Source organism: Bacteroides sp. 51, assembly GCF_010500965.1.
Taxonomy (GTDB): domain Bacteria; phylum Bacteroidota; class Bacteroidia; order Bacteroidales; family Bacteroidaceae; genus Bacteroides.
Map to the genome: position 1 here is coordinate 57,672 of NZ_QVMI01000008.1, position 57,671 is coordinate 115,342.

40 protein-coding genes and 2 riboswitches (2 of these 42 cut by a window edge) are annotated in these 57,671 nt (G+C 42.8%); of the genes, 17 read left to right on the top strand and 23 right to left on the bottom strand.

The window, feature by feature from the left end; all coding sequences use genetic code 11:
- The 4 genes from nrdD to D0T87_RS08245 form a co-directional block, all read right to left on the bottom strand.
- Window positions 1–717, bottom strand: partial view of an anaerobic ribonucleoside-triphosphate reductase gene (gene nrdD / locus D0T87_RS08230; RefSeq protein WP_163174650.1) — the 5' end (the start) only. The gene continues 1,374 nt to the left of window position 1, outside the view; only the first 717 of its 2,091 coding nucleotides appear in the window; its start codon is at window positions 715–717; its stop codon lies beyond the left edge, outside the window.
- 387 nt (window positions 718–1,104) lie between these two features.
- Entirely contained in the window at window positions 1,105–2,418 is a 1,314-nt protein-coding gene (locus D0T87_RS08235; RefSeq protein ID WP_163174692.1) for a glycoside hydrolase family 28 protein, read from the bottom strand.
- Between the two features lie 22 nt (window positions 2,419–2,440).
- Complete coding sequence (locus tag D0T87_RS08240; RefSeq protein WP_239063559.1) at window positions 2,441–3,412, bottom strand: polysaccharide deacetylase family protein; 972 nt, start codon at window positions 3,410–3,412, stop codon at window positions 2,441–2,443.
- 1 nt (window position 3,413) lies between these two features.
- The gene (locus D0T87_RS08245) at window positions 3,414–4,796 is read right to left on the bottom strand and encodes a glycoside hydrolase family 28 protein (protein ID WP_370526827.1); all 1,383 of its coding nucleotides are present in this window, start codon (window positions 4,794–4,796) and stop codon (window positions 3,414–3,416) included.
- Window positions 4,797–4,963: 167 nt separating this feature from the next.
- Window positions 4,964–5,163: riboswitch (cobalamin riboswitch) on the top strand.
- A 38-nt stretch (window positions 5,164–5,201) separates the two neighbouring features.
- On the opposite strand from D0T87_RS08245, the gene D0T87_RS08250 reads away from it, so the two are divergent.
- The 16 genes from D0T87_RS08250 to cbiB all read left to right on the top strand — a co-directional run bounded on the left by D0T87_RS08250 (window position 5,202) and on the right by cbiB (window position 30,333).
- The gene (locus D0T87_RS08250) at window positions 5,202–6,386 is read left to right on the top strand and encodes an ABC transporter substrate-binding protein (protein ID WP_163174652.1); all 1,185 of its coding nucleotides are present in this window, start codon (window positions 5,202–5,204) and stop codon (window positions 6,384–6,386) included.
- Window positions 6,387–6,393: 7 nt separating this feature from the next.
- Window positions 6,394–7,437 (top strand): iron ABC transporter permease, encoded by a 1,044-nt coding sequence (locus D0T87_RS08255; RefSeq protein WP_163174653.1) that lies wholly within the window; start codon window positions 6,394–6,396, stop codon window positions 7,435–7,437.
- Window positions 7,438–7,456: 19 nt separating this feature from the next.
- A complete protein-coding gene (locus D0T87_RS08260; RefSeq protein WP_163174654.1) occupies window positions 7,457–8,494 on the top strand; it encodes an ABC transporter ATP-binding protein in 1,038 nt (345 codons plus the stop codon).
- A gap of 623 nt (window positions 8,495–9,117) precedes the next feature.
- A riboswitch (cobalamin riboswitch) is annotated at window positions 9,118–9,321 on the top strand.
- A 146-nt stretch (window positions 9,322–9,467) separates the two neighbouring features.
- Entirely contained in the window at window positions 9,468–11,825 is a 2,358-nt protein-coding gene (locus tag D0T87_RS08265) for a TonB-dependent receptor (protein WP_163174655.1), read from the top strand.
- Window positions 11,826–11,850: 25 nt separating this feature from the next.
- Entirely contained in the window at window positions 11,851–13,125 is a 1,275-nt protein-coding gene (locus tag D0T87_RS08270; RefSeq protein WP_163174656.1) for a hypothetical protein, read from the top strand.
- A gap of 14 nt (window positions 13,126–13,139) precedes the next feature.
- A complete protein-coding gene (locus D0T87_RS08275) occupies window positions 13,140–14,066 on the top strand; it encodes a sirohydrochlorin cobaltochelatase (protein ID WP_163174657.1) in 927 nt (308 codons plus the stop codon).
- Between the two features lie 17 nt (window positions 14,067–14,083).
- On the top strand, window positions 14,084–18,034 hold the full coding sequence (locus D0T87_RS08280) for a cobaltochelatase subunit CobN (protein ID WP_163174658.1): 3,951 nt from the start codon (window positions 14,084–14,086) through the stop codon (window positions 18,032–18,034).
- A gap of 72 nt (window positions 18,035–18,106) precedes the next feature.
- Window positions 18,107–19,516, top strand: a complete 1,410-nt coding sequence (gene cobJ, locus D0T87_RS08285; protein ID WP_163174659.1) for a precorrin-3B C(17)-methyltransferase — start codon at window positions 18,107–18,109, stop codon at window positions 19,514–19,516.
- Window positions 19,513–20,703, top strand: coding sequence for a precorrin-6y C5,15-methyltransferase (decarboxylating) subunit CbiE (gene cbiE / locus D0T87_RS08290; RefSeq protein ID WP_163174660.1), 1,191 nt, complete (start codon window positions 19,513–19,515; stop codon window positions 20,701–20,703). Before cobJ ends, cbiE begins: the two co-directional genes overlap by 4 nt.
- The gene (gene cobM / locus D0T87_RS08295) at window positions 20,703–22,565 is read left to right on the top strand and encodes a precorrin-4 C(11)-methyltransferase (protein WP_163174694.1); all 1,863 of its coding nucleotides are present in this window, start codon (window positions 20,703–20,705) and stop codon (window positions 22,563–22,565) included. The genes cbiE and cobM overlap by 1 nt, the downstream gene beginning before the upstream one ends.
- A 13-nt stretch (window positions 22,566–22,578) precedes the next feature.
- A complete protein-coding gene (gene cbiD, locus D0T87_RS08300; protein ID WP_163174661.1) occupies window positions 22,579–24,534 on the top strand; it encodes a cobalt-precorrin-5B (C(1))-methyltransferase CbiD in 1,956 nt (651 codons plus the stop codon).
- A 373-nt stretch (window positions 24,535–24,907) separates the two neighbouring features.
- Window positions 24,908–26,275, top strand: a complete 1,368-nt coding sequence (locus D0T87_RS08305; RefSeq protein ID WP_163174662.1) for a cobyrinate a,c-diamide synthase — start codon at window positions 24,908–24,910, stop codon at window positions 26,273–26,275.
- 6 nt (window positions 26,276–26,281) lie between these two features.
- Window positions 26,282–26,854 carry a cob(I)yrinic acid a,c-diamide adenosyltransferase gene (locus tag D0T87_RS08310; protein WP_163174663.1) on the top strand — a complete coding sequence of 191 codons (573 nt, stop codon included), beginning with the start codon at window positions 26,282–26,284 and terminating at the stop codon, window positions 26,852–26,854.
- On the top strand, window positions 26,851–28,347 hold the full coding sequence (locus tag D0T87_RS08315; protein ID WP_163174664.1) for a cobyric acid synthase: 1,497 nt from the start codon (window positions 26,851–26,853) through the stop codon (window positions 28,345–28,347). Before D0T87_RS08310 ends, D0T87_RS08315 begins: the two co-directional genes overlap by 4 nt.
- Window positions 28,340–29,353: a threonine-phosphate decarboxylase gene (locus tag D0T87_RS08320; protein WP_163174665.1), complete on the top strand. Its 1,014-nt coding sequence runs from the start codon at window positions 28,340–28,342 to the stop codon at window positions 29,351–29,353. Before D0T87_RS08315 ends, D0T87_RS08320 begins: the two co-directional genes overlap by 8 nt.
- Window positions 29,338–30,333 carry an adenosylcobinamide-phosphate synthase CbiB gene (cbiB, locus tag D0T87_RS08325; protein ID WP_163174666.1) on the top strand — a complete coding sequence of 332 codons (996 nt, stop codon included), beginning with the start codon at window positions 29,338–29,340 and terminating at the stop codon, window positions 30,331–30,333. The genes D0T87_RS08320 and cbiB overlap by 16 nt, the downstream gene beginning before the upstream one ends.
- On the opposite strand, the gene cobC is transcribed toward cbiB, so the two are convergent.
- The 12 genes from cobC to D0T87_RS08385 all read right to left on the bottom strand — a co-directional run bounded on the left by cobC (window position 30,287) and on the right by D0T87_RS08385 (window position 52,068).
- Window positions 30,287–30,814 (bottom strand): alpha-ribazole phosphatase, encoded by a 528-nt coding sequence (gene cobC, locus D0T87_RS08330; RefSeq protein ID WP_163174667.1) that lies wholly within the window; start codon window positions 30,812–30,814, stop codon window positions 30,287–30,289. The genes cbiB and cobC overlap by 47 nt on opposite strands.
- The gene (locus D0T87_RS08335) at window positions 30,811–31,575 is read right to left on the bottom strand and encodes an adenosylcobinamide-GDP ribazoletransferase (RefSeq protein WP_163174668.1); all 765 of its coding nucleotides are present in this window, start codon (window positions 31,573–31,575) and stop codon (window positions 30,811–30,813) included. The genes cobC and D0T87_RS08335 overlap by 4 nt, the downstream gene beginning before the upstream one ends.
- Before the next feature lie 2 nt (window positions 31,576–31,577).
- Entirely contained in the window at window positions 31,578–32,615 is a 1,038-nt protein-coding gene (gene cobT / locus D0T87_RS08340; protein WP_163174669.1) for a nicotinate-nucleotide--dimethylbenzimidazole phosphoribosyltransferase, read from the bottom strand.
- 12 nt (window positions 32,616–32,627) lie between these two features.
- Window positions 32,628–33,137 (bottom strand): bifunctional adenosylcobinamide kinase/adenosylcobinamide-phosphate guanylyltransferase, encoded by a 510-nt coding sequence (cobU, locus tag D0T87_RS08345; protein WP_163174670.1) that lies wholly within the window; start codon window positions 33,135–33,137, stop codon window positions 32,628–32,630.
- 302 nt (window positions 33,138–33,439) lie between these two features.
- On the bottom strand, window positions 33,440–33,682 hold the full coding sequence (locus tag D0T87_RS08350; RefSeq protein ID WP_163174671.1) for a hypothetical protein: 243 nt from the start codon (window positions 33,680–33,682) through the stop codon (window positions 33,440–33,442).
- Between the two features lie 85 nt (window positions 33,683–33,767).
- On the bottom strand, window positions 33,768–34,346 hold the full coding sequence (locus D0T87_RS08355) for an RNA polymerase sigma factor (RefSeq protein ID WP_163174695.1): 579 nt from the start codon (window positions 34,344–34,346) through the stop codon (window positions 33,768–33,770).
- 177 nt (window positions 34,347–34,523) lie between these two features.
- Window positions 34,524–37,616 (bottom strand): DUF6298 domain-containing protein, encoded by a 3,093-nt coding sequence (locus tag D0T87_RS08360; RefSeq protein ID WP_163174672.1) that lies wholly within the window; start codon window positions 37,614–37,616, stop codon window positions 34,524–34,526.
- A gap of 128 nt (window positions 37,617–37,744) precedes the next feature.
- Window positions 37,745–42,151 (bottom strand): two-component regulator propeller domain-containing protein, encoded by a 4,407-nt coding sequence (locus tag D0T87_RS08365; RefSeq protein WP_163174673.1) that lies wholly within the window; start codon window positions 42,149–42,151, stop codon window positions 37,745–37,747.
- Between the two features lie 196 nt (window positions 42,152–42,347).
- Window positions 42,348–45,032, bottom strand: coding sequence for a glycoside hydrolase family 2 protein (locus D0T87_RS08370; protein WP_163174674.1), 2,685 nt, complete (start codon window positions 45,030–45,032; stop codon window positions 42,348–42,350).
- Between the two features lie 3 nt (window positions 45,033–45,035).
- Window positions 45,036–47,267, bottom strand: a complete 2,232-nt coding sequence (locus D0T87_RS08375; RefSeq protein WP_163174675.1) for a DUF5703 domain-containing protein — start codon at window positions 47,265–47,267, stop codon at window positions 45,036–45,038.
- Between the two features lie 96 nt (window positions 47,268–47,363).
- Window positions 47,364–48,785 carry a sialate O-acetylesterase gene (locus D0T87_RS08380; RefSeq protein WP_163174696.1) on the bottom strand — a complete coding sequence of 474 codons (1,422 nt, stop codon included), beginning with the start codon at window positions 48,783–48,785 and terminating at the stop codon, window positions 47,364–47,366.
- Window positions 48,786–48,801: 16 nt separating this feature from the next.
- Window positions 48,802–52,068: a glycosyl hydrolase gene (locus D0T87_RS08385; protein WP_163174676.1), complete on the bottom strand. Its 3,267-nt coding sequence runs from the start codon at window positions 52,066–52,068 to the stop codon at window positions 48,802–48,804.
- A 329-nt stretch (window positions 52,069–52,397) separates the two neighbouring features.
- Between D0T87_RS08385 and D0T87_RS08390 the strand changes: the two genes are divergently transcribed.
- Window positions 52,398–53,204, top strand: coding sequence for a hypothetical protein (locus tag D0T87_RS08390; protein ID WP_163174677.1), 807 nt, complete (start codon window positions 52,398–52,400; stop codon window positions 53,202–53,204).
- A gap of 44 nt (window positions 53,205–53,248) precedes the next feature.
- Here D0T87_RS08390 and D0T87_RS08395 read toward each other — a convergent pair whose 3' ends face one another.
- The 7 genes from D0T87_RS08395 to D0T87_RS08425 all read right to left on the bottom strand — a co-directional run.
- A complete protein-coding gene (locus D0T87_RS08395) occupies window positions 53,249–53,470 on the bottom strand; it encodes a hypothetical protein (RefSeq protein WP_163174678.1) in 222 nt (73 codons plus the stop codon).
- A complete protein-coding gene (locus D0T87_RS08400) occupies window positions 53,467–53,922 on the bottom strand; it encodes a DUF3990 domain-containing protein (RefSeq protein ID WP_239063561.1) in 456 nt (151 codons plus the stop codon). The genes D0T87_RS08395 and D0T87_RS08400 overlap by 4 nt, the downstream gene beginning before the upstream one ends.
- A gap of 20 nt (window positions 53,923–53,942) precedes the next feature.
- A complete protein-coding gene (locus D0T87_RS08405; protein WP_163174680.1) occupies window positions 53,943–54,167 on the bottom strand; it encodes a DUF3791 domain-containing protein in 225 nt (74 codons plus the stop codon).
- Between the two features lie 187 nt (window positions 54,168–54,354).
- Entirely contained in the window at window positions 54,355–55,482 is a 1,128-nt protein-coding gene (locus D0T87_RS08410) for a DegT/DnrJ/EryC1/StrS aminotransferase family protein (protein ID WP_163174681.1), read from the bottom strand.
- Window positions 55,483–55,670: 188 nt separating this feature from the next.
- Window positions 55,671–56,261 (bottom strand): sugar transferase, encoded by a 591-nt coding sequence (locus D0T87_RS08415; RefSeq protein ID WP_163174682.1) that lies wholly within the window; start codon window positions 56,259–56,261, stop codon window positions 55,671–55,673.
- A 3-nt stretch (window positions 56,262–56,264) separates the two neighbouring features.
- Window positions 56,265–57,146 carry a phosphorylcholine transferase LicD gene (locus D0T87_RS08420; protein WP_163174683.1) on the bottom strand — a complete coding sequence of 294 codons (882 nt, stop codon included), beginning with the start codon at window positions 57,144–57,146 and terminating at the stop codon, window positions 56,265–56,267.
- On the bottom strand, window positions 57,139–57,671 hold the 3' end of the coding sequence (locus D0T87_RS08425; protein ID WP_163174684.1) for a Coenzyme F420 hydrogenase/dehydrogenase, beta subunit C-terminal domain. Its footprint extends 673 nt past the window's final position; 533 of the gene's 1,206 nt are visible here — the last part of the coding sequence; the start codon falls outside the window, past its right edge; the stop codon is at window positions 57,139–57,141. The genes D0T87_RS08420 and D0T87_RS08425 overlap by 8 nt, the downstream gene beginning before the upstream one ends.

Consider the following 57,671-nt stretch of genomic DNA (forward strand, 5'->3'; position numbering starts at 1 on the left):
GTTCATGTACATCAGGAATTCCGGTGTGGCACATGCACCGCTAAGCATACTGGATACCATGAAAACCATATTGATAAATCCACCGCAGAATGATTTCAGGTTGGTTGGAGCTTTGGAGTTACCACCTATAGACATTGTACCACCAATCAACCAGGGATACATGGTAATACTGGCACAATAGTTGGCCAGACTTGTCTCATCATTCTTATATATATAATGGTTGTTCAATAAATCAATATACTTGTCTGCCAGTTCTTTACCGTACATTTCCTTCAAGCGGTCGGTCAGCATGCGACGATTCAAACGAATGAAGTTCGATTTAGGCAATTCTCCGATCAACGTAGCCATATTTTTGTTCTCTACATTGGCATTCGAATCATATTTACTACCCGAAGCTGCATTTTGCGCATCACAATAATCAATCAGGAACTTCAATTTATCGCGCACCTCACGGTCTTCCAGGTGCTTTTGCCTGTAAAGCATATAAGATTTGGCAACCATATAATACCTTTCTGCCATAAGCGCTAACTCCACCTGGTTCTGAATTTCTTCAACCGTGGTTTGGTTCGTTATACTCACCCGACTTAAGATATTGGTGATCACATCCTGAGTAGCAAAGCTGCCTACCGATAAAAATGCTTTAGCAATAGCACTCCTGATTTTCTCCATAGAAAAAGGTTCTCTTTTTCCATCTCTTTTAATTATGAATAGCTCCATGATATATTATAATATGGGTTTAACATTTGCCTTGTTTATTAAAGTATCTAGCCGATAAAGTGAAAAAAGTCCTGTTGTCTTGTTATAAAATACATACTCCACACTACGTGAACCGCATGCGATGCAAATATATATAAAAAACAATTCAAATCAATACACAGTTTTCATATTAGAAAACATATTTATTAAATAAAACAAGATACCACCTGATAATCAATTAATTAAAAATAGAAATGGAAAACTTTATTTTATGAGTACGCAAAAATAAACCCAAAATAGAAAAGCAAAGCAAGATTTAAAAATAACAAAAGCCGAAATCCCATTAAAGAATTTCGGCTTTTATATAGTACTTTAATAAATTATATTTCCCAGGAAAGAGGAGTCAAATCAATGCACTTTCTTACCATTGATCTTTATGTTCTTGAATGTAGAGCTTTTCATAAATTGAGGAATCTCCGCATCTTTAGATGCTTCAAATTCTAAATTCTCAAATACAAAATCCGTTAACTCATATTGATCCTCAGAAGATACAACATCAAAAACAGTATTACACTCCATATTCAGATTTCGTATCGTAATATTATTCGCATAAGACTTCCTGATGTCTTTTTCTCCTTTTAAATCAAAGAACTGAGTCCAGGGTTTAATATAAACAATGCTATTGGCGCTACCTTTAATATCTTCCACCAGCATATATTCATAACGTTGAGGAGTATCGGGACGCATTTTTAACCAGAACAAGCGTTGCGCTTTATCAACCGTACAACGTCTGATAATTACATTGTGGTTATGTATAGACTCGCTTCCGCAGGTAAATGCGCTATGACAGAAACCAAAGGTACAGTCTTCCGCAATGATATTCCGGTTGGCTCCGTTGTTTTCGTCTTTATCTGCAAACGGGCCTTTACCTCCTTTTAATACAACAGCATCGTCGTTTACAGACATATAACAGTCTTTGATCAGGAAGTTGGTGCAAACGTCGATATCCACAGCATCACTACTCGGAGCTTTCACCGGAGCCTTAGGTGCAAAAATATGCAGATTCAGCAGTTTGACATTCTCGCATTTATAAAAGTGAGTCGTCCAGAACGGAGAGTTCATTAAACGAACACCAGAAATCTGAACGTCCTTACAGTTAGATACATATAACAAGCGCGGACGCATTTCGTCCATGTTTGTACATTTAGGATTAAACTGACGACGGAGCCAGAATGATTTCCAATAACGTAAGCCGTTTCCATTAATCGTACCTTTTCCTGATATGGTAAATCCATCAACTTTATCTGCATTCACAAGTGCTGCAAAATACTTTAATGTTTGCCCTTCCATACGGGTCATTAAGATAGCAAAGTCGCTGATATCATCACTTCCCTTCAAGACTCCACCCTCTTCCAGATGCAGATGTGTATTGGGTTTAAAAAAGAGTGAGCCACTCAGGTAAGTGCCTTGAGGAATGATAACCACTCCGCCACCTGCCTGATGGGCCTGATCAATCACGGCTTGTATCTTCCCGGTCTGAACAACCGTACTATCGTTCACAACGCCATAATCGGTGATGCGATAAGACGTACCCAACTTACTTATATCCGTCGGGGTATGGTTTCTAAACCATTCAGGAATTGGCGTTCCATCCGGCCAAACCTCTTTAGCTGTTACGCTTGTACTTACTAATGCTATAAGTAGCATCAGGATATACCTCATTTTCTTCATAACTAAAAACAATCTATTTTACTTTAACTTCAATAATTCCTCCATAAGGGTCAAATTCAAACATCGCTTTGCCGGGAAGCGAACGAACAGTCAGTTCTTTCTCTCCTTGAATGGCACTAACTTTCTTAAGCCCTTCTTCTTCAACAACCATCGTCAGGGGTTCATTAAACAATTCTTTGTCCAATGCCAGATGAGGGGTGATTGTTATTTTACTTCCTTTCCGGGTAATTTCGCACTCTAACTCTTCGAATTCTTTGAGATAAGCACCTACATCATGGAATGTGCCTACCCAGATAGAATCTTCCAATGCTTTTACCTGATCGAAATGATTCCAAAGAATATCCGGCGAAGTAAACGCATCATATCCATAGGTTATGCCATGTATCATGGCCACGCCCCAGTCTTTTGTTTCTAAAAGCGTATTTACCCATCGGTCGAAATCTTCCGGTGATAGTTTATAGCTCATTGCAAATTGCCGGGTACGGGTACCAACTCTGCCTTCGGAGGCCAATGCAGTAACTTCTTCGTTTCTTGCATTATAAGGATAGCAGAACGTACGTGATGGGATTCCGGTATTTGCCAGAATGATACTGTCATTTTTGCCAATCTCGACCTTTACCTCATCCGGGCTGATTTTGGTTAAGTTGGCATGCGACCAGCCATGATTAGAGATTTCGTGTCCTTTTATCGCCATCTCTTTCAGCTCCGGCCAGGAAGCCCGTCCGGTATCTCTTACAGCTTCATTATCTATATTGATGGATATTCCGTTAACCCAGAACGTACCTTTCATCTTTCTTTTTTCCATTTCGGGAAACACCAGGGTATAATGTTCTTTCATCCCATCGTCATAAGTATAGCTTATGGCGCATAATTTATCTTCTTTGTACTTGGCAACATAAACATTCACATTGTCTGTATTAGACGAACAGTTGCTAAAGAGGATAGAACAACAAAATAATACAGCGATAGATTTCAAGGTGTTCATATTATAATTCGTTTTTTTGGGTGTAAGTAACATTCTCTTCTACTACGTTTTCTACATTGCTGACGCTTTCGATAAACTCGGCAACTTCATCAACATGTACATTCTTTATTTCTACGTTTTTCACCGGAAGCTTAGCGTCGCCCTTCAACTCGTAAATCGCTTTGGCTGTCTTACAAGTTACGTTATTCATATAGATACCCTCAATACGGGTGATACGTTCTTCGTAAGTAGGAACCAGGTCTTTCCATTGGTAGAGCACATCGGTATCAATTTCAAGCACTCTGCGGGTACTGCCACACTCTACGTTTTCCATATGGATGTTTTCAATAAATCCACCGCGGCGGTGATTGGTCTTCACAAAGAACAGGCGGTGTACGGAATTGGGTGCGTAACAATTGGTCATATAAATATTGCGGATACCTCCTGAGATTTCACTACCGATGCCCAATAGTGTATGCCCTTCAAGGATGGTACAATTACGGATAACGATGTTTTCGCAAGGTGTATCCAATCTCCAGGCATCGCGGTTGCGTCCGGCTTTGATTACAACAGCATCATCGCCCTGGTCGAACGTGCAATCTTCGATGAGGAAGTTGCGACTCATTTCGAGGTCTACTCCATCGTTGTTGTGACCATGAGCTTTAACGTCCAGGTTGCGAACCACGCCACCATCGCACATATACAGATGAATGGTCCAGAAAGGGCTTTCCCTGATTTTAAACTCATCCAGGTATACGTTTTTGCATCGGTTGAAATGAATCAGGTGCGGACGCATATTGTTTTCTCCGACAGCCATCTGTCGTTCTTCTACGGGTACGTCTGTAGAGGCCATCGTATAAAGTTGCTTCAATGCTTCCATGTGAGGGGCAGGACGTTTGAACCAGATTTTCCAAAGATCCATCTTCGGGTTGAGCATGCCTTTACCTGTAATGGCAACATTCTCGCACTCAAAGGCGTAGAGCAACGGTGAATAGTTGTAGCATTCCATTCCTTCCCATGACGTCATTACGGCAGGTAGATAGTCATTGGGGTTATCGGTAAAACGCAGTACTGCATTTTCTTCCAGATGAAGGTTTATATTGCTCTTAAAATGGATGGGCCCAGTAAGCCATGTCCCGGCGGGAACCACCACTCTACCGCCACCGGCCTTATTGCACGCTTCAATGGCATCGGCTATGGCTTTGGTATTGTTTCGCTCTCCGCCTTCAATAGCGCCATATGCTGTGATGGGAAAGTCTTTTGGGGGATAAACAAAGACTTTGATCGGGTCCATAGGGAAAGGCGCTTCTACTTTTACGGTTTCATACGTAGGAGCGGAAGCACAAGAGACTAAAAGTAAACAGGCAAATGCCCCGTACAGGGACTTAAATAAGTTCATTTTCACGATATGGTTTTAAATTTAAGACTTTGGTTATCTGATTAGCAAAAGTACATTCTTACCGGCTGACTTTCCCCATAAAAATGTACGTTTAACTGGAAATACGTTCATAATGCGGACTAAAGATAAATGAATATTATCATAATAAACAAATCAAATTCTGTATTTATCATTATCTTTGCCCGCGAACTGGTTTTGCAACTCCTTACGGATAAGCAAATTAAAAGGGAATCGGGTGAAAGTCCCGGACAGTCCCGCTGCTGTGAAACTCTTATCGTTCTGAAAAAGATACTTCGGCCACTGGTGGAATTAGCCGGGAAGGCTTTCAGGATGTGAGTCAGTCAGAAGACCTGCCGTTCATGCTTAGAGAGTTATATTCTCGTGGGTATAGAATATTAATTCATTCACTTTATGAAATTCAGTAAATTAAAAGTAAAGCAATTGGTGGTCGTTACTTGTGCATTGGCTTGTATGGTGTGCACGGGGTGCCGTCCAAGGAGTAATCAATCTTCTAAAGAGGGAACGACTAGTGTGTCAAATGGTAGTGTTCCTGAAGTTCAACCGGTTTATGCCGAAGGGTTTACGGTGACTTATACTCCTACGGCCCGGCTGATAGATATCCGGGACCCGCAACAAGAAAGTGCACAGTCTTTTCATTATGCTCTGGTTCCCAGGGGTGGCGAGGTGCCACGGGCAGGTTCAAAGGATATACCGGAAGGTTATACGGTTATTGAAACGCCTGTGCGGAGTGCGATCTGTATGACTTCCCTGCAATTGTCTAATTTTATAAAGCTGGATGCGCGCGACCGTGTTGTCGGCATAACCAGTACGCGGCATCTTTTTGATAAAGAAATGAACCGCAGGCTGAAAGAAGGAAAGACTGCGAAAATTGGAATAGAGGGGAACTTCGACAGTGAGGTGATTATGAGCATTGAACCGGATGTTATTTTCATTTCACCATTCAAACGCGGGGGGTACGATGTGTTGCATGATGTGGATATTCCATTGGTTCCGCATTTAGGATATAAGGAGATGAGTCCGCTGGGGCAAGCCGAGTGGATTAAGTTTATCGGTATGTTTATTGGAAAAGAGGAGCTGGCCAATAGTTTGTTTGCGCAGATTGAGGAGCATTATAATGAACTGAAAACGTTGGCAGCCCGGCAAGAAAATCGCCCGGTTGTGTTCAGTGGCGAAATGCGTGGAGGCAACTGGTATGCGGTGGGCGGCAAGAGTTTCCTGGCACAGATATTTAAAGATGCAGGGGGTGATTACTTTATGAAAGACGACGAACGGTCGGGCGGAGTGACGCTGGACTTTGAAACGGTGTACAGTCAGGCAGTCAATGCGGATTACTGGCGTATTGTGAATAGCCACAATGGCGAGTTTACGTATGATGCGCTAAAGTCTGAAGATTCCCGTTATGCTGATTTTAAGGCGTTTCGTGATAAAGGGATTATTTACTGCAACATGCGTCAGAAGCCGTTCTATGAAACGATGCCGGTGGAACCGGAGTTGGTCTTATCGGACTTTATACATGTATTCCATCCGGGGCTTTTGCCGGATTATGTGCCACATTATTACGAACTTTTAAAGTAAAAGCTCCATGAATCGTTCACCACTTCCGCTCATGTTGCTTATTGTAGTGTTTATATTGGTATTCTTTTTACTGAATTTACTGCTGGGTTCGGTGCATATTCCTTTGAAATCTGTATGGAATATCTTGTGGGGACTGGGCGATGAGTCGGTTGTATGGCAGAATATTATCTGGAAATCGCGTGTACCGCAGGCTGTTATTGCCCTGGTGGCAGGGGCGGGACTGTCGGTGAGTGGTTTGCAGATGCAAACGGTATTCCGCAATCCGTTGGCGGGTCCGTCGGTACTGGGCATTAGTTCGGGAGCCAGCCTGGGGGTTGCTTTTGTAGTGTTGCTATCGGGTAAGTTGGGTGGCGTGGCGCTGAGCAAATTGGGGTATATGGGCGAGATCGCTCTTTCTATCTCTGCCATTGTTGGCGCTCTGGCTGTTATGGCGCTTATTGTATATGTTTCTCAGAAGGTGAAAGGGAATGTCACGCTGTTGATTATTGGGGTGATGATAGGTTATGTGGCAAGCGCCATTATCGGTGTACTAAAGTATTTCAGTGTGGAAGAAGATATCCGGGCGTATGTAATCTGGGGGCTGGGGAGCTTCTCGCGTGTATCGGGCGATCAGGTTATGGTGTTCAGTTGCATTATGGCTGTACTTCTCCCCCTTTCTTTTTTGTTGATAAAAACGCTGAATTTATTGTTGCTGGGCGATAATTATGCCCGCAACCTGGGGTTGAACATAAAGCAAGCGCGCTTGTTGGTTATTACCTGTTCGGGGGTGTTGGTTGCGATTGTAACGGCTTATTGTGGACCGATTATGTTTATCGGACTGGCTGTTCCGCATCTTTGCAGGGGGATATTCAACTCATCCGATCACCGGGTGCTTATGCCAGGCACTCTGCTGACCGGGGCGGCATTGGCTCTCGTTTGCAACCTGATTGCCCGTATGCCCGGTTTTGAAGGTGCGCTGCCTATAAATTCTGTTACGGCTTTGGTCGGAGCACCGGTAGTGGCGTGGGTGTTGTTCCATAAGCGGCGGCAAGGCGCGGCAGCCGAGGTTTAAATATATATTATAATAAGGTATGTCTACTATAAACAAAACGATTGAAATCGAATCGCTCTCTATCGGTTATCCAGGTGGTAAAAGCACCAAAGTGGTAGCCGGGAACATCAATGCATCTATTAATCAGGGCGAGTTGACTTGTTTGCTGGGGGCAAACGGAATAGGCAAATCGACCTTGCTGCGTACGTTGTCGGCTTTTCAGCCCAAGCTGTCGGGCGAAATCCGCATACTGGGGAAAGACCTCAATGCTTATACTGACCGCGAACTTTCGCACGTTATCGGCGTTGTATTGACCGACCGGCTCGACATTCGCAACATGACAGTCGAAGAGCTTATCGGCTTGGGACGAAGTCCGTACACCGGCTTCTGGGGCGGATTGAGCAGGGAAGATAAAGAAATTGTCGACCAGGCTATCGCGCAGATACGGATAGAAGACCTCACCCACCGCATGGTTCATACCCTGAGCGACGGTGAACGCCAGAAGGTAATGATTGCCAAAGCGTTGGCTCAGGAAACGCCTGTCATCTTTCTTGATGAGCCAACGGCTTTCCTCGACTTCCCCAGTAAGGTAGAAATCATGCAACTTCTTCACAGGCTGAGTCGCAACACGCATAAAACAATCTTCCTCTCCACCCACGATCTCGAACTGGCTTTGCAGATTGCCGACAAGCTCTGGATTATGGATAAAACCCACGGTCTGACGGTGGGAACACCCGAAGACCTCTCGCTCAGCGGCGATCTGAGCACTTTCTTCGCCCGCAAGGGCATCACTTTCGATATGGAAACGGGGCTGTTCCGGGTAGATAATGCGTATGACTATCAAATTAAACTTTCCGGTCACGGACGTCGCTACACGATGGTGCGCAAGGCGCTCGGACGCAATGGTATTCTGGCTAATCGTCAAATCGAAGCAGACGTTTGTATTGAAACTGGGAATAGTCCGGATGATAAAGAATACACTCTGCATCTGCCAGGCGAAGAACCTGTTACAGTGACAAGTATCGAAGAATTATTGCAGATAGTCAGCGAAAAGAGAAATAGCAGAATGACAATTTGATAGTTGAACCGGCTCAGGTTTCCGTATTTCGGCTACTGGTAAGGGAATGATGGCTTTATCGAGAACCCGCACCTTTATAGAAATTCAAAAAGACATGTTATTGAATAAAAACACATGCACGCGCATTACAAATCAGGAAAATTACAAACGTATAGTTCTAAATTAAAACGAGATGAGAACAAAATAACATCTCACAAAACAATCTATTCTGATTGATTCTATAAAAAACGCCGAATATCTATACCTTATATATTCAACTCAACCGTTTTACATAATCATATTTAATCAATTCCATAAGAATTGCTCTCAAATTGAATAAGAGCTCCGACCGAATTCAATAGGAACTCCGATTGGATTCCATAAGAATTCAGACTAAACTCTATAGGAATTTACCTTCAATTCTATAAGAAATCGGACTTTTTCATCCCGGAATATCCTTTTTGGAGCGACTTATCACTCTATTTGTATCATTTTATAAGCTACGTGAGTCAATAAACACATTGAAATCCGGAACATTTATCACCAAAACGAAGCAATAACTACCAAATTGATTACCAGAAAACAGCACCCATATAACAAATAAATTCTCCTGAAACACTTTCTTATATTCTTTTTAATTGCTTATCTTTGCATCCGATTTTGGTGTCACAACTCCGTAACTCCGGATGCGTGATGAAAAGGGAATCAGGTGTAAATCCTGAACAGGCCCGCTGCTGTAAGCTCTAATAGAGTCTTTGACAAGTACCCAAGCCACTGTTCTTATCGAATGGGAAGGCAGTTCAAAGACAGAGTAAGTCAGAAAACCTGCCAAAGCGTAGTAGTTTGAAGCTTTCGTGGAATGAAGCTGATGAGCGCCTGTTAAAAAGCAAAACCTTTTCATTTAGAGTCCGGCCCTCGGTCGTATTATGCTTTTTGGTGTATCCTCAACCCTCTGTTCCCCGAAGCGGTTTTTCCGAAAAGCAAAAGCGATAAGATGAGGACATTTCTATTAACAACCCTTTTATGCATCCTGCAAACCACCCTGATGGCACAGAGCAAGGTGCAACTATCAGGCAGAATAACCGACAGCAACGGCAACCCTGCTGCTTACGTCACCGTAGGAGTTGAAAGTACCACCCAGGGCACATATACCAATGATAATGGGTTCTATACACTTCAACTCGCACCCGGAAGATACAAGATAGCCGTATCCTCCGTAGGTTACAAGCTCCAGCAAATAGAAATCAACCTGAAAGCCGACCGGAAACAGGATTTTGTGCTGGAAGAAAGTTCCGTCAATCTCGACGGCGTACAGGTTTACGGCAAAAGCCAGGCACAACAACTGCGCGAAGGTTCATTTGCCGTCAATGTACTGCAAATCGGAGACATATTGCAGAACACCTCTGCTAATCTAAATAACATAATAGGCCGAACCACCAGCGTGCACATTCGCGAAGAAGGCGGCATCGGTTCCGACTTTGATCTCTCCATTAACGGAATGTCCGGCAATTCGGTTCGCTATTTCCTGGATGGAATGCCGTTAGATACCAAAGGAAGCGGCGTTTCACTGTCCAACCTGCCGACGAACATCATAGACCAGGTTGAGATTTACAAAGGCGTTATCCCTGCTCACCTGGGTACCGATGCCCTGGGCGGTGCCATCAACATCATTACTAAACAAGACAAGAAGAATTATCTGGATGCTTCCTACAGCATCGGGTCCTTTCATACACATAAGGTAAGCCTCAACGCACAGTTCATAGAGTCTAAAACCGGGTTGATCATCAAGCCCATTCTCGGCATCAACTACTCGAAAAACGACTATACCATGAAAGGAGTAGACGTTTGGAGCGAAAGCGCTGATGCGTATGTACCTGCCAATCGCAAACGCTTTCACGACGATTATTTTTCACTACTGGGACAAATAGAAGTTGGTTTTGCCAACAAGCCCTGGGCAGATGCTTTCTTTGTTTCCGGCTCCTACTCTAAGGTAAACAAAGAACTGCAAACCGGTTCCGTACAGAGCAGGGTTTACGGAATGGCAGAAAGAGAATCGGATGCGTGGAACATCTCGGCACGCTATAAGAAAAATAACTTCCTCCTGAAAGACTTGCTATTACATGCTTCGCTCTCCTACACATGGGATCATTCACTGACAACAGACACCGCCTACCGAAAGTACAACTGGGACGGCGAATACATTACAAGTAACCGCAACGAAATCACAGGCAGAGGACGGTCCATACGTCATTACAAGCGGCCACTGACCGTTATAAACGCCAATCTGGACTATAAACTGAACCAGCACCATAGCCTTAACCTTAACTATCAGTTCAACCGCACCGGCAACGACCGTTACGATGAGGTAGACGACACCTTTGAATCCGCAAACGACATTGTAACCAAACATATCCTGGGGCTTTCGTACAGTCAATCCCTTTTCAATGAAAAGATGGAGAATATCTTCTTTATAAAAGATTATATAAACCAACCCAACATCCGGCAGACCGACATACCCAGCGTCACCGGATCAAGAGATGTGCAAGGCTCAACTACCAAAAAATATTTCGGTTATGGTGTAGGGCTACGGTACACTATCATGGAACCCCTCTCCCTAAAAGCCTCCTACGAACATAGTGTACGGTTGCCACTGGCACGCGAGCTGCTGGGAAACGGCAGCACCATTTATGCCAACGTGGCATTGAAGCCCGAAAACAGTAACAACGTCAACATAACCCTGTTCGGCACCTGGCATCCGGCAAGCGGACATACCCTCTACTACGAAGCAAGCGGATTCATTCGCAATGTAGATAACTATATCAAGGCCAGAGTATCAGAAACTGAAGGTATGATGCAGTATGAAAATGTTCCGGCCGTCCACATCAAAGGCGTAGAAGGAGAAGTACGTTATGATTGGCAAAACCGGTTACAACTGTCGGCCAATTTAAGTTACCAGGATGCCCGCGATCAGGAAAAATACCAGGATAACGGAAAACCTTCTCCGACTTACGACAACCGTGTGCCCAATCGTCCCTGGTTGTTCGGCAGTGCAGAAGCCGGTTATACCCTACGCAACATCGTACTACCCGAAAGCAGATTACGCCTGGGGTGCACTTACCAATGGGTATACTGGTACTTCCTTACATGGGAGGCTTACGGTGCCCGTGAAAACAAGGCACGCATTCCCAGCCAGCACATCTGCAACGCCGACATCACCTACTCATGGAAGAACGGACGGTACAACATCGCATTGGAATGTAATAACTTCCTCGATAAGTTGGCCTACGACAACTACAAGCTACAAAAGCCCGGGCGTGCTTTCTTTGCTAAATTCCGCTTATTTATAAACTAGTATATCAACTTTAATTAATTAACAAATGAAAAAGTTTAAATTTTCACTTCTCGCCTTTATGGCAGTTGCTATGATGGCATTTTCGTTCATGGCTTGTTCCAGTGATGACGATCCCGATCCCAATCCGGGTCCGGTAATTGATGAAAGTGAATACCACTTCGACCTCTTTGTAACCGTAGGCAAATACGGCGGTATGAGCAGTACTAATACCACAATTGTCAACAGCACCAATACACTGACAGCAGATAGAGGAATCATCACCGTCAAACAACAAGGTTCAGAATTGGGGGATTATTCCATGGAATCTATCTCTAAAGGAAAATACTATTATCAGATTCCTTATAGCGGCGACCGTTTCACCAAATACCAAATCAAGAACGATGCCATCGTCGTTGTAAAAGAGCGCCCTTTCTCAAAGAACGTTTATAAAATACGTTCATACACCCATGCTTGGATCAATGACAATACACTCATTATCATGTCATCCACTGGTGATTATAAGAAAATCATCTGGACAAAACTGAATACCGACGACATGACCATCCTTGCCGAAGGTGAACTGGATTTTGTACCCGAAGGCTGGGAAACTATCACAACTTCAGGAATACTAACCTATCGCAAAACCGATAACAAGTTGTTCTACTTCTACTATGGGAAGAAAGGGAGTGGTAGAGATGCCATTAAAGAAGATAAGTTCCGTGTAGCCGTTCTTAATCCTTCGACTATGGAGGTAGAAAGTCAATCAGTTGCTCCCGTTAATAGCGAAATGTCAGGCAGTGCTTATGGTGAGTTGATGCAAGACTGTGTGATGTATGATGAATCCGGCAACCTCTATCTGGCGTGCTTTAGCGAAACCGACGGTGCGGAACGCGGTATGCTGCTGCGCATCAAAGCTGGAGAAACTACCTTTGAATCTTCATACAACGGATATAAGAACTCTGATGGTAAACTGATGACCGTTCAGTATCTTGGTAACAACAAGGCGTTGGTCTACACCCGAAATGCTTCTGCCCCAAAAACTGGTATCAGCGACTTCTGCCACTACTACACCATTGCCGATCTCACCACCGGTTCCAATACCCGCCTGAGCTACAATGGTCAGGAGATACCTTACAGTGGCGGTCGTTTCTCGCAACGCTCTGTCATCTTTAATAATAAGGCCTACATTGGTGTGAGTACCGAAGAAGATGCCAACGCTATCATTTACATCTACGACCTTAAGACCGGTATTATGGAAAAAGGTGCGGAAGTAAGCGGCGAGTTCAAGTTTGACATGATACGCGTTATTGAGAACGATTGATAAATATCTTCTTTATGAGAAAATTAATCACCCTCTTGCTTCTTTGTAATCTCTCCCTCTTCAGCATCCATGCTCATGAGGGAGAAAACTTCGTAGCCTCAGATATTCTGGCCTCCATGAAGCCCGGCGACAAAGCCGCCCTACTCATGGTGCATTTCGGAACTACTTACGATGATACCCGTGCCCTAACAATAGATGCAATCAACGCCAAGGCCAAAGCCGCTTTTCCTGAACTGGAAGTTCGCGAAGCTTATACCTCGCGTATCGTTATCCGCAAGCTAAAAGAACGCAGCGTAGAAAAACTAAACCCGATTGACGCCCTATTGAAACTGCGTGGCGAGGGATATACACACATCATCGTGCAAAGCACCAACATCATTGAAGGTGTTGAAATGGAATCGTTGCGGCGGGACGTTACTACGGTAAGCCCTTTCTTCACCGAGATACGCATAGGAAATCCGTTGCTCTACTCTGTTGAGGATGCAGAAGCCCTTGTAACCGTACTGGAATCGCGCAAGCCTGAGAAAGGCAATACCGTATTTGTCGGACACGGTACATACACCCCTGCTACAGCAACCTATGCTATGCTCGATTATATGATGAAAGCCCGTGAATTGAAAAACTTCCATGTCGGAACCGTAGAAGGCTATCCTACATTTGACACCGTTCTTGCCCAACTTAAAACAAACAAAGCCAAACAAGTTACCCTTGTTCCGCTGATGTTCGTTGCAGGCGATCATGCAAAGAACGACATCGCCGGTGATTGGAAAGAAGACCTCGAAAGCAACGGACTCAAAGTAGATGTCCGCATGGAGGGCTTAGGACAGATTCCGGAAGTTCAAAATCTCTTCATCGAACATGCCCGTTTTATCATGCACCACAAAATGCAGGACATTATAAAAAAGAAAGCGGGTTATGCTAAAGAAGAACATCATCATTAATAATAGATAATCTAATTATGCAGTTTGAGCCAACACGTAAAAAAAGAGTATGTATAGCCGGTTTAGTTATACTGCTTTTGTGTATCATTAGTTATATAAGTTACACCGTTTGGTTCTCCCCCACCCGCATACTTATTATAAATCCGCTGCCGGCACAAGCAGCGGATATTATTCTGAATAACGACAGCCGTCATATCCAAATAACCTGTCTGCCGACTGAAGAAGTTACTAACTTTAACGGATATGACGCTGTTGTTCTTTACGGACGCGGTCTTTATCTTACCGACGAACAAATGGCGGCCATAGAACACAGTTCTGCAAAGGGCGTCCGGTTCTTCACCAATACCTTTCGCAATTTCAATGTAATTGTCCACCGTAATATCACCGATGAGCAACAAGCCACGCTGCTCAGTTATTTCGGCAACCCAAGCAGACAGAACTATCGCAATGGAATACGTTACCTGCGGCACATAGCAGATGCAAATAAACTTCCAAAAGAAACATACGAACCGTCTATCATCTTACCCACTAACCTGTATTATCATCAGGAATATGGGAAATATTTCCAGAACAAAAACGAATTAACAAGCTATCTTAAAGATAATGGAATCTACCATGATAACGGAAAGAATATAGCCTTCATTGCCGGTTCCAGCTTTCCAACAGAAGGCAATCGTGCGCACGTAGACACATTGATATCGCGCATTACCCATGCCGGATTCAATGTCTACCCCTTAGCTTCATCTAATAAGCGGGCCGAAATGCTGCGCGAATTACATCCCGATGCCATTGTCTACCTACCTATGGGGCGTTTAGGCAACGATAGCCTTATAAACTGGCTGCATACCGAAAACATTCCAATCTTCTGCCCCTTTCCATTAATACAATCTACAGAAGAATGGCTCGACCCCATAAAACCCGTTAGCGGTGGTACACTGACTGCCCGGGTACTTATACCCGAAGTAGACGGGGCGATGGCACCCCTACTTATCGCCACTCAAAACCTACACAAAAGTGGTCATTACCTTTACACTCCCGAAGAAGAGCGGGTGAATAACTTCGTTAATCACCTCAAAAAACACCTGTTGTTGCGTAACAAACCCAACAATGAGAAACGTGTAGCTATTTGCTATTTCAAATCGCCGGGTAAAGATGCTTTGCTAGCCAGCGGAATGGAAGTCGTACCTTCCCTATACAATTTCCTTAAACATCTGCAAGCCGAAGGATACAACCTCACCGGATTGCCTGCCACTGTAGAAGAGTTTGGTAAACGTATATATACCGATGGTGTTGTACTAGGCTCTTATGCCCAAGGAGCACAAGAAGAATTTCTGAGAAAGGCAAACCCGGTCTGGCTAACCACAGCACAATACGAAACATGGGGAAAAGAAGTTATCGCCCCTGAGAAGTACAAAGAAGTAATCGACCGTTACGGTCCTGCCCCTGGCGAGTTGTTAGTTAGAAAAACAGATAACAGAGAAAGCCAGATTGCCGTAGCCTGTCTGCAATTCGGAAATGTACTACTCTTCCCGCAGCCCCGTCCCGCGCTTGGCGATGATGATTTCAAGTTAGTACACGGTATGCCCGTAGCCCCTCCACACAGTTATCTAGCCCCCTATCTCTATATGCAAAAAGGATTCGGTGCCGATGCAATTATTCATTTTGGTACACATGGAAATCTAGAATACACACCAGGTAAGAATGTCGCCCTCTCCCATAACGATTGGGCCGACGTATTAGTTGGCGACCTACCTCACTTCTATTATTATACCACCGGGAATGTGGGCGAAGGAATCATAGCCAAACGCCGTACCCATGCCGTACTCGTAACGCATTTGACGCCACCTTATGTAGAAAGCGGCATGCGCCAACGCTATCAGTCTTTGCTGGGCGACATACACCATATATTGCATGAAGGAAATGAAAGAAACCGTTCACTGGCCGTTCGCATCAAGCAGGAAGTGATGACACTCGGATTGCACCGCGATCTGGAACTCGATTCCGTACCGGGCACTCCATATACCATAGAAGAACTTGAAAAGCTCGACCTCTTTATGGAGGAAATCGCCAACGAAAAAACACTCGGTGCTTTTTATACTATGGGGCAACCCTATTCTCCGCGTGATCTTATAACGACTACTCTGGCTATCAGTGCCGATCCGTTAGCTTACGATCTCGCACGCCATGACAGAGATGATGGAAAGATAACAACTGAACAGTTACAGGATTTCGGTTTCGTATCGCATCGCTATCTTCAACAAGCGAAAAAGATGATAACAGAAGTGTTAACCACCACCTCCCCCCTTCGGGGTACTCCTCCTCAAAAAGGAGGAGAGTTCCTGCGCTACCGCAACCTTCTTCTCACCTCAACAACAAACGAGTTATCTGCCATGACCCGCGCCCTGAACGGAGGAAGTGTATTCCCCGCTCCGGGCGGCGACCCTGTACTCAACCCCAACGTATTGCCTACAGGCCGGAATATGTTCAGTGTAAATGCCGAAACTACTCCATCGGCCCGCTCATGGGATGAAGGAACCCGACTGGCCGAAACCACTTTGAACCTTTACAAGGAAAAACATGGCGATTATCCCCGCAAAATAAGCTATACCTTCTGGGCTGGCGAATTTATCACCACCGAAGGGGCCACCCTGGCCCAAGCCTTCCGAATGTTAGGGGTAGAACCCGTACGCGACGGACAAAACCGGGTGGTAGATCTGCGGCTTACCCCATCGGAAGAACTGGGACGGCCGCGCATCAACATCGTCATTCAAGTTTCCGGACAGTTGCGTGACCTTGCCGGTTCGCGGCTAAAAATGCTAACCGATGCCATCCAATTGGCTTCTTCTGCTACGGAAGATATGTATCCTAATTACGTCGCATCCGGTACGCAGCTTCAGGAAAAACTCTTGGTAGAACAAGGCATATCTCCCAAACGTGCCCGTGAAATGTCTGTGATGCGTGTATTCGGCCCGGTAAACAGTGGATATAGCACCGGCATGCTCTCCTACACAGAAAATAGCGGTAAATGGGACGATGAAAGCGAACTGGTCAGTGGTTATCTCAATAACATGGGTGCAATATATGGAGACGACGAGAATTGGGGAGCCGTAGAGAAAGATCTCTTTGCCAGTGCCCTTTCCGAAACCGATGTCATTATACAACCTCGTCAGAGCAATACATGGGGACCGCTATCGCTTGATCATGTTTATGAATTCACCGGTGGACTTTCCCTTACCGTAAGATCGCTCACAGGAAAGGAACCCGATGCTTTTATGGCCGATTATCGCAACCGTAATAATAAGCGATTGCAAAACGTAAAGGAAGCCGTAGCCGTAGAAGCGCGTGCAACCATTCTGAATCCGACTTTTGTTCAGGAACGCATGAAAGGCGAAGCCACCACTGCCCAGATGTTCGGCGAAATCTTCCGTAACATTTTCGGGTGGCATGCTACTCGCCCCTCGGCTATGGATAAAGAATTGTACAATGATCTATATCGCATGTATATTATAGATGAAAACAGCCTCGGGCTACATGAATATTTTGATCGGGTAAACCCTGCCGCCTTTCAGGCCATAACCTCCGTTATGCTCGAAAGTGCCCGCAAAGGGTATTGGAAACCCACAGAGGAACAGTTAAGAACTACTGCTACTATTCATGCCGAGGCTACCCAAAAGAACGGAGCAGCTTGTACAGAGTTTGTCTGCGACAACGACAAATTACAACAATTTATAGCAGAAAATCTTTCCGGTCAGCAAGCATTGGAGTATAACCAACAGATGAAAGTTGTACATGATGCCAACGCCAATAACAAGAGTATGATTCTGAGACAAGAGGAATTGAATGGCGAACCAAATAAAGAAGACAAAATAATAAATGGTATTCATGCAATTATTGTAGTCATTGTACTTCTGGGATTCATCATTTGGTTAAGATTCCGTAGGGGCAGTTCGCGAACCGCCCGAAAATGAAATTCCAGGCTTTATAGATTACTCAAACATATTTTAGACTAAATTTGTATTTCCATTTTAAGTGAACATATAATGAGCAAACCCACCATAATCGTCGCCGGTATCGGACCGGGAAATCCTGAAGATATAACCCCGGCTGTACTCCATGCCGTACAGCAATCCGATGTTATCATCGGTTATCATTACTATTTCCAATTTATCCATGATTACGTATCCCCTGGAGCAGAATGTATCGACACAGGTATGAAACGGGAACGGGTACGCGCTGAGCAAGCCTTCGATCTGGCTGAACAAGGAAAAACCGTATGTGTCATTTCATCCGGCGATGCCGGCATTTACGGAATGGCTCCACTCATCTACGAAATGAAACGGGAACGCAATAGCGAAGTGGAAGTCATTTCCCTGCCGGGAGTCAGCGCTTTCCAAAAAGCGGCATCTTTGCTTGGTGCCCCCATTGGACATGATATGTGCATCATCTCATTAAGCGACTTAATGACTCCGTGGGAAGTGATTGAAAAAAGAATCATTGCTGCTGCAATGGGCGATTTTGTTACCGCCATCTATAACCCTAAAAGTGAAGGAAGATACTGGCAATTGTACCGGCTGAAAGAAATATTCCTGCGCGAAGGAAAATCCGCAGATACTCCTGTTGGGTATGTACGCCAGGCGGGACGCGAAGAACAGAACATTCATTTAACTACTCTCGGCGAATTTAACCCGGAGGATATTGATATGTTTACCGTAGTCCTTATCGGCAACTCGCAATCCTACAGTTGGAACCATACCTTTATAACCCCACGCGGGTATTACAGACAAGCGACCGAAACAAATACAGGTATCGGTCAGGACATTATGATACGCAGTTTCAAAACCATTGATCAAGAACTTAAGAACAAAAACATTCCTCTTGATCATAAGTGGGCTTTGCTGCATGCCATCCACACAACTGCAGATTTTGACATGGAGAACCTTCTCTATACTGATACGAATGCAGTAGCAACTTTATATCAGGCTTTCAATGAAGGAAGAGTAAAAACAATCATAACCGATGTCACCATGGCCGCTTCAGGTATCCGGAAAGGAGCCCTTACCCGTCTGGGCATCGAAGCGAAATGTTATCTGAATGATGAGCGGGCAATGGCTTTAGCCAAAGAGAAAGGTATTACCCGTACACAAGCCGGAATCCGTCTGGCTGTAGCCGAACATCCCGATGCCTTATACGTGTTTGGAAATGCACCAACTGCCTTAATGGAACTCTGTGACCTGATACGGAAAAAGAAAGCAAATCCGGCAGGAATTATCGCTGCACCGGTAGGATTTGTACATGTGCAAGAATCCAAGCACATGACTAAACCTTTCATTCATATACCGAAACTCATTGTAGAAGGCAGAAAAGGAGGAAGCAATCTGGCCGCTACCCTCGTAAACTCCATACTGACCTATGATGATGCAGAACAATTACGCCCGGGGAGAGATGTATGAAGAAAACATTTGTAATTATAGGAATTGACGACCACCCTACCCCGTGGTTTCATCCGGATATTCTCCGTATTATTCAGGAAGGGAGTGTCTTTTCCGGCGGCATCCGTCATCATGAAATTGTTAAACCATTGCTTCCGCAAGGCAATACATGGATTAACATCACCGTTCCTTTAGATAATGTGTTTTCTCAATATCAATTATTCGAACGTGTTATTGTATTTGCTTCCGGTGATCCGTTATTTTTCGGTTTTGCTAATACGGTAAAACGGAAATTACCCGAAGCTGAAATCAAATTATACCCTTCATTCAACTCTTTACAATTACTAGCGCATCGACTTGTGCTTCCATACGATGATATGCATGTGGTATCCCTCACCGGACGCCCCTGGCATGAGTTTGATCAGGCGTTAATAAAGAATGAAGTCAAGATCGGAGTACTGACCGACCGTGAACATACTCCTGCAACCATTGCAGATCGAATGCTTACTTATGGATATACAAACTATACGATGCATATAGGTGAAAATCTGGGTAATCCGGCAACTGAACGCGTCCGTACAATGACAATACAAGAAGCAGCAAAAGCAGAATCCCAGTATCCCAACAATCTGATTTTAGTGCGAAATAACAGTAGAAAGTCTTATTTCGGCATTCCCGAAGATGCATTTACCCACCTGAACGGACGTTCTAAAATGATCACCAAAGCCCCTATACGTTTATTGACTTTAAGTGCTTTGGAATTATCAGAAAAGACCTCTTTCTGGGACATTGGTTTTTGTACAGGTTCCGTATCTATTGAAGCAAAGTTGCAGTTTCCCCACTTATACATTACTTCCTTTGAAATCCGCACCGAAGGCGCTCAATTAATGGAAGCAAATACCCGCAAATTCGGCACACCCGGAATAACCACCGTAATCGAAAACTTTATTCAGGCCGATTTATCTTTATATAAAGCTCCTGATGCTGTATTTATCGGAGGACATGGAGGTAAATTGAAAGAAATCCTGTGCCACCTCAAAAAGGTACTTCAACCAAATGGAATTGTTGTATTCAATTCCGTTTCCGAAGAAAGTAAGAATCTGTTTATAGAAGGGATAGAAGTATCTGATTTGGAACTGTTGACAACAACAAGAGTTTCCATTGATGAACATAACCCCATAGAAATAATGAAAGCCAGACTGAAATGATGAAGACTGCCATTATACTTGTATCCGAAGCTGGTGCAAACATAGCACGGAATATTCAACGTGAACTCGAAGGAAGTGAAATCTACTCCACTACCGGTACAAAAGGAACCCTTTGGATAAATTCTATTACGGGATTTATCAATGATGATGGTCATACCTTCGATTCCTTTATCTTTATTGGTGCTTTAGGAATCTGTGTACGCGCCATTGCACCCATCATCAAGAGCAAATACAGAGATCCCGCCGTTGTTAATGTCGATAGTACAGGAGCATTTGCCATATCCGTACTTTCAGGGCATGTGGGTGGTGCCAATCAACTCACAAAATTAGTTGCTTCTACCATTGGCGCCCAACCGGTAATCACTACACAAAGCGATAACACCAACTTGTGGGCATTGGATACATTAGGAAAGGAATTCGGATGGCAAGAGCAACAGGAAGGCAGTTCTATGAATAAGATTATCTTTGCTTTTGTCAACGGTAAAAGAACAGCTCTACTACTGGAAGTCAAAGATAAAGGAACCCGATACTTAGAACGTACTCTCCCACCTCATGTAACCGTATATTATCATTGGGAAGATATTCCACAGGAGGAATACGAAGTACTGATTGCCGTAACACCTTATATTCATAAACCGGTGATACCTACATTATATTTCCGTCCCCCGGTTCTACATCTCGGAGTAGGGTGCCGGAAAGATTGTGATGCTCAAGGTGTGGGAGAATATATAGAGAATAAAATAGAAGAATCGGGGTACAGTCCGTTGTCAGTAGGAAGTATAAACACCATTGATTTAAAAAAGGATGAACCGTTGTTTCATTCATTGCAATCTGTATTTAAAGCGGCAACAACCCATATTTATACTTCTACGGATTTAGAAGATATTGAGGTTCCTAATCCATCAGAGAAAGTACAGGAAGTAACCGGTTCGCAAAGTGTGGCGGAGGCAACTGCTATTAAAAGCGCATGGTATGGGCCATTAGTGCTGGAGAAGCAAAAAGGAATGATTACGGAAGGTAATCAGTTTACGTTTGCATTGGCGATGAACTTTGCAGCCCTTCGCAAGGGACATATAGAAATTGTCGGTGCAGGTCCCGGCGACCCGGAACTCATTTCAATCCGGGGACGAAGAATGTTGGAAGAAGCAGATTTAATACTTTATGCCGGTAGCCTCGTTCCGCGGGAGTTAACGTATTGTGCTAAAGAAGGAGCCGTAGTGCGCAGTTCGGCTTCCATGAATCTGGAAGAACAATTCGAAATCATGAAAGAATTTTATGATAAAGGTTTGTTCGTAGTACGTTTACACACGGGCGACCCCTGTATATATGGAGCTATCCAAGAGCAAATGAACTTCTTTGATCAATATAGTATGAGTTACCATATTACCCCGGGAATATCTTCATTTCAGGCTGCTGCGGCGGCGTTGCAATCGCAGTTCACCATTCCCGAAAAGGTACAAACCATTATACTTACCCGTGGTGAGGGACGTACACCTATGCCTGAGAAAGAGAAGCTTCACCTGCTTGCCCGTTCGCAAAGCACGATGTGTATCTTCCTTAGTGCAAGTGTGGTAGACGATGTACAGGAACAACTCCTGCAGCACTACCCTCCCGCTACTCCTGTAGCCGCATGCTATAAATTAACCTGGAAAGATGAGAAGATTTACAGGGGCGAACTCAAAGACCTGGCAAAGATTATAAAAGAGAATAATCTGACTTTAACCACAATGATTGTAGTAGGTGATGCCATTGATAACCGCCAAGGATTATCCCGACTGTACGCCGACGAGTTCAAGCACCTATTCAGGAGTCCCAAGGTGGGTCGGCCAGGTTTCAATGCTGATTCAAAAATAAAGGATTAATTAAAAGTGTAAGATGATACTCGTTTTCGGTGGCACAACAGAAGGCAGGAAAGCTGTACAGGTAATAGATAAGGCTGGTAAAACTTTTTATTACTCTACTAAAGGAGATTTGCAAGAAGTAAATTCCCTGCACGCCATCCGTCTGAATGGAGCTATGGACGCCGAATCTATGATAAACTTCTGCAAGGAAAACGAGATTCGTTTACTGATTGACGCCGCTCATCCATTCGCCGGGCAATTGCACCGAACCATTGCGGATGCCTCCGAAGAGCTACAGATACCAGTTATCCGATACGAACGGATCTACCCACCGCGAAATACAGAAATTACCTGGTGCAACGACTATCCGGATGCCATAGAAAAGCTACGTAAAATAAAGATCAACCGTTTACTTGCCCTTACCGGAGTGCAAACAATAAGCAAGTTAAAGCCTTTCTGGCTACAAACAGAGACTTGGTTTCGCATATTAAAACGAGAGGAATCATTATCTATTGCACAAAAGCAAGGCTTCCCGGAAGATAAACTCCTATTCTATCAGTCCGAAAATAACGATTCCGGGCTGATCAAAGAACTCCGCCCGGATGCTATTATTCTTAAGGAAAGTGGCACGAGCGGAGGATTTACTGAAAAAGCAGTCGCCGCTTTCGAGAATAACGTCAAGGTATTTGCTGTCAAACACCCGGCAATGCCCGACGATTTCTATACAGTAGATGGCGAGCATGGCCTGCGCCGCATGATCGAACAGCTCCTACCGGGATTCTACACGCTACGCACAGGAATAACTACCGGTTCATGCGCTACAGCCGCCACCGTAGCAGCCCTCACTACACTGCTCACAGGCAAAGAACTAACAAATAGTCGTATCATACTGCCCGATGGCGAACATATCTCCATCCCAGTATCGCAAACCAAAATCAAAGAAGACGGTGTGTCCTGTGCCGTAATCAAAGATTCCGGCGACGATGCGGATGTAACGAACGGAATATCAATCGTTGCTGAAATACAGTATTACAAACTTTCAGGGAAGTCGGCTAACGAATTCTTCCACCACCTCCCCCCTTCGGGGTACTCCTCCTCCTGCCCGAGGAGAGGTGCCCAAAGGGCGGGGTGGTGGGAGCCAAACAGCAACGATATATATCTTCCCGACGATCAAATCACAATCACCGGCGGGCAGGGCGTCGGCACCGTTACCCTACCCGGCCTTGGTCTTCCCATTGGTGGCCCAGCCATCAATACCGGTCCTCAACAAATGATCCGGCAGAACATCCGACACATCCTTTCGGCTTTAAACATCCCCCCCGGTGACATGCAATTCGAAGTCTGCATATCCGCTCCCGGAGGCGAAGAAATAGCCCGGCGCACATTCAATCCCCGTTTAGGTGTTATTGGAGGCATCTCCATTATCGGTACATCCGGCATTGTACAACCCTTCTCCATTGAGGCCTTTATATCTTCCATCCGGAAAAGTATGGAAGTTGCCCGTGCATCACTGTCTCCCCGCGTAGTGATCAATTCCGGTGCCAAAAGCGAAAAGTACTTGCGCAATTACTACTCCGAATTACCCGATGCCGCATTCGTACATTACGGCAACTACATCGGCGAAACCTTAAAGATCGCCTCCAATCTGAAAATCAGCCACATAACACTCGGGATCATGATCGGTAAAGCCGTCAAACTGGCAGAAGGACACCTGGATACGCACAGCAAGAAGATCACAATGAACAAGCCGTTCCTTATGCAATTGGCCCGCGAATCCGGATGTTGCGATGAAACAATATATGCAATGGAACACATAACGTTGGCCCGCGAACTATGGACAATCATCCCCAAGAAAGATTATGCCCCCTTCTTTGGAAAGATCATATCTTTATGCTATCAATACTGCGTCCCTTTATTACCTCACAGTGAACTCACAATTCTATTAGTAAATGAGAACGGAGATATATTCGAGAAAAGCTGCCAGGTTTAATATAATAGTTAATTATCCCGGTATCATATATCATTTATGTCAGTACCTTCTGTATTTATCTCCTAATGCTATATACAACCAAATGTACATGTGGTTACCAACTAGATGTACATCTAGTTATCGACTACATGTACATCTGGTTAAATACATCATTATTTCAAAATCCTGTTTCAATACCATGTTATTTGTATCAGGAATAAGAGTTATTCAGTTTTCATGCCTCTTACCAATCAATAAAGAAGCATATAAGCAACAGGTCTTTATTATTGTTCCTTATTATAAGAAGATTTACTAAACGGCATGCCTAAAGTAAATGTTCTCTTTACTTCCATAACATACGAAGAAAATGTAACTTTGCCTAAAATAGAAAGAGATGAAACAAATTACACGTCCACAATTTCTGATTGCCGCACCAACCTCGGGTACAGGAAAAACTACCCTAAGCATGGGATTAATGAAATTGCTTACCCGTAAAGGAAAAAAGGTACAGCCGTTTAAATGCGGACCGGATTATATTGATACCCGTTTCCATGAAATAGCTGCCGGATTACCATCGGTTAATCTGGATACATTTATGGCCACAGAGGACCATGTAAAACAATTATATCATCAGTATACACATGATGCGGAGATTTGCATCGTTGAAGGCATGATGGGATTGTTTGATGGCTACGACGGAAGAAAGGGTTCATCTGCCAATATCGCCCGCTTGCTGGATATTCCTGTTATTTTGGTTATAGATGCTAAATCGACTTCTTATTCGGTTGCCGCACAAATTTATGGGTTTAAGAACTTTGACCCTCAATTGCGGGTTGCGGGAGTTATTTTTAATCGCGTAGGATCGGAAAGGCATGAACTTACGCTAAGAAATGCATGTCAGGATACGGGTGTACCCTGTATTGGGTGTATTCGCCGGAATGAAGAACTAAGTCTGAAATCCCGTTATCTGGGTTTAGATATCAGTCCAAAAGAGAATAAACAAATCATTGAAGCCTGGGCAGATGTTATGGATGGACAAATAGACCTGGATTTACTTCTGGAACAAACCATGTGTCCGGTTCCTGTATACATCCCTTCTATTCCAAAAAGTCCAGATAAAAAGTTACGCATAGCCGTAGCTAGAAATAAAGAATCATTTGCTTTTATTTATGAAGAAACTATCACTAAATTCCGGGAGTTAGGACAGGTAATTTTCTTTAATCCCGAATACAACAAAAGATTACCTAAGAACATTGATTTATTATATCTACCAGGTGGATATCCGGAAAAAAGATTAAGAGAATTGGCTTTAGTATTCGATGCCAAGGATGAACTACTCAGATACAATATGCACAATGACATCAGGGAATATATTGAAAATGGCGGACGTACACTTGCCGAATGCGGAGGGATGATTTATCTGAGTAAGGGCGTTTACCATGATAATTTACCTGATCTCTATACAAGTATGTTGGAAGTATTACCTTTTACGATTGATGCCACAAAGTATAATAAGCGTTTAATTTTAGGATATCGTCAGTTCGAATACAATGGGCAACAACTTCGTGGACATGAATTCCACTACACACAAATATATGGGTATAGTAAACCTATATCTTCTGTAGTACAAGTATACAACGCAACAGGACAACCCATTGACACTCCGGTTTTTCGCTACAAAAATGTAATTGCAAGTTATACTCATTTATATCTGGGAGAAACAGATATCATGCAGCTATGGAATGATAATCAGAACTCTTAATTTCATATGAAACGAATATATACCAAAACCGGAGATCGCGGAACCACAGGTATACATGGCGGCGAACGGGTAGAAAAAGATGATATACGCATTGAAGCCAATGGATGTATTGACGAACTAAATGCTGTAATTGGTATTATCCGCTCACTTCTTCCTGCAGATCATCAATGGCAGGAGATGTTACATCATATACAATACGAACTCATGATTGTAATGAGCCATGTAGCCACTCCATCGGCTATTCGTGAAAGGAATCCGAATAAACTTTCGGAAACACTCGCCACATATTGCGAACAGGAAATGGATAAAATGACCGCCCAACTCGAGGATAACGGATACTTTATTCTTCCCGGAGGTACTCCGGTATCAGCACAATGCCAATTTGCGCGAACGGTGGCCCGAAGAGCCGAACGAAGACTCTGGACACTCAATCGGCAGGATACTGTGCCCAATGAAATACTTACATTTATCAATCGTCTTTCCGATCTCTTTTTCGTAATGGCGCGTTTTGATATGCAACAACAAAACTGGCCGGAAGAACGTTGGAAATCTTTTTCCTATAAGAATAAGAAGAAATGAACACAGTGGAACGTTGCCATCCTATAATGTTTGCCGGTACAGGCAGTGATGTAGGTAAAAGCATTATTGCTGCCGGGTTTTGTAGAATCTTCAAACAAGACGGATATACCCCTGCTCCATTCAAGGCACAAAACATGGCTTTGAACTCTTATGTTACATCTGATGGATTAGAACTTGGGCGTGCGCAAGCCGTTCAGGCCGAAGCGGCGGGTGTACCCTGTCATACGGACATGAACCCTTTATTGTTGAAACCATCTTCCGATCATACATCGCAAGTGGTGCTGAATGGTAAACCTATAGGTAATCGCAATGCCTATGATTATTTCAGAAAAGAAGGACGGGAAGAACTACGACAAGCCGTATATGATGCTTTTGATCGGCTGGAAAAGCGTTATAACCCTGTGGTTATGGAGGGTGCCGGAAGTATTTCCGAAATTAATCTGCGCGAAAGTGATCTGGTCAATCTCCCTATGGCTATCCATGCCGGAGCTGATGTAATACTTGTTGCTGATATCGACCGGGGCGGTGTATTTGCAAGTGTATATGGCTCTGTTATGTTATTAAACGAAGAAGAACGCAGGCATATTAAAGGCATACTGATTAATAAGTTCAGAGGAGATATCCGGTTGTTTGAATCGGGAGTTAAAATGCTGGAAGATCTTTGTGGCGTACCTGTAGTAGGTGTTGTACCTTACTATAAAGATATATATATCGAAGAGGAAGATTCGGTTGTACTTCAAACCAAACAGATGCAGGCTTCCTTAGGAAAAGTAAATATTGCAGTAGTACTACTTCGTCATCTCTCCAACTTTACCGATTTCAATGTATTGGAACGCGACCCACGGGTGCATTTATTTTATACAAACAACACGGAAGAGATCATGAAGGCAGATATTATCCTGTTGCCAGGTAGCAAAAGCACCTTATCAGATCTTTATGAGCTGCGCCGTAATGGTGTTGCACAAGCTATCGTACGTGCTCACCGGGAAGGTGCAACTGTAATGGGAATCTGTGGCGGCTACCAGCTTATGGGACAGGAAGTTTGCGATCCCGAACATGTGGAAGGGGAAATAGAAAGATTGCCGGGATTAGGTCTATTGCCTGTTACTACCCGTATGCAAGGAGAGAAGATAACCCGTCAGGTTAAATTTCGTTTCCTGGATTCTGAGGAAATATGTGATGGGTATGAAATCCATATGGGAACAACCACTCCTGTAGAAGGTATAGAAGAATCACCTTTAAACCATATCAACGACGAAATACGCACCGATGGATATTTTAAAGATTCCACTTGTATGGGAACCTACATTCATGGCATCTTAGATAATCCCTCTTTTATTGATTATCTACTGAAACCTTTTACCGATAAACTTGAGGAGACGACTTTCGATTATAAGGCTTTCAAAGAAGAGCAATATGATAAACTGGCTGATCATATACGCAAACATGTTGATCTTCCGCTAATTTATAAAATCCTAACCCACCATGATTAAAGGACACGGAGACGATATATACGAATATAAGCAACCAATCAAAAGTAATTTCAGCTCCAATGTATTTTATGGAGCCGATCTCTCCGGATTGAACGCGCATTTATGTAAGTGTATGTCATCCATAAGTAATTATCCTGAACCGGAGCCTTATACGCTGGAACACAAACTGGCAATGTTTCATTGTATACCGGCTGAATCTGTTTGCGTAACAAATGGTGCAACAGAAGCCATTTATTTGATTGCACAAACATTCAGAGAAACAAACTCGGCTATCTTCGTCCCTACATTTAGTGAGTATGCCGATGCCTGTCGCATACATAGTCATCAGGTCACTTCAATATACACACCGGAACACCTACCGGAAAATATAAGAATGGCATGGATTTGTAATCCCAATAATCCGACAGGCTCGGTTTGGGATAAAACACAGTTATCAACATATATCCAATCCCACCCACAAGTCTGTTTCGTCATTGATCAGGCTTATGAATATTTTACAGAAGATGACTTATTCTCTGCCGAAGAAGCCTGGCTTTTTCCGAATGTTATTCAGTTACACTCTATGACGAAACGGTATGCCATACCCGGTTTACGTTTAGGATATATCACTGCCCCAGCCGGATTAATTCAACGAATACGAGCACATCGTATGCCTTGGTCGGTAAATCAATTGGCTATTGAAGCCGGTTTATACCTCTTGAATCAGGATATAACTTATAATATTGAGCTACAGGATTATTTAACTGAAGCCAAGAAACTAAAAAGTGCACTGGAATCTACCGGAGCCATTGAAGTTTGGCCTACGGATACACATTACATGCTTGCCCGTCTACGTTTCGGGAAAGCAAGAGCATTAAAAGATTTTCTGGCCAATGAATATGGTTTTCTTATTCGTGATGCTTCAAATTTTGAGGGATTAAACGATGATTTCTTTCGAGTTGCTTCACAATCATCCGGAGAAAATCAAAAGCTTGTGGAATATATAAATGAATGGCTTGCCTTGTGATTACTACCATTTTATATATTGTTTTCCCATTATTAATCGGATGGGTACTGGATAAGATATTCGGAGATCCATCCCGCCTACCTCATCCTATCGTTGGCTTTGGTAAACTGATTGCCTGGGGTGAACACAGGTTTAATAAAGGAATGCATAAAGTTCTAAAAGGAGGCCTATGGGCTGGTTTTCTAATCCTGATGATTTTTACCCTTTCTGCATTATTTCTATATGGCATGGCTTCGATTTCTTTTTGGCTCTATCTGGCTATTAGTTCTATTCTTATTTTTTATTGTCTTGCGGGAACTACATTGATTCGTGAAGTACGAATGGTATTTCAAGCTGTTGATCGTTCATTGGAAGAAGGTCGAAAACAGGTTGGCCGTATCGTAGGTCGCGATACATCCGCATTATCTGCACAGGAAGTGCGTACGGCCGCTCTTGAAACGCTTGCAGAAAATCTTAGTGATGGGGTTATCGCTCCGCTCTTCTGGTATCTTTTATTGGGTACTCCGGGAATGTTGGCTTATAAAATGATTAATACTCTTGATTCTATGATCGGTTATAAAAATGAACGTTATTTGTTATTCGGACGAATTGCAGCTTATATAGATGACTTTGCAAATTATATTCCGGCCCGGATCACAGCCTGGCTTATGGTTATCGTCAGTGGTAAATGGTCATTAATGCAATTTGTTCGTAAATATGGCAGACAACATGCCAGCCCAAATTCCGGATATCCGGAAGCGGCACTGGCCGGAATTTTAAATTGCCGCTTCGGTGGTCCACATGATTATTTCGGAGAATCTGTGTATAAACCATATATTGGTGAGAATGAACGGGCACTAACAACAAGGGATATGAAGAAAGCAATGCGGGTTAATCAACGGACGGAAATAGTGATGATGTTAATTATAATAGCTATTCAACTATCAGTTTGTACTATATTTCTATTTCTATCACCTCACCATACGGTGGTATTGAGTTAAAAGCACCCTCCAGTTTTAATATTCCTGCATAAATCTGTGCACATATAAGTACTCCTCCATGTGCAAAGATGGCAACATGTTCGTGTCCTTGTTCTTTAAGTTCGTCTAGGAAAGAAGAGATACGTTGGAATTGCATCATAAATGATTCTCCCCCTGTTGCCGGCACATTCAGATAATCGTTAAACCATTGCTGCATCCGCGGGTCAGTAATTTCGTCAAACCGCTGCATTTCCCATTCTCCGAAATTGAGTTCTTTTAAACGATCATCGCGAACGGCGTCGGGATAACCGCAGAACGCAGCAAGGCGGGTGCAACGGGATAGCGGACTCGTAAATACCTGGTCAAACTTTTCTGTAGCTATGCGGTTATGTGTCACTGCGGCTTCTTCCGGGAATGTTTCTTTTAATGGTACATCTGTTTGACCATAGCAAATGCCTTTCGGCACATCGACAGAAGTATGACGTATTAGTTTGACTTTCATGGGTTTAGAATATTAATTTGATTATAGGTAAGAAGTACAACGCCCAGATAGAATGAGAGTTCGCACAACAAGACTGTTGCTCCGCAACAATCGCCGGTATATCCTTGCAAGCGTTTTTTCATCATCCGATATAACAGAAAGAAAACCAGAAGAGGCAATAAAGCGGCTATCCATAAGTGTGGAGGAAGTAAAGTCAGTAAAGGAGTGATACCACAAATTAAGGTAAAGAGAAAGATTGACCAATTCATCCGGTTATAGACTACTTTTATTTTGGCTTCTTCTTCCTTACGGGCATATGGCAGCACATTGATTAGTTGAGCGGCCACAAATTTCCCCCATACATCTCCTGCAATAATTACCAAGCAAACTAATGGAAAAGGAATAGCCATGAGCAGGCCCCATAAAAGAAGAAAATAAAAGATCAAACCGATCACGCCATAACTTCCGATATGGGAATCTTTCATAATCATCAAGGTGCGTTCTTTGGTTGTTCCTCCGCCAAAGCCGTCAAAACAATCGGCCAGTCCATCTTCATGTAAAGCGCCGGTAATCCATAACCTACTGACGATGGCCAGTAACAGTGCTATACTTAAAGGTAAAATCAAAGAAGCAGCCCATAGAACGGTAGCAGTAATCCCTCCGGTTAACCATCCTACCAACGGCCAATAGTTAACAACGGATTTAAAATACGCTGCCGGTACTTCTTTTATTCTCCAGAAGGGTAACCGGGTAAAGAAGATGAAAGCTGCCAGCACTCTCATCACTAAAAGTATTTGGTCACTTCGGCTCCACGGAAACTATCCATTTCATTGATCATCCGCACGGCAGAGTCTACAATAGGATAAGCACAAATTGCCCCTGTACCTTCTCCCAATCGCAAGCCGAGATTTAATAATGGTTTAACTTTCATGTACTCTAACAGCTGTTTATGGCCGGTTTCATCTCCCTGGTGTCCGAAGATAGCATAGTCTAGTACCTGCGGATAGAACATAGAAGCTACAAGAATACAGTTGGTCATGATGAATCCATCAACAAGAATAATCATTTTGAGTTCTGCTGCCTGTAGCATACCGCCGATTGCCATGACCATTTCCAGTCCGCCGAAATGAGAGATAAGGTCGAGAAGAGAGCAATCTCCTTTATAGTTGTCCATAGCCTTCTTCAAAACAGTATATTTGTGTTGAACGCCTGCATTATCCAAACCGCTTCCTGCTCCGACACATTTCTCTAAAGGAATACCTGTAAAATAGCTCATCCAGATGGAGGAAGGCGAAGTATTCCCAATTCCCATTTCGCCAAAGCTAATAATATTGCACCCATCTTCATGACTTTCGCGTACAATAGCAGCACCATGTTCAATGCATTGCCTCATTTCGGCTTTTGTCATTGCCGGAGCATAAAGGAAATTGGCTGTTCCTTTTCGCACTTTCCGGTCGATTACGCCACTACCGGCAGGAAAATCATAATCTACTCCGGCATCTACAACCTTTAGGGTAAAGCCATGCTGGTGGCAAAGAAAATTAACGCCACCGCCACCTTTGGGGAAATGTAGCGTTTGTTGCCAAGTCACTTCTTTCGGAGAAAAGCTTACTCCCTCATCGGCAATGCCATGATCTGCCGCAAAGATGATGTTATGCGGTTTTCTCAGTATGGGGTTTGTTGTCTGTTGGATTAATCCGACTTGAAGAGCAATATCTTCCAGAGTACCTAATGATCCCTTAGGTTTAGTCAGGTTATTTATTTTGTGGACTATTTTTTCGCGGATCGTATCGTCCGGTTTGGTAATATTAAATATTTTCATAATTATTATAATCTATTTTATTTTCATTGGAATGCCCGATACCATAAAAACAACCTGATCGGCATTTTGTGCGATATACTGGTTTATCCATCCTTGTAGATCGGTAAATTTACGCTGTATCTCATTCTCCGAAACCCCTCCCATCCCGATTTCGTTTGTTACAAAGATAAACGTTGCATCTTGTTCGGTGAACAGATCAAATTCCTGTTTAATGGCTTCAAGAGATTTGTCGACATCCGATTCAAGATCGAAAAAGAAGTTGGTGCACCACAAAGTAACGCAGTCTATCAATACAACGCGCTTTTCCAATGGATGGCGGCTTAACGCTTTCTCTTCTTCGATATTCGTCCACTCCTTCCCCCGGTGCTCCTGATGCCGGACTACCCGCTGGCGGAATTCCTCATCCCAAATCCGTGAGGTAGCTATATAAACAGGATTTGCCGAAAGAGACAAAGCCAGCCTTTCTGCATAACTACTTTTTCCGGAACGGGAACCGCCGGTAATAAGAATGATCTGTTTCATGTAGATTCAAAATAATGAATTACAAAGATAAAAGATCATTCCGAATAAGTTGATGGATAAATAAATAAAATCGAAACGTTCAAATATCAGTACAACGAAAAAAGGGAGATTAAAACGATGCGACGAAAATATATTTTTGATTCGACAGAAATTATTTTTTGATGCATCAAAAATATTTTTTTGTTGCATCATCGCAAAAACGCCATGAATACAAGGGATACAGAAGAGGGCTTAAATGTGGAAAAATACGTACAACCCATCTGTCTGTTTTCATCTCGACATGCATTGCATAACTTAATGCATTATACGAAGCTTTCTAAAATACGTGCTTTTAGTTCTTCTTTTTCTTGGGGTTCCAAGGTATACACCATATCTTCTCCTGTCAGAATGGCTTTTGCCTTTTCTGCTTCATTTGCCAACATAGAATATTCCTTCAAGAGGCCTTCCCATTTCATATAAGCCTCTGAAGAAATATTCAAAGCATAACAAATAAATTCATCATCCCTTAGGAAATCTTCTACCTTGTAATTAATCTTAGAGTTCACGCTATTGATAACTTTTATACCAATAAGACGCGAGTTCTATAGTCGTGTACTCACATTAATACCTATTATTTCAACTAATACCTATTTATCTTGCAATGCTACGAAGTTTGGTCAATCCGCGATGCATTAAATTGCGTACCGACTGGTAGTTCATGCTCATAATTTCGCAGATGTCTTCGTATTTTTTTTCTTCAATATAATATAAAGTAAGTGCCTCGCGCTGACGTGGAGAAAGTTGTTCCATCATGTACTTGATGGTATGGTTTTCTACTTGCTCCTGTTCCATTTGAAGATACTTCCGTTCCACATCATCCGTAGCCACCGGATCAACATCCTCGATTGCAGCACTCGACATATAAATCCGCTTACGTATTTCATCGCATATCTTATTTTTCAATGAGATGAAAATGTAAGATTTAAAATTCTCAATCGTATTCAAATCACTTCTTCTTGCATACACCTTCACAAAAACATCGTGGATACAATCTTTAAGTAATTCTTTGTCTGTAGTAAGTCTATGCCCGTAGTTATACAATACGTTAATATACAAATCGTATAAGCGGGAAAAAGCTCGGGTGTCGCCTGCCTGAAACTCGTTCAACAACTGAGCGGTCAGATCAGTAGTCTCATTCGTATTAGATAAAGTAGTCATAGGTTTCATCATCATAGCGCATTAGGTATTTCATGATGATGCAAATTTAAAGCACAACGCCTTCTAAGGCTGGGAAATTCTGGTAGTAGGACCGAAAAAACAAACACTATGCTGAACAACAGCTTTTTATCAGCAATTTCTATTTTAAACAAAAAAGCTGCCATTTTTGATATGGCAGCTTTTAAAGACTTATTTCTTACATAACCAATAAATTCCGGTTTTCCCGTTTGGAGATTTAAACCTGTAGTCTCCATTGATTTTCAGAGAATTATTTAATATTGAAATATCTCCCGTTGATGGATTTATGAATTTTACGATATACCTTCCGCTTGACAATTGAACCGGCACTTCATCATCAAACTGGGAATAAATGACACACCCAATATCAGATTTTACCAATAAACAATAGTTATCCGTACCTGTTTCTACCATTTCCATCTGCGCTACAGCATTCAGAAAAGCCTGGTCTTTGATAGGAAGTACCGGACAAGAACCTCCTGCCATCAGTACCGCCCATGCCATAGCCGGATAGTTTTGCGCATAATAGGTAACGGCTTTCTCCGGATATTTGCTACGATATTCACTTACAGCTTTATACGCTTCATTAAACGTAACCTTGCCTACTTTCATCTGGCGTGCATGTTGGCGAGGGGCCAGGTTCTTTCCACCTTCAGGAGCATAAACGGTACCATCATCTTTGTAGTGCCAATAACGTATATCAATAATATCAACTACAGCCGCACGTTTCGGATCATTCAATATTGCGTCTTGTACATCTTTGGTTGTGCTCAGCGCTACCAAAGCGTTTTTACCGGTTTCGGCTTCCCATTCGGCAATAACATCCAGCCAGAACTCCACAAAGTGTAGTGGTCCGGAATATTCTTCACTGATAAGCTGGATAACATTATCATTATCGGCAAAGTTGTTCAGACATTGGCGGATATAATTACGGTGTAGTTCACGACGTACCGGATGAGTTATATCATAAAATATATCAGCCACAAAAATACGTTTGTCTCCCGCAAAGTGTACAGGCTCCGGGAAATCGGTATGATTAACATTGTTTGCCGTACGCCATGGAGAATCGACCCAATGCGCACCGGCTTCCAATATATTATGCTGAAAATAGTTTTGATGGAAGAGTAATAACCCCGACGCTTCGCCTTTATCTGCAAAAGACTTCAAACGTGACCAGTACCAGGCATTCGGACGATTCAAGTCGTATTTGCTCATGCCATCCCAAGCCATTTTATCACTATTGGTACGTCCGAAAGGCTGCTCGTAGAGTGGTCCCCAGACATCTCCATCGCGACGACGGATACGTTCATGGTCATCCCGGCGACGATCGTACCATAAACCATAATTATGATCAAGTACCCGCACATTGTTTCTCTGCATGAAATCGACAACAGAGTCAATGCGATCCGTCACACCCTGCCCTTCTCTACCCGGAACAAAACGAGTGAGATGCGGACCAGCTTTCTTAATGGCAGGAGTACGCAATTTGCCACTCCACCAAGGCACGCTGATTCTGCTCCCAACCAATAGAGCGCCATCCATCGTTAATCGGCCATTCACAATATCAATGTGATGCGTAGTTTTGGGAAGTGCAGGGTTATTTTTAATCTTAATCTGATCAATGGATTTTAGCTGAGCAGGCACATCTATAGTAGCTATTTGTTGGTTAATCCACATTTCCAGAGTCAGTTTAGGCTTTTTAGCCTCCTGTGCCAGCTTCATAGCCACCTCAACGGTTGGACTACTCGAAGCATTCGTATTCATATGTAATATGCGGGCACGATCAGACATATCTTTACCTAGTCTTTCTGACAATTGAGCATAGAAGAAACTGCGAGGATGTACATGATTATTTGATTCCGCCCAGTCTCCATCACCAGAGAATTGCGCCCAACAACCATATGCTCTGTTCGCAGCATCCGTTACGGGTGAATAGCATTCTATCTCAGCAGCTGTACATTGCCAGAAAAGACTATTTGCGGTGTTCCATCCGGCTCCGTTTTTAGATTGTCCCAGATTTTTAAAGGAGAGGTCATGTCCATCAACATTCACAATATCAAATAAAACCCCACAAGCCCAGGAACTTACGGGGCCACTAAATCCAAATGATTCTTTGGTTTCGCATTGTACAAATGCATTAGGACCTGCCGCACAATATCCTATAGCAAAGTCATGGATACCATATTCAGAATAGCAACGCTGAAAGAGTGTTTGTTGTCCATAAGTCATAAAGGTATTTCTGCGCATTCCCCCGATTTCGGATATAGGTTCTAAAGAAATACAATCTTCTACAGTTATTTTAGAAGTACTTGGTTGAAGCACAACCGCACTCCCGGCAAAATGTTTGAAGTTTACTTTTTGTATCCAACAGTTTTCTGCATGTTCCATCGAAATACCTGTCCAACAGTGGTCTTCATCTTTTGCATATTGTTTATTATAATCTGAGGTAAGCGTCAGATTGGAGACTCCAACATTATTGATGCGTCCGGTCCATTGATAGGGAATAAGGAGAGCGTCACCATATGTCTTATCTAATGCCACAGTTAACGGAGCATCAAGAGTTACCTGATTACCTGAAACATTCGTTATGGTTCTATCCCAATGGATATCCATTTCTCCGGATTTCCATCCAAGTGCTCCAATGCCACCACCAAATACATCACAACCTAACGAAGCAATCCACTCTTTGGTCGAAGGGCGAACAATGAATACCCGGCTACCTTCCTGTAATTTTCCATGGGTTGCAATATCAATAATTGTTGTGTTGACCGGTACATAGGAAGTAGTTACCTGGAGTGTATCAAGTATTTGAATGTTTTGTTTTCCTTCAATATAGATCAACGCTCCCCGGTCTACGCCTTTTTTAAGCAATATCGTTTCGGTTTTTCCTGAACCTTGCAGGACAACTCCGGATGTGGTGATGAATAATTCTTTATTCAATTCAAATACACCTTTATCTAATAGAACGGTTCCGCGGAAACCATTTTTATTCATGGGCAAAGAGGATACATAATCAATGGCTTGCTGGATTCTGATAGAATTATCTCCAGACGAATGAGGTACAAATATGGCAAGAGGAACTGCAGGAATGTCCTGTTCTGAATTCATATATCCGCAACTGGAAAAATCCAGGATACGATTTCCTTTACTATCGGGTAAATAAGTCAGTTTACCATTCTCCACTTTTAAAGGAAAGGTTTGCGCTTGTAGCTGCGCAAACCCCAAGAGTATGAGAAGAACTTTGAATAAAATTAATTTCTTCATTATTAGTTTGAGTAAGTAGTTAGAAGTCAGTAGTTAGAAGTCAGGTCTAATTTTCACCTATACAATATCGTCTCATTTGCCTGGCTACTAACTCCTGACTTCTAACTACTAAATAGACGATTCAGAAATTATTTTGTAACCAGACCACCTCTCCATTCGTTCATATATTCCCTCGGCGTCTGATTATACTTCTTTCGGAAGCATTTGCTGTAATAACCCGAATCTTTAAATCCTACGGCATAAGCCACTTCGGAAATACTCATATCGGTATTTTTAAGTAGCTCAATAGATTTATTCAGACGTATTTCCTTTACCAGATCCACAGGTGCCAGTCCGGTTAAACTTTTCAGTTTTTTAAAGAAAGCGGAACGACTTAAACCGATTGAAGATGCAATGGTATCAATATTAAAATCGCAATTATCCATATTCTCTTCAATTACTTTATGGATTTTATCCAGTAACTGAACATCCTTCTTCACCAGGTATTGTTCGTAACTATCCGTTTCCTGGTTTTCCTGTTGCTGCCATACCCGTTCACGGAACAACTTACGTTCTCGTAACAACTGTTCCACCCGTGCAATAAGATAATCCTTGCTGAACGGCTTGGTAATATACGCATTAGCTCCCTGGCTAATAGCATTTGTTTTTGCTTCATCATCATTCTTAGCCGTCAGAATAATCACAGGGATATGACTGATCTGGAAATCTTTACGAATATGTTGCAGCATCTCAATCCCATCCATTTCCGGCATCATCTGATCGGTTACTACAATATCAGGATGATATAAATGTACTTTCTTTAGCCCTTCTACCCCATTATTTGCGGTATATACATTGAACTTATCTTCCAATTGTAACTTTACCAAGCTTGCAAGGTCTTTATTATCCTCTACCAAGAGCAAAGTAGGCAATGACGAATCAGCATAATCTTCATCGGTTTGCTCAACCGCACCGGAAGTTTCCGTATGGGAATGCTCCTCCGCTATTTTATCATTATCACTCACATAGAAATCTACTTCAGAAGATTTATAGTGATTTTTACCTAACAATAGTTCAATTACAAAGGCGGCACCCTTCTGTTGTTGGCTTTCGGCAATAATGGAGCCATGATGCAAACTCATAATCTCTTTAGACAAAGCCAAACCGATACCCGTACCCTGATAATATGCTCCACGAGCATTTTCAGCCTGAGAGAAACGTTCGAATATCTCACTCAACTTACTTTGTTCAATACCTACACCAGAGTCTTCAACGCGGATATAGCATTTCTTCCCGTCATCCGTAATCCCTATGCTGACAAAAATACGACCGCCGGATGGTGTGAATTTAAAGGCATTGGATATTACATTTCTAACCACAATACCCAATCTCTCTTTATCCGCCCAAAGCATAATCGGTTCATCCGTCAGATGGAAAGCATAGTCGATCTCGTTTTCTTCTGCCAATATCTGGAACTCTTTATGGAAAGAATTCATCATGACATTAAGGTTCATTTTCGACACATGCAGGCGCATTTTACCATTCTGTATCTTGCGGAAGTCGAGTATCTGATTCACCAGCTGCAACATCTGATCAGTGTTTTTCTCCATCAAATCAACATATTGTAATCCTTTAGGAGAAAGCTTTTCTTTATCTTTCAATTCTTGTATTGGACCCTTGATCAGAGTCAGAGGAGTACGTAGCTCATGAGAAATATTCGTAAAGAACTTTATTTTTAGTTCAGATAGTTTCTGCTCGATATAAATATCATTCTTCATTTTCATGAGTAATAACGCCAAACGAATACCGAAGAAGAGTAATACTGCACCTAAAATAATATAAATACAATATGCCCACCAACTCTTCCACCATGGTGGAAGAATAGTTATTTGCAATGTCCGTTCAGATAGTCGCTCGGGGTCCGCTTCATCAACACTTTGTATACGGAATATATATTTTCCCGGCGGCACGTTGGTATAGGATGCTATACGATTCTTACCATTGAAATGCCACTCTTTTTCATATCCTTCCAATATATATTTATAAGAAACCCGGTTAGGATTGAAATAATTGAGTGCTGTAAACTCTATAGCAAACATTGACTGGTCGTACTTCAGCGTAATGGCTTCGGCATATTTAATAGATTCTTGAATAATCGGATTATCCTTAAAGTTCCACAGTTCTTTATTCGATATTTTGAAGTCGACAATATACGTCTGATAGTCCATATTAAACGATTCGAGCTTTTCCGGATTAAAAACCAGAATACCTTCCCGGCAACCCAGCCAAAGATCGTTATTCAAGGTTCTTAACGCTGAACCCTCTTCCATCGTTATATTCAGGAAACCATCATACTTATCATAATTACGGAAGTGCTCGGTTTTCTTATCAAAACGAGATAAGCCGCTTTCTGTAGCCAGCCACAGGTTTTTCTTATCATCTTCGACAATGGAAACGATCACATCGGTATTTAATCCTTCACGCATACCATACGTCTTAAATATAGGCCTACGCAGAACATCGTCGTATTTTATCAATTTATTTAATCCACCTCCGAAAACACTGACCCAGATTTGAGAATCTGCATCTTTATACAGAACATAGATATCATTGTCGGCAATATTGGAGCTGGCACTTTGTTCGCGATAGGTTTCGAACACAATTTCTTCCGGAGAATTAAAGTTACCATCAAACGACATTAACCCATCAGTGGTTCCAACCCATATACGACCATTCTCATCCTCGGCAATGCTACGGACTTCCATATAAAGCCCATAAGGAGGATAATGCTTAAATCCATTATATTTATTTTTGAAAGTGATTTCCCCGGCTTCTTCCGAAACCAAGTTCAATCCACCTCCCATCAGTCCGACCCATATCCGACCTTTACTATCCTGACAGGTAAAATAAACGTCATTATTATTAATGGTAGAAAGTACGTTTACATCATTTGTGAAACGGGTAAAGCGGAATCCCTCAGGCGAAAGGATGTCCGGTTGTGCTTTTACCAGTCCGTTACCTTTTGTCGAAAACCAAAGATTCCCTTTATTGTCTTCCATTACATGGTACACATTGCCAATAAAAGAATGACCCGGAGAGAACGTTTGTTTCAATTGTCCATTACTATTCAGCCTGTAAAGTTCAGACCAACGCGTACCAATCCAGATATCTCCATTCCTGGCTTGAAATAACCCTCTTACTCCTCTGTTTTCAATAATTTTCTGGTCAGAGAACAATTGGGGTTCAAAGAGTTTGAATTGTTTTTTGGGGAAGTTGACCCTATAAACCCCCATAGCTGTTGAGGTTAGCCATAGAATACCCTCTTCATCAATCATTTGATCGAAGAATCGCTGATTCTGCATAATATCAGAGAATGGTTTTAGCTCGTTTATCGCTATCATAGTTAATTCTTCGCGATCAAACATCAATATTTCCCCAGCAGGTGATAAAAAGAAAATTCCTTGTTCACCCGCATCCTGATATTCAAACGAACCGATAGATGGTCCTGGAGCAAACTGAAAACGTTTGGATGTTTTGTTTAACGGATCATAGTAAAACAAAGCGGTTTCATTTTCTACAAACCAAACCTTATCGTATTTGTCGACAAATGAGTTTAATACGGTTGATGTTTTAAGATCTATAGACAACTTCTGTAGTTGCTTATAGCCAAGATCATATTCATAAACTCCCTGATTCTTAACAGATATACAAGCTATACCGGATGGGGTAACAAGAATATTCTGAATAGCCTCCGAGATACCAAGCAAATTGTATTTATTTACTGTTCCCGATTGCAGGTTGATACTATAAAACTCTCCGTTTTTATCTCCCAACCATATCAGTTCAGGGGTTTCATAAGCACAAGTAAACACTTCATTGGAAGTGGTCGCTATTTTACGCCAGATAAAATCGGCAGGTTTATCCCGTAATTCTTCTCCCTTACGGCACGAGAATATCTTATAGTCCTGACCTATCCAACTGATATATTCGGCCGTTTCTACGAAGACATTATATTTAAGACGGGAATCATGGGGCGTAATATCACCACTGGCATCATGCAGAAGTTTAATTTCGATCTTTCCGTCCGGGGTAGAATAAGCGCGCAACAGGTTTTTGTCTTTGGTCAACAATAGGACTTCTCCATCCGGAGTATTCTGGATCTTAATGATCTGTGTATTTCCGGAATAGTCCTTCACATCATCATATACGGCATGGAAGCGTTCGTAGTGTTTATCAAAGATATATAGTTTGCGGTCGATGGTCTTGATCCATAAAAATCCATTTTTATCTTCTACAATGCTTTGTATCTTACGTGGAGGAATATCAGAATAGGAGCCTTCCCGGTTATTATAGGTTTTGAACCTACTACCATCGAAACTACATAATCCGTACCAGGTGCCAAACCACATGAAACCATCGCTCCCTTTCAGTGAACAGTTCACAATATTATTGGGCAATCCTTGCTCTACGCTGTAATGTTCGACAATAATATTAGGTTCCGCTAAAAGCCGAAAAGAAACGAGTAAAAAGAATAAAAGTGCAAAGTGTTTTTTCATGGTTAATTAGTGCATCAGATGACTTAGCCTGATTAAAGTCAAAGATAGCCAAAAAATAATAGTACAACAACGTGCCACTGTGAAATTATTAAAAAGAAGAGGTAGCAGACGGATTGATTTACCATATAAACCCACTAACCTAACCCTTGCCGTCTGCCACCTACAACTTTTTATTAAAAACTGATATAGAATTACTTTATTGTTTTGCACCGAATTCTGTTTGTTGACGCTCTACCTCAATCAACATTTTGTCCTTTTCTTCTTCTGTCAAAACGGTTTTATTAGAGCTTTCATTGGATTGAGTTGCAACCGTAGGTGTTGCTTTTCTATCCTGTTCCACAAAGCAAAAAGGTAAATCGGCTGGAATACTTTCAAATTCAATTTCTGCCGGAGTTGGAGCAAGTGTTCCTTCAAATTGCACGCGGGCTTTGACTTTGATCTTTCCAGCATTACGGGTAGAACGGATCAATACCGGTGCAGAACCAAACTCTACGGCACGTGGATTTGCTCCGATGTGTTCATCGCCAATAATCTCACCTTCTCCTTCTATAGTAAATACGATATTATCTTTAGCCAGGCGACGTACATTTCCACTATCATCCGTAACCTCGACTACAACTACAATAAAGTCAGAACCATCGGCAACTAATTCTTTACCTAACCGGTCAACGTATAAGCGTAGTTTGGTAGAACGACGGGATGGCATTTTCTTTTCAGTACAAACCACTTTACCATTGATAATACCTTCCACAACAAAGTTTACTTTTTGCCAGTTCTTTTGTATATAGCTATACTCGCGGGCTTCCCAGAAATCCCAAACGTTTTCAAAGATAACAGGAGGATTCGGCATATGACCCTTAGCATGAACTACAGGTTTAATCCACGTTTTAGTACCATCATAAGCTGATAAACGAACGGAGTCGCAGTTGCTGAACACAATGACATCACTATCCGAGAAAGCTGACATCTCATGAGCTACGTACACCATCGGCAGCGAGGCGCTGCATCCAGGTTTCCATGCGGTATGAGACAGTTGATCAGTATTAACTAAACCAGACTGTGGCACTTTGCCACCTGTCTGACTTTTGAACATATAATAAGCATATTTGGGCTGACGGAAAGCATCAAACAGACCTCCCCAGTACGGATCGGGATGATAACCACGTTGATGGTCGAATGCATGCCATTGCGTACCACCGATAAATCCACCACTGGTGTGGTACATTTCATCGTAACTGTTGGCTAAAGAAAGTGCCTGAACCAATTGCGGGCGCTCGCCCCAACTGCGACTGGCTCGGTTGTTATTGTTATGCGCATACCAGTCATCTACCTTCTCGCCAAACTCACGGGTAAAGATGTTCTGTTCGGCTACTCCTTTTGCATCATCGCCGGGCCAACCATAAACCACATCATAATTGTCCTTCACGCCGGCAGAGTGTACATCGGCAGCAGCTACGGGGCGTCCGGGATATGGAAATTCGTCCTTTGTGATTTGCAAGGCTTCCAATGCGAATTCCAATGGATAACTGGTTTCGTTCAGGATGGGTTCCCACATCAGTACAGAGGGGTGATTGCGATCACGGCGAATCATTTCACGGGTATTCCGATGCACAAGACGTGCAAATTCAGGGTCTTTATTCCAATACTGCCAACCCGGAGTGGCTACTATAACAAACATTCCCAGTTCATCGCAGGCATCCATAAACGAAGGGTCCATTGGATAGTGCGCCACACGGATAATCCGGCAACCGGCGTCGTGTAAACGTTTAGCATCACGCCATTGTTGCGAGTTAGGAGCGGCATTGCCTACATATGCAAAATCCTGATGCCGATTGGTTCCCACCAGTTGGCCGTAAGGCTTATCATTTAGCCAGAAACCGTCTTTCCCTTTGAACTCGGCTTTGCGAATACCGATACGGGTAATCCCGCCATCCAATGTTTCTTTACCGGATTTAATACGGGACTCGACATGATACAGATAAGGAGTCTCAGGCGACCAAAGTTTGGGATTCTTTATGATAACCTGTTGGCTCACGGGTTTAGACTGTCCGGGAACTAGAGTCAATTTACCGGATACGCGTTTAATAACTATTCCTTCGGCATCCGTCAGGGTAGTTTCTACAGTAACGGTTTGGGACTGTTTGCTACTGTTCTTTATATCCGTATCAATATATACGTTTGCACTTCTACTGCTGATATTATTATAGTGTACAAAGACACCACCACCTGCAACTTTATCTGCTTCTACAGCATCGGTAATGGCAACAGGAGATTTGGCGATCATCCAAACATCCCGGTAGATGCCTCCATGATAGGCGAAGTCGAGAGTGTACTGACGTTTGCCCGGCGGATAATTTTTATCATCGCTATTGTCGGCAAATACAGCTATCAGACAGTTATCACCGGGCTGGCAACCATTTTCCGTGAGGTTTATAGTGAAAGGCAGATACCCACCAAGATGTTCCATGATCTTTTTACCGTTCAGAAAGACGATTTGTTTACCCATAACGGCTTCAAAATGGATCGTAACAGCTTTCCCTTTGGTTTCGGCAGGTACGACAAAACGTTTACGGTACCATGCCGGACCTTGATAATTACGGCATCCGCTACCTTCGGCGGGCATAAGCTCAACGGTATGCGGTGTCGATACGATTTCCCATGCCGAATCATCGAAATTCACAGCTTCAGCTCCTTGCAGATCACCTTTATAATAGCGCCATCCGGGATTGAAGTTATAAATCTGCCGGCCGCTTCCGGACAAAGGGATAAAACCGGCAACGGACGTTTGAACAGTATTGATCTTCGATTCTATACGCGATGTTTCTGCCGACAATAATGAGGGAGTAAGAATAAGTAGGAGTATAAACAGATACTTCTTCATAAATTATGGGGTTTTATTGATTATTTCAATGTCCTGTCTACGGGATTCGGGAGTTACTTTCAGAACCGTAACTTCCCCACCCTTAAGTTCGGCCTCTATAATGGTCTGACCGAGGGCATGAAGTTTAAAACGTACATCCCACTCCAACGGCCATGCCGGAAACAGGTAGATTTTATCGCCATTGGTTTGCAGAAGCATTTCCTGTAAGCCAATCATTCCGCTGCCTCCATGATTATGATCGGGTGTCCAATCATATCCGGGGCCCCAGAAAGCCGGAAAGCGGTGCGGACCATCGGCTAACTTTAATTTGGCCAGGCGTACAGCTTCATTGGTCAGACCCATACAGGCTGCCCAGATGTTATCTTGTTTCCACCCGGTATGGGAACGGAATTTAAGAGCATCGGGATCGTAAAGATAAGTATTGCGGGCTATATCCAGGCTGTCTTTTCCAACGCCATAGATACGCCAGGGATAAACCGGATAGAGCTGTGGAGTTTCAACGTTATTGATGCGTTCCCAGGTTTTGGCGGGAGAAATCATTTCCTTACCATCTATCATACGGAATGGCATTGGAGGAATGGTTTTCAGCATCTCAGGCTTTTGCCCATAGGTTTCGAGAACTGTGCGCAGGGCTGCGATGGTGCTCGAAGCGTTGTTGGTCATTTTGTATGTTTCGCATGCCGAACCGGGGAACAAAACCAGGTGTCCATCGCCGTCGAGGTCTTTACGACCGCGTCGCGAGGCGCGATAGCGATAGTGCTCATCAAAGAAAGTCAGGCAGCTCTCTATCAGGGGTAGATAGGAAGTGATATCTGCGTGGTTGTAGTTGCGGGTTTCAAGAATCATTTGGCAGAATTCGAGCACCGTATCCCATTCATACTCAAGCCATGCATTATATTCCAGGCCTTTATCGAACCATTCGGGACGTTTGAATCCGTATTCCGCCGGATTGGGCAAACCAAAGTTCTCAATCTGTTCGGCAAAGCAGGCGCCTTTATGCCCCCAGTATGTTTCAGAGCGTAGTTCGGCATTACGAAGCATCCGGTTGTAGAAGTCGAACTGCGCCGGCATCATATCGGAGTCGCCACTTTTGAGCATAGACCAGTAAACGAGGCGTTGATTCTGGGCGGTCATAGTACCACCACCCCATTTACGGTAATCGGGAGTAAAGGCTTGTTTTTCGTCCACAAAACAGGGGTCAAAAGTGAATAGTCCGCCATTAAATTTGGTCGGTGCGCTGCCATAGGCGTTGCAGCCCAGCATGTAACGGAAGAGCGTATAGTTGCGGGTTATTTCTTCGGCTTTGCCTGATGCTTGTATGTAGCTGCGTTGCCAGAAATCATTCCACCACATGCGCGATTGCTTTTTATCCTTCGCAGATATGCGCGCAATAGTAGCATTCAGACCAGCGTGCCAGGTGTCGATGTCCGGTGTTTGTTCGGAATGAAGTGCAATACGGATATGTTCCTTTCGTACAGGCTTGAGCGTGCGGAATTGCCATGCGCGGTAATCGGTTCCGGCATATGCGTCATCGGACGTACCGATGTATTTGAGGTATTCTCCCCAGAGTTTACCGCCGAAAGTAAGGTTGGACAGCGGGTTCATCATTTGCGATTTCACAGCTTCCATGCCTTGCTGGGCAACGACAACGTCAAAAACGGTTTCCTCCGGGTTGCGGTGATAGAATACGACACTGTTTCCCTCTACTTTAACGTGGTCTTTTGCGGTATAGCTGTCTTTCGGCGGCGCCCATTTGTAGGAGTTCTGCTGACCTTCGCCTTTGCGGATAATCCGGTCCTGATAGCGCCAGTTTTCGTAATAAACATCGGCCGTTACCGGCGTGCGACTATTGAGTTCGAGATGGACAACAGGCTGAAAAACATCTGCCCAAAGTTGAATAGTTATTCCTCCGGCGGCAATTTCAACATATCCGTCGTTGAGTTTGAGTTCCTGTCGGAAGTCATTATTATCCGTGAATGGATTTGGAGAAAGACGCAGACGTATGCGTCCCTGTTTTAGCATGCAGTTGTGTTCGTCAAATGTCCCGCTACGACTAATGTAGAATAACAGATCGCCGTTTTCTACCCAGACATTCATGCCGATATCTCCGCCGCCACATGGCATGGACTCGGAAGAGTTTTTACTGAGGGTATTCCAAATAACAGAAGGAGCATGCTGGCTCCGAAGAGCCGACACGCCAACTAACACTATAAATACAAGAAAAAATCTCTTCACTTTAATTACTTTTAATTGTTTTGGAGTACCTACCACCTCAAGTCCTCTAGTTTCAACAACAAGCGGTATTGAAAACTTAGGCGCCTTGCCTCACCGCTACCAGTTGTCTGTGCGAAAAGAAGATACGGGCAGGCCGTTACCGCCATATAAATCTCCCTTCACATAGTTTTCGAACGCGTAACGCACAGCAACAGGATGTTGCACCTTATCACTTTTTACGTGGACTTTGCTTCGCGATATCCATGCCCTGGCCGGATAAAATACTTTATCCTCGCCGGCAATGGTGAACAACTTCGACTCACCATCTTTGGCGTTCAGCCACATGAGCGAACGTTCAAAGGTGATGATTGCGGTGTCACCCTGTATCTCCATTGATTTATAATAAGGACTATCTCCTTCTACGCCTTCAATGCCGTAGGTTTTGTTGAGCGCCAGAAAAGCCAAACGCTCTCCGGCAATTTGTTTCTGAGTCGGATGAATTCCTTTTTCCATGCCGACATCCAGCAAGACAGCCATCCCCGTGTTAGTAAGCCGATGCTCGGCTTGCATCTGTGCTTCGCGCAGGTAAGCAGAGTTGATGACTTCTTTGCCCGGTTCGGTTATAATGCCGTAATCATAAGGAGCAATCTGGCAATAATAAAAAGGGAAGTCACCTTGCTTCCACTCCGAACGCCATCCGTTTACTAACGCTGTAAACATATCGGCGTATGTATGGGCGCGGTTATAATTGTCTTCGCCCTGATACCAGATGACACCACGCATACTGATGCCGATCAGGGGATGTAGCATTCCATTATATAATACAGTTGGCGTGCGGTTCTTTGATTTTATATCTTCTTCGGTACGCGGTATTTTTGCATCAGGAAATGCCTTGAGCCATTCCCCGGTCATCCAGGCCTCGGCTGCCGAACCACCCCAGGCAATAACGATAAGCCCCACAGGAACGTCTGTTATTTCTTGTACAAGGCGGCCAAAGTAGTAAGCCGTTGCACTGAACTCATAGACACTGGCCGGGGTGGCTTCGTTCCACTGGCCAACGACATCATGCTGTGGCTTCAGGGTCGAGGTGCGTTTCGCGGTGAACAGACGGAGGTTGGGGTTCTTGCTCCTCAGAACATCCATATTGGAGTTATCAATCGGTTGATTCTTGAAGCCTTTCATGGGCATCTCCATATTGCTCTGTCCGGAGCAGATCCAAAGCTCGCCAATCAGAATGTTGTTCAAGATAAGCTCTTTACCATCGCTGATGGTGATCGTATATGGACCACCGGCAGCAGGAGTGGGAACAGATAGTTTCCAGTTTCCTTGTGCATCGGCGGTGGTTGTATATGTCTTATTGTCCCATCCCGGGTCAACGGTTACTTGTTTGCGCGGGGTTGCCGTTCCCCAGAGGTTGGCTTGGGTTTGTTGCTGCATCACCATGCCATCGGAGAAGAAGGTAGGCAGCTTAACTTCGGCAATAGCCGGAAGAGAAACAACTACAGCTAATAATAGGATAGTAGTTAATCTTTGTTTCATCAGGTTATTCATTTCTTTATTTACTTTCATAATTCATTAACTCTAATGGTCCCAACAAGCCAGCTGGTAATAATGCTTTATCCGATCGCCGGTACTTTCCGTTCGTCCAGATTCCTTCAAATGGAGCCTTGCCATTGTCTAGGCCATTCAGTGCATTTGCCCAGGTATTTGCGACTATAATTTCCAGTTGATTCTTGCCTTTCTTCAAAGCATGAGTGATATCGGCACGATAAGGAGCGGTCCATACCGTTCCGCAATCTATACCATTTACACGAACGGTTGCTACATTGGCCACTTCGCCCAGGGCGAGGTAAACATCACCTTTAACCCTACCCTTCCATTTGAAAGTTGTGGTGTACGTAGCCGTGCCCGAATAATATTTTATTGCGTCATCTGCTTCGTTGCTCCAGTCGAAAAGCTGTTCTTTCGTAACGCTCCGTTCTATTGCGGGAAAATCAACCTGCCAGGATTTAACCTCCAGCGGAATGTTTTTTTTCAGTTCTTTATTATCTGCCTCTAACAGCTGAATATTCTCTTTCATGAACACAACAAAAACAGACTCGCTGGCATCCAGCGTTAAAGGTACAGTGGTGCGTTTGCCGTCCTGATTCCAACTGGCGGGAATGGTAATTTCTCCTGTAACCGGGTTCCAGAGTTGGGGCTGACCGTTGTCGATGCGTAATGAAGCATTAAAGCTCACTTTCTTATCTTTTTGGTTGGCTATGAAGTAAATATCCGCTTCTTCGCCACTGCGATGCGTCCATGCAATATGGGCAGGAACAATCACATCGCGTTCCAGTTGATACGCAGCAAAGTCTTCGGCTTTGTACGGCAGTGTAGGAATGATAACTCCCCCCTTGCGTAACTCTTCTATTTTGGCCAGTACCTCATCCGAAAGCGGACGAAGATCGGGACTCATCGGGCGAGGCAACGGAAGTACTACCACCTTATATGATGCACCTCCCGGCAGTACCATACGGCCATCCTGAACAGTGGAACGATTCAGTAAGACATCCTGATTGAACGAGTCGTAGGCATATCCACGCAGGGGGTTCACCCAATCTTCGGGAACGGTCATATTGGCCGACTGGCTGACTCCGACAATACTGCGAACGGGCAGATCGACGTTTGCCAGACGTTGTCGTTCGCGCTCAACCTTTTGGGGGCCGAACAATCCGGGCAACGAGGGGACTAAACGCTCGGGAAGTATTGCCCGGCGAGGCATTTCTCCTCCTGTAAACACACCGATATCCACCACCGGATGACCATATTGCAGAAGCGTTTGGCAACGGGCGGCGTAATCTGTAAATGCTTTTGCACCGTTAGGCCACCAGGTTTGGTCGCGCTGAAAAAAGATTCCGATGCCATCGAGCGTCATACCCGGTTTACGATCCATAAAAGGATTGTGCACCATGACGTGATATACCAGCCGGTTGATTCCCAGGGCATAATTGCGATCGAGCATACTTTTCAGCATTCCCGGGTGTTCATCCCACGTACCGCGTACTTGTGTGAACCCTTCGGCTTGAATAATGTTTTTCCCGTAAATTCGTCCGCCGCTGATAGCATCGAGCATGTCGTTGAATTTATCGTGAGTGGGACTGTTGAACCAGAATTCGCCCATCGGTAAATCGACTTTCTTATAGTGCATCATACCATCCGTAATCATAGTGGGCGCCACACATTCGGCCGTAAACTCACATTCGTATTCTTTGGCAGCTTCGGCCATTACTTCATAGAAGACATCGGTGACCAGTTCGCCCATTGTTGTACGCACATCGCGCAATACATCCTCGGAAGTAGTCACACGATCAACGGGAATGCCGGCATACAACAGCAGGTAGGGCATCAGGTCGTATCCGCGACGGTTCTTAAATTCTTCAGCAAAATTCCGGCTCCAGTTCTGGGTTCCGCACTCCCAACTGTCGATATAAAGATATTTAAGCGTGCGGCGGGTGACTTCCTCATCTGTATTGCGATGTACGGCGCCAAACCAATTATCAATCTGTTTCTTTACGGCGGCTCTGCTGAATTTATCACACTCCAAGCCCTTCCCTGCTCCGCCCGTAGCATTGGTATGCCCGGTAGATGTGTGCCCGATACGAACGATTTTCCAGGTTATGCCCTGTGGCAGTGTGGTGGTTAACACTCCATTCCTCATGTGCGAGGTAAGATCGATGATATCTTCTTTGCGAATGCAGTCGGAATCACTTAATTCCAAGGGTGAAGTAGCCGGAGCAACGCGCCATACATAGCCTGCTTTTCCTTCCCATTGATTCAGGCGAGGTTCGGTATGTAGCCAGATTTTACCTAATTTCAGGTTAGGTTTCCATTTGGCATCATTCATATCTTCCGATCCGGGATCAGAGCCTGCCGGATTCCAGTAGAAGCGGAAGTAACGGGCTGTAGTGGGAGGAATGGCATGGGTATTATTAAAATCATAATCCTGCCAACCTTGCCGGGCAGGAACCAGTCGTTTGACTAACCGGAAATTCACTCCGTCATCGCTGGCCATCACCTTAAGGTTTTGCGACTGATAGTTATTTGCAATCTTATCTATCTCAATGTTGCGACAGGTATAAGGCTCTTCGAATGCATACTGAATCCACGCACCATCTGATTTAGGATCAATGGCAGTGGACCGCGCCCGGTAGAATCCGTCGGAATATTCAATTTCTTTGGAATAGGTAATCACCGGACGGGCACGTTGCTCCATTTCCGGATAAACACCTTGCGGAATGGGATAGGCCAACAGAGCAATGTCTTTGTAATATTCCTCACGGGTTTCCGGTTGATCAAGTTCCAATTTATAGATATAGCCACCCTGAACGATAGTGTCGGTAAAGACAATCTTTTGCATCGACTCTGCGGGAGTAATCCAGGGTCCACCAGCCAAGGCAAATCCATCGCAAATATGCATACCCAGTTTCAAATCCAAGCGGTCAGCCTCGTTTATTGCATGTTTCACATTCTCCCACCACTGGGGCGTGAGTTGAGGAGCAGGATTCGGATAAGCAGGACCCTGTTCGGGCGTTTTAATATGTACCATATAAGCGCCGCCTAAGCCAATTTCTTTCATGGCTTCCAGATCGGCCGTAAGTGCTTCCTTTGAACTTGCACCGAACATCCAGTACCACAGCGTAAAAGGTTTAGCCTCGCCCGAAGGGTTTTGAAACTGTTGGTATAAAGACGTTTGCGCGCTTACTCCTTGCCCCATCAGAACCAAAACAAGGCTAAGCGCAAAGACCAAACGGAATGGTAGCTGTATAATGTATCTTTTCATATTCATTCTAGTTCTTAGAGACGGATAATGTGACATTTTGTACTCTAAATTAATAAAACTAATGCTGAAATCAAAAGAAACGATAGAGCGGTAAGCAGAAAAGTAGTGTGGATTATTGTAGTTGCATTAAAGTTCTTTATCTATAACGAAGTGTAGAGTGTATATCTGCACTTTACGAATAAAGAGATTGTACGCAATGAATACCGTCGCCCCATATTAAACAATCATTAATGTAAGTATTACTAAAAAGATAGACGGACGAAAAAGTAATTTGTACCTTGCCGCTTCAAATTTTATCCTTATTTTTATCCCCTGTTAAATAAAGCTCCATGAGATTCATCTACATTTTAATCTTCTTATTCTCCTTGCAGGTCGTAGCAGTTAGTCAAAACACACCACTGACCGGCAGGCAGTTAAAAACCAAGCTAGATTCTATCCTGGTGGAAGGCAATTTATTATATTACTACGAAAAAGCCACCTGGGTGGCCTACGACATGGCCTATAGCGATCCTTTGATTAGAAGTAAATTCGAAAGCTACCTGACGTATCAAACCGGAAAGTCCATTAAAACCATCATTCTAGGAAAGAATCTCGAAAAGTGCGTGGCCGAATATACATTTATTACAGACTATGACACCCCCGACTTCACCCAGTTTGAGGAAAGGCCATTGTCTCCATACGAGAAAAAACTGATCTATATGCGTGAGCGTATTATGAATCAACTCGGAAAGGAAGAATACGACATTCAGGTACCAGAGGGATTCAGTCTGAATTTTATACTTCTCCCTTTTGAAAAGAAATATAAACTATACATCCTGACAGGCACCTCCCAGCCCAACATCATTCCTTTTGGAAACGACTACCTGTTTATAACCGACGATTATGGAAACATCGAAAAGTGGCGAAAGTTTCATACCGAACTGATTCCCATTGAGATTGGACAAAACAGTAGGAATATCACTCAGATTATGCACACCCATACTTCATCCAATCCATTGATATCGGCTACAGATATTTGTACATTCATGCTGTATGGTCCACTGTATGACCTGGAAGAACTTATAGTCATTTCAGAAGACAGGGATATGCTGTACGACATGGATTCGAATACAATTCTGGTAAAGGATAAGCCGTAAAGCACATTTACACCAATATGGGTACAATAGGAGAAAGAATAGTGTTAATCTATTTTTCCTCTTTTTATTTCATTCTTCAGATAACTATACACATGAGTCGAACTTTCATAATATAATCCGGTTTCGGTATCCACCAAACGATCATACAGTTCAGAGTTGTACACAGTAGCAAAAGCATCTAATAAGGATAACTTAAAATCCCGCATAAGAAAAGACACAAGTTTCTGCACTCTGGATTGAATTAAAAAACGTTCCTCCTTGCTCATAATCGTTTATTCAGTTTTAATATTGCTTTTTCTGTTCCAAAAAAGTATTGATTATTAAGCTTTCGATACGTAAGTTCTTTGACTAAAATATCAAGCTCTATCAATCCCTGCTCATACCGCTCTAGTTGAAAAGCTACTCCATCATCAGCAACAGGCCCAATAACCACATCGTATACATGATTATTTTTACGCTCTTCATTATTTCTATTTGCTAAAATAAAGAGAGCCCATTCTTCTGTTGGTATTTCAAATCTCTTCACTGATAAAGTTCCATCATTCAAGAGAGTTTCATCAAAAAAATATGATGTAACAACCGGCGTTCCTTTTCTTGCTAGCTTTACTCTTCGTACAGCCATATCTTTAGCTTGTGCTTCAAAATCAGTTAAATAAAAACCACATCCAAAATCTTTACCAACTTGACATTGTAACAGATCTATAGAGTTAATCTCCATATTTGAGCCATGATATAATATCATCCTATTTCCCCCCCATTACTCTTGCAGATTGTCACTAAATCTTTCACAGCATCACGAATAGACAATAAATGTTCTGCTTCATAACATTTATCTAAAAACTCCAAACCTTTAAAGCGTCTCAAATATGAATATGCCTCTTTGGAAGACAATTCATATTTATCAGCAAACGCATTGATGCAATAATTGATATAAGTGATTTTATTATCTAATTTATTGTCCATATTAAAATTTATGTTTCTCTTAATATAAGTATATCACAATACAAATATAACACATTGTGATAAACAAATACAAATTCATTCTGGTTTTATAATACCAAAACCTCCTGGATACAAATCAAGAAAGCCGGAATCCTCTACTGAAGATTCCGGCTTTATATATAATACCACTATTATTAGCGTTACGTTTCTATGATTTTATAACCTCCACCACACGTCTAATATCCTCATCTGTCAGTGTTGGCCCGGAAGGTAAACAAAGTCCAATATCAAACAAATGTTCACTTGTTCCGTTCACATAAGCAGGAGCATCCGCAAATACCGGTTGAAGATGCATCGGCTTCCACAATGGACGCGTTTCTATATTGTTTTGCTCCATAGACAAACGAATATCCTCACGAGTCTGCCCAGCGAGTTGAGGATCTACAAGAATACACGTCAACCAGAAATTTGATTTGTATTCATTAGATGGATTCTGCATCACAGTAATCCCTACTACATCTTTCAATAAATCACTGTATAATTCATGAATAGCTCTTCTTCGGGCTATGTGTTCATCAAGAACAAACATCTGTCCCCGGCCAATGCCCGCACAAATATTGCTCATCCGGTAATTGTATCCAATATGCGAATGTTGATAATATGGCGCAATATCACGTGCCTGAGTAGCAAAGAACATCGTCCGCCCAGCTTCTTCTTCTGTCCTGCAAACCAAGGCCCCACCACCGGAAGTCGTAATCATCTTATTCCCGTTAAAGGATAATACCCCCAATTCGCCAAATGTGCCACATCTTTTTCCATTCAGTTCGGAGCCAATAGCTTCCGCCGCATCTTCCAGAACAGGGATATCATACCGATTAGCTACCCCCATAATCTTATCCATCTTTGCCGGCATGCCATAAAGATGTACCGGAATAATAGCTTTAGGTAACTTACCCGTTTTCCGTAAGCGATCTTTAATAGCTTCTTCAAGTAAAACCGGATCCATATTCCAGGTATCTTTCTCACTATCTACAAACACCGGTTTTGCTCCCAGATACATTATCGGATTGGCAGATGCTGCAAAAGTAAAGCTTTGACAAATCACCTCATCACCCACTCCTACGCCTAAAAGGACAAGCCCTAAATGAATCGCAGCAGTTCCGGAGCTTAAAGCTACAACATGCCGATTATCTCCTAAATAGTCAGAAAGATCTTTTTCAAAACCATTTACATTAGGTCCTAAGGGTACGACCCAATTAGTGTCAAAAGCCTCTTTTATAAATTCTTGTTCATGCTCTCCCATGTGAGCCAGGGAGAGCCAAATACGGTTATTCATTGTTATAAGTCTTAATTATCTTACATCTTATCAACTTCCTCGTGACTTCCGACGAACATAATATGGGATAGTCAGGAAAATGATTAGTTCTTTTATTATCGTCAAGCAAAGTTTTAATTGTTTCATTATTTGTGCGTAAAACAGCAAGGAGTGACCTTAAGTAAAAAGATAGAAGAAAGAAGAATTATTCACAAATCCCTACCTAATACTGTATAAATAATAATCTTGATATCATACCAAAACGACCAATTATCCAAATACGCAATATTGATCCTTACCTTATCAGGAAATAACACTTCATCATTATATCTCTGTGGATCATTCTGCTCAGCCAGCAATTCTTCCTCGTTACGATACTTCAAACTAGCCGGCCCCGTGATTCCAGGTTTTAGTAATAGCATTCTACGGTCACTCCCCTCTAATCTGTCTGCATATCCAGGCACATCTGGTCGTGGTCCAACAATACTCATATCACCTTTAAGGACATTCCAAAGCTCAGGCAATTCATCCAGTTTATATTTTCTCAAGAAAGCCCCGAAAGGTGTTATACGACTTTCTCCTTTCACAGAGACAGAACTTCCTGAATGGGATACCAACATAGATCGAAATTTGTACATGGTGAATATGTTGCCGTGTTTTCCTATTCTTTTTTGCTTAAAGAAAACAGGTCCTTTAGGCATTTTTATCAAAATGAGAAAATATATCAATAGTAATAAGGGAAAAAGAATTATCAATCCCAAAAAGCTGAACAGTTTATCAAAAATGTATTTAAAGGTCATAACTTAGATGAGGTATTTTTCGTCTGGATAATTATTAATAGGAGAATATGTGGGAAAATCGTTTAAACTCCATGCCTCGGCATGTTGTTCATATTTTATTCTCTCCTTTGATGGTACTTTCATATAATCGCCAAATCGATCAGTTAAAAAGCTCTCTATGCCTATTGGTACATGTAAATGTATTGTCTCAAAGGGCGCTTTTACTGATGATTCGAAATACTTCTTTTTATAAGTACCATTTTTAAGACGTGCTTTTCCTAAATAATTACAGTAGAAATCACTTTCTTGCGCTCTATATTTATAGACTTGTTTCAACCCGGTCTTCAACAAGAATCTTTTCGGAAAAAGTCTCATGATTTTCAAAACCAAAGCAACTCCTCCTTTTTTTCGAGAATAGCTTCTATTACACAATCCTTTTAATATTATATATTTAGCCCAAGCGTATTGTATATATCTTTTCACCCTATTGTTAGGACATGAATGTAATATGAAGATATCAACAAATATCCCTTGATGAATTTTCCATTTTTTTAGATCTAGCTCAATATATGATGAATGATTCAAACGCACTTTGGCTATAGTAATCATTCCTTCTGAGGCACCCCATTCTTGAAGATAAAATCTTTCTTTATCACCATAAGTTTGGAACAAATCACGAAATTTCTCATAATTGCTTGGGGTCATAAATATATCCAAATCATCATCCCAAGGAATAAATCCTTTATGACGTTTTGCACCCAGCATAGACCCACCCATTAAACAATAATTTATGTTGTATTTATGGCAAAAAAAATCAATGTATCCCATTATATTCAAGATGACATTTTGAAGTTCTTTTAAGTTGTAGTCATCTTCAATATTATCTCGCATTAACCAATTACTCATATTTCATTTTCCCTTCCATTCTTTTTCTAACAATACGTCTGAGCATAGTAGGTAGCATATAATAGACTTTAAAAACCCATTTTCGTTTGGGACGCAAATACAAATCAACTACTCTATCGAAAGTTTCTGTTTTAAGTGCTTTGAAGAATAAGTCTCTCTCGGCCTTTTTAGGAGCAGGGCTGTTCAAACAAGTATTATATCTTTGCGCAATATCAAACGGTATTTCTTTCATCTGTAATTTAGGTGCTAACTTATTAATAATATTTTCGCCTTTATCAGTGTTTGAAAGTATCATTGAAACGCCTTTGTGAGCATTTATACCTTCCCAATGCTTTTCTATTCCCCAAAAATCACCAAGTGTTAGATCACCGCATCTTTTACCACTTGTATATTTGCAAGTATAACATGAGGGACGGAGTGTAACATATTTCTGAAATCCAAAATAATAAGGAAAGTCATAATGAAGTCCCTCTGTTTTTCTCTTCTTGCCTTTTTTTGTATATTCAATTTTGTACGCATGTAAAT

Bases quoted from the DNA above. Each gene is read 5' to 3' on its own strand.
- D0T87_RS08420 (WP_163174683.1), bottom strand. From the start codon at position 57,146: ATGAGTAATTGGTTAATGCGAGATAATATTGAAGATGACTACAACTTA.
- D0T87_RS08320 (WP_163174665.1), top strand. From the start codon at position 28,340: ATGATTAAAGGACACGGAGACGATATATACGAATATAAGCAACCAATC.
- D0T87_RS08260 (WP_163174654.1), top strand. From the start codon at position 7,457: ATGTCTACTATAAACAAAACGATTGAAATCGAATCGCTCTCTATCGGT.
- D0T87_RS08310 (WP_163174663.1), top strand. From the start codon at position 26,282: ATGAAACGAATATATACCAAAACCGGAGATCGCGGAACCACAGGTATA.
- D0T87_RS08265 (WP_163174655.1), top strand. From the start codon at position 9,468: ATGAGGACATTTCTATTAACAACCCTTTTATGCATCCTGCAAACCACC.
- D0T87_RS08395 (WP_163174678.1), bottom strand. From the start codon at position 53,470: ATGAGCAAGGAGGAACGTTTTTTAATTCAATCCAGAGTGCAGAAACTT.
- D0T87_RS08250 (WP_163174652.1), top strand. From the start codon at position 5,202: ATGAAATTCAGTAAATTAAAAGTAAAGCAATTGGTGGTCGTTACTTGT.
- D0T87_RS08255 (WP_163174653.1), top strand. From the start codon at position 6,394: ATGAATCGTTCACCACTTCCGCTCATGTTGCTTATTGTAGTGTTTATA.
- D0T87_RS08280 (WP_163174658.1), top strand. From the start codon at position 14,084: ATGCAGTTTGAGCCAACACGTAAAAAAAGAGTATGTATAGCCGGTTTA.
- cobJ (WP_163174659.1), top strand. From the start codon at position 18,107: ATGAGCAAACCCACCATAATCGTCGCCGGTATCGGACCGGGAAATCCT.
- D0T87_RS08270 (WP_163174656.1), top strand. From the start codon at position 11,851: ATGAAAAAGTTTAAATTTTCACTTCTCGCCTTTATGGCAGTTGCTATG.
- D0T87_RS08335 (WP_163174668.1), bottom strand. From the start codon at position 31,575: ATGAGAGTGCTGGCAGCTTTCATCTTCTTTACCCGGTTACCCTTCTGG.
- cobM (WP_163174694.1), top strand. From the start codon at position 20,703: ATGAAGACTGCCATTATACTTGTATCCGAAGCTGGTGCAAACATAGCA.
- D0T87_RS08405 (WP_163174680.1), bottom strand. From the start codon at position 54,167: ATGGACAATAAATTAGATAATAAAATCACTTATATCAATTATTGCATC.
- D0T87_RS08400 (WP_239063561.1), bottom strand. From the start codon at position 53,922: ATGGAGATTAACTCTATAGATCTGTTACAATGTCAAGTTGGTAAAGAT.
- D0T87_RS08385 (WP_163174676.1), bottom strand. From the start codon at position 52,068: ATGAAAAGATACATTATACAGCTACCATTCCGTTTGGTCTTTGCGCTT.
- cobT (WP_163174669.1), bottom strand. From the start codon at position 32,615: ATGAAAATATTTAATATTACCAAACCGGACGATACGATCCGCGAAAAA.
- D0T87_RS08380 (WP_163174696.1), bottom strand. From the start codon at position 48,785: ATGAAACAAAGATTAACTACTATCCTATTATTAGCTGTAGTTGTTTCT.
- D0T87_RS08415 (WP_163174682.1), bottom strand. From the start codon at position 56,261: ATGACCTTTAAATACATTTTTGATAAACTGTTCAGCTTTTTGGGATTG.
- D0T87_RS08275 (WP_163174657.1), top strand. From the start codon at position 13,140: ATGAGAAAATTAATCACCCTCTTGCTTCTTTGTAATCTCTCCCTCTTC.
- D0T87_RS08355 (WP_163174695.1), bottom strand. From the start codon at position 34,346: ATGATGAAACCTATGACTACTTTATCTAATACGAATGAGACTACTGAT.
- cobU (WP_163174670.1), bottom strand. From the start codon at position 33,137: ATGAAACAGATCATTCTTATTACCGGCGGTTCCCGTTCCGGAAAAAGT.
- D0T87_RS08305 (WP_163174662.1), top strand. From the start codon at position 24,908: ATGAAACAAATTACACGTCCACAATTTCTGATTGCCGCACCAACCTCG.
- D0T87_RS08360 (WP_163174672.1), bottom strand. From the start codon at position 37,616: ATGAAGAAATTAATTTTATTCAAAGTTCTTCTCATACTCTTGGGGTTT.
- D0T87_RS08410 (WP_163174681.1), bottom strand. From the start codon at position 55,482: ATGAATAACCGTATTTGGCTCTCCCTGGCTCACATGGGAGAGCATGAA.
- D0T87_RS08235 (WP_163174692.1), bottom strand. From the start codon at position 2,418: ATGAGGTATATCCTGATGCTACTTATAGCATTAGTAAGTACAAGCGTA.
- D0T87_RS08365 (WP_163174673.1), bottom strand. From the start codon at position 42,151: ATGAAAAAACACTTTGCACTTTTATTCTTTTTACTCGTTTCTTTTCGG.
- cbiB (WP_163174666.1), top strand. From the start codon at position 29,338: ATGGCTTGCCTTGTGATTACTACCATTTTATATATTGTTTTCCCATTA.
- cobC (WP_163174667.1), bottom strand. From the start codon at position 30,814: ATGAAAGTCAAACTAATACGTCATACTTCTGTCGATGTGCCGAAAGGC.
- D0T87_RS08370 (WP_163174674.1), bottom strand. From the start codon at position 45,032: ATGAAGAAGTATCTGTTTATACTCCTACTTATTCTTACTCCCTCATTA.
- cbiE (WP_163174660.1), top strand. From the start codon at position 19,513: ATGAAGAAAACATTTGTAATTATAGGAATTGACGACCACCCTACCCCG.
- D0T87_RS08240 (WP_239063559.1), bottom strand. From the start codon at position 3,412: ATGAACACCTTGAAATCTATCGCTGTATTATTTTGTTGTTCTATCCTC.
- D0T87_RS08315 (WP_163174664.1), top strand. From the start codon at position 26,851: ATGAACACAGTGGAACGTTGCCATCCTATAATGTTTGCCGGTACAGGC.
- cbiD (WP_163174661.1), top strand. From the start codon at position 22,579: ATGATACTCGTTTTCGGTGGCACAACAGAAGGCAGGAAAGCTGTACAG.
- D0T87_RS08390 (WP_163174677.1), top strand. From the start codon at position 52,398: ATGAGATTCATCTACATTTTAATCTTCTTATTCTCCTTGCAGGTCGTA.